At 45.4% G+C, this 57,671-nt stretch carries 25 protein-coding genes (2 of these 25 only partly in view); 24 read left to right on the plus strand and 1 reads right to left on the minus strand.

The window, feature by feature from the left end:
* The 24 genes from ACDJ59_RS02925 to ACDJ59_RS03040 all read left to right on the plus strand — a co-directional run.
* Positions 1–211, plus strand: the final stretch of a protein-coding gene (locus ACDJ59_RS02925) for an ABC transporter substrate-binding protein (RefSeq protein ID WP_413409703.1). It extends 1,334 nt beyond the left edge of the window; 211 of the gene's 1,545 nt are visible here — the last part of the coding sequence; its start codon lies beyond the left edge, outside the window; the stop codon is at positions 209–211.
* Positions 212–236: 25 nt separating this feature from the next.
* Positions 237–1,709 carry a glycoside hydrolase family 32 protein gene (locus ACDJ59_RS02930; protein WP_413407574.1) on the plus strand — a complete coding sequence of 491 codons (1,473 nt, stop codon included), beginning with the start codon at positions 237–239 and terminating at the stop codon, positions 1,707–1,709.
* Positions 1,710–1,737: 28 nt separating this feature from the next.
* On the plus strand, positions 1,738–2,625 hold the full coding sequence (locus ACDJ59_RS02935; protein WP_413407575.1) for an ROK family protein: 888 nt from the start codon (positions 1,738–1,740) through the stop codon (positions 2,623–2,625).
* Between the two features lie 269 nt (positions 2,626–2,894).
* The gene (locus tag ACDJ59_RS02940) at positions 2,895–3,317 is read left to right on the plus strand and encodes a GNAT family N-acetyltransferase (RefSeq protein ID WP_413407576.1); all 423 of its coding nucleotides are present in this window, start codon (positions 2,895–2,897) and stop codon (positions 3,315–3,317) included.
* A gap of 275 nt (positions 3,318–3,592) precedes the next feature.
* A complete protein-coding gene (locus tag ACDJ59_RS02945; RefSeq protein ID WP_413407577.1) occupies positions 3,593–3,874 on the plus strand; it encodes an acyl carrier protein in 282 nt (93 codons plus the stop codon).
* Between the two features lie 92 nt (positions 3,875–3,966).
* On the plus strand, positions 3,967–5,163 hold the full coding sequence (locus ACDJ59_RS02950; RefSeq protein WP_047843977.1) for an acyl-CoA dehydrogenase family protein: 1,197 nt from the start codon (positions 3,967–3,969) through the stop codon (positions 5,161–5,163).
* A 143-nt stretch (positions 5,164–5,306) separates the two neighbouring features.
* Complete coding sequence (locus ACDJ59_RS02955) at positions 5,307–6,113, plus strand: phosphotransferase family protein (protein ID WP_413407578.1); 807 nt, start codon at positions 5,307–5,309, stop codon at positions 6,111–6,113.
* A 74-nt stretch (positions 6,114–6,187) separates the two neighbouring features.
* Complete coding sequence (locus ACDJ59_RS02960; RefSeq protein WP_413407579.1) at positions 6,188–6,994, plus strand: helix-turn-helix domain-containing protein; 807 nt, start codon at positions 6,188–6,190, stop codon at positions 6,992–6,994.
* A gap of 88 nt (positions 6,995–7,082) precedes the next feature.
* Complete coding sequence (locus ACDJ59_RS02965) at positions 7,083–7,790, plus strand: thioesterase II family protein (RefSeq protein WP_307416475.1); 708 nt, start codon at positions 7,083–7,085, stop codon at positions 7,788–7,790.
* Between the two features lie 23 nt (positions 7,791–7,813).
* Positions 7,814–10,378: a non-ribosomal peptide synthetase gene (locus ACDJ59_RS02970; RefSeq protein WP_413407580.1), complete on the plus strand. Its 2,565-nt coding sequence runs from the start codon at positions 7,814–7,816 to the stop codon at positions 10,376–10,378.
* A 20-nt stretch (positions 10,379–10,398) separates the two neighbouring features.
* Complete coding sequence (locus tag ACDJ59_RS02975; protein WP_413407581.1) at positions 10,399–14,250, plus strand: SDR family NAD(P)-dependent oxidoreductase; 3,852 nt, start codon at positions 10,399–10,401, stop codon at positions 14,248–14,250.
* A 13-nt stretch (positions 14,251–14,263) separates the two neighbouring features.
* Positions 14,264–26,206 (plus strand): amino acid adenylation domain-containing protein, encoded by an 11,943-nt coding sequence (locus ACDJ59_RS02980; RefSeq protein ID WP_413407582.1) that lies wholly within the window; start codon positions 14,264–14,266, stop codon positions 26,204–26,206.
* Between the two features lie 28 nt (positions 26,207–26,234).
* Complete coding sequence (locus tag ACDJ59_RS02985) at positions 26,235–33,980, plus strand: SDR family NAD(P)-dependent oxidoreductase (protein WP_413407583.1); 7,746 nt, start codon at positions 26,235–26,237, stop codon at positions 33,978–33,980.
* Complete coding sequence (locus ACDJ59_RS02990) at positions 33,958–42,951, plus strand: SDR family NAD(P)-dependent oxidoreductase (protein ID WP_413407584.1); 8,994 nt, start codon at positions 33,958–33,960, stop codon at positions 42,949–42,951. Before ACDJ59_RS02985 ends, ACDJ59_RS02990 begins: the two co-directional genes overlap by 23 nt.
* Before the next feature lie 27 nt (positions 42,952–42,978).
* Entirely contained in the window at positions 42,979–43,830 is an 852-nt protein-coding gene (locus ACDJ59_RS02995; RefSeq protein WP_047843972.1) for a 3-hydroxyacyl-CoA dehydrogenase family protein, read from the plus strand.
* A 35-nt stretch (positions 43,831–43,865) separates the two neighbouring features.
* Positions 43,866–44,099 carry an acyl carrier protein gene (locus tag ACDJ59_RS03000; protein ID WP_017686948.1) on the plus strand — a complete coding sequence of 78 codons (234 nt, stop codon included), beginning with the start codon at positions 43,866–43,868 and terminating at the stop codon, positions 44,097–44,099.
* Between the two features lie 58 nt (positions 44,100–44,157).
* A complete protein-coding gene (locus ACDJ59_RS03005) occupies positions 44,158–45,228 on the plus strand; it encodes an HAD-IIIC family phosphatase (RefSeq protein WP_413407585.1) in 1,071 nt (356 codons plus the stop codon).
* Between the two features lie 30 nt (positions 45,229–45,258).
* The gene (gene fabD / locus ACDJ59_RS03010; protein ID WP_047843970.1) at positions 45,259–46,533 is read left to right on the plus strand and encodes an ACP S-malonyltransferase; all 1,275 of its coding nucleotides are present in this window, start codon (positions 45,259–45,261) and stop codon (positions 46,531–46,533) included.
* Positions 46,534–46,620: 87 nt separating this feature from the next.
* Positions 46,621–47,601 (plus strand): ABC transporter ATP-binding protein, encoded by a 981-nt coding sequence (locus tag ACDJ59_RS03015; RefSeq protein ID WP_017686951.1) that lies wholly within the window; start codon positions 46,621–46,623, stop codon positions 47,599–47,601.
* Positions 47,598–48,470, plus strand: coding sequence for an ABC transporter permease (locus ACDJ59_RS03020; protein ID WP_211082611.1), 873 nt, complete (start codon positions 47,598–47,600; stop codon positions 48,468–48,470). The genes ACDJ59_RS03015 and ACDJ59_RS03020 overlap by 4 nt, the downstream gene beginning before the upstream one ends.
* A gap of 37 nt (positions 48,471–48,507) precedes the next feature.
* Positions 48,508–52,194, plus strand: a complete 3,687-nt coding sequence (locus ACDJ59_RS03025; RefSeq protein WP_413407586.1) for an amino acid adenylation domain-containing protein — start codon at positions 48,508–48,510, stop codon at positions 52,192–52,194.
* The gene (locus ACDJ59_RS03030) at positions 52,187–53,212 is read left to right on the plus strand and encodes a hypothetical protein (protein ID WP_413407587.1); all 1,026 of its coding nucleotides are present in this window, start codon (positions 52,187–52,189) and stop codon (positions 53,210–53,212) included. The genes ACDJ59_RS03025 and ACDJ59_RS03030 overlap by 8 nt, the downstream gene beginning before the upstream one ends.
* A 154-nt stretch (positions 53,213–53,366) precedes the next feature.
* Complete coding sequence (locus ACDJ59_RS03035) at positions 53,367–54,596, plus strand: MFS transporter (RefSeq protein WP_413407588.1); 1,230 nt, start codon at positions 53,367–53,369, stop codon at positions 54,594–54,596.
* A gap of 30 nt (positions 54,597–54,626) precedes the next feature.
* Complete coding sequence (locus tag ACDJ59_RS03040; protein ID WP_413407589.1) at positions 54,627–55,949, plus strand: LLM class flavin-dependent oxidoreductase; 1,323 nt, start codon at positions 54,627–54,629, stop codon at positions 55,947–55,949.
* A gap of 163 nt (positions 55,950–56,112) precedes the next feature.
* Here ACDJ59_RS03040 and ACDJ59_RS03045 read toward each other — a convergent pair whose 3' ends face one another.
* Positions 56,113–57,671: the end of an alpha-mannosidase gene (locus tag ACDJ59_RS03045; protein ID WP_413407590.1), read on the minus strand. The gene runs 1,591 nt beyond the window's last position; 1,559 of the gene's 3,150 nt are visible here — the last part of the coding sequence; its start codon lies beyond the right edge, outside the window; the stop codon is at positions 56,113–56,115.

Here is a 57,671-nt window from a genome sequence, read left to right on the forward strand (position 1 = left end):
TCCAAGTGTGTTCTTCTCCATTGATGAACTGGATCGATTGTCCACGATTGAGACCGATCTCTTCGCCTACGTGTTACGTCTGCGTACAGAATGGTATCAGAACGGGAAAATAGATCAGGAATGGGATGCTTACTTGAAAGAGCTGGATCGCCTTGGATTGCAAGAATGGCTACAGATTAAACAAGCAGGATATGACCGTAATAACAAATAAAGAAAAGTACGGAGGAGAAACCATAATGTCGACAATTCTTAAACAAGATTACAGAAATGAATACCATTTTTCACCGAAAGAGAAGTGGATGAACGACCCGAACGGCATGGTGTTTTTCAATGGGGAGTATCACTTGTTCTATCAGTATCATCCGTTTGGTACTACATGGGGGCCGATGCATTGGGGGCACGCGGTAACCCGAGATCTTGTCACTTGGGAGGAACTTCCTGTAGCTCTGGCACCGGATGAACATGGCATGATCTTCTCCGGCAGTGCGGTGGTGGACTGGAACAATACTTCCGGATTTTTTGAAGATGAGCCGGGGTTGGTAGCCATTTTTACACATCATCTGGAAGTACCAAATGAGCATCCTATTCAGCGTCAGAGTCTGGCGTATAGCAAAGACAACGGCAGAACCTGGACCAAATATGAGGGGAATCCGGTATTAACGCATGAGTCCTTTGTCGATTTCCGTGATCCCAAAGTGTTCTGGCATGAGCAGACCAAAGAATGGATTATGATTATCGCTTGTGGTCAAACGGTATGTCTGTATCGTTCTCCCAATTTGAAGGATTGGACGCTAGGAAGTGAATTTGGCGAAGGGATCGGTTCACACGATGGCGTGTGGGAATGCCCGGACTTGTTCCCGCTTGCAGTGGATGGAGATTCAGGGCAGGTGAAATGGGTGATGCTCGTTAGCATCGGTGCAGATCCTGCTTTTAAAGAAGGATCCAGAACACAATATTTTACCGGAGATTTTGATGGAAGTACATTTGTCCCAGATGAGGCATCCCATACGATTCGCTGGATTGATCATGGTCGGGATAACTACGCGGGAGTTAGTTGGTCTGACATTCCCGCTGAAGACGGCAGACGCCTGTTTATGGGGTGGATGAGCAACTGGATGTATGCCAATCAGACGCCAACCAATGATTATCGTGGAGCAATGACCATTGCACGGGAGCTGTCACTGGAGACAAGATCCGGAGAAGTAATACTGATTCAACGTCCTGCACGTGAACTTGAGCAAGCCCGTACGCCAGTATTGTCCCTACAGGATGCTTCGATTCAGCAAGTGAGTGAGCAGTTGAACGCTTTGCAACTAGTGAACTATGAGATCCATGCAGAGTGGACTCCAAATCAGTCGTTCCATTTTGCCTTAAGAAGCGGAGCTGACAACGAAACGCTGGTTGGCGTAGATGCCAACCGAGGGGAAGTGTATATCGATCGTAGTGGATCGGGTATCGGCGATTTTCATGAACATTTCCTGAGCCGCCATGCAGCTGAGTTAAAAGATGTAAATGCGAATCAAAGTTTGCGTATCTTTGTAGATCAATCATCTGTGGAGGTATTTGCAAATGATGGTCAAGCGGTTATTACGGATCTGATCTATCCGGATGTGGATTCCAAGGGCATCTCTGCTCATTCCGAAAATACTGATCTGGTCTTCTCTTCACTTCATATCTATGAGATATCACCAACCAAGGCTAAAGGTTAATTGTAATGAAGGAAAGGAGCCCAAAACGATGCGTATTGGAGCGATAGAAGCGGGCGGAACGAAGTTTGTATGTGGTGTAGGTAATGAGCATGGACAGATTGAAGATCAGATCAGCTTTCCAACAGAACATCCGGAGACCACTCTTGCCAAGGTGATCGAGTATTTCAGGGATAAAGATGTGGAAGCCTTGGGGATCGGCTCCTTTGGTCCGATTGATCTGCAACCGGATAGTCCCACCTATGGTTATATTACGACCACACCTAAGCCTGGGTGGGAAAACTGTAACGTGGTTGGAACCTTGAAGCATGAATTTCCAGTTCCTTTTGGATGGGATACGGATGTGAATGCTGCCGCGCTCGGTGAAGTGACGTGGGGAGCAGCGCAAGGGCTGGACAACTGTGTATATTACACGATTGGCACAGGTGTTGGTGTTGGACTTGTGGCAGGGGGCCAGCGAGTCCATGGATTGTTACATCCCGAGGGTGGACATATTCGCACAAGACGCCATCCAGACGATCACTTTGCTGGATTATGCCCGTATCATGGCGATTGCCTGGAGGGGATGGCTGCAGGACCAGCCATTGAAGCTCGCTGGCAGATCCCTGGCAGTGAACTGCCGGCAGATCATCCGGCGTGGGAGATCGAATCCTTTTACATTGCGGAGTCGATTACTACGGCCATCTTGCTTCATTCGCCGCAGAAGATCATCTTGGGCGGTGGAGTGATGCAGCAAGATCATCTGTTTCCTATGATCCGGGAGCAGGTAGTGCGGAATCTCAATGGTTATGTAAATGCTGCCCCAATCACGCAACATATCGACCAATATATTGTGCAGCCCGGATTGGGCCAGCATGCAGGCCTGTGTGGTGCGCTAGCATTGGGTCTGGAAGCATTACAACATGCAGCACAAGCGTAACTTGCTTTGTAGTTTTCTTAAATAATCTACATCCCAGAAGGGACGGTTGCGGTTCGCTTATTTGTATAAGCAAGACTGCACCGTCCTTTTTGGGCTTTTTTATTTTTTGAGGAGTTTAATATGTTTGAAAAAAATAGTACATTCTAAAATCCGATGTTGCTCAAGTGCGCTGCCAAAGGTATGATTTTTAGTGTTCTATAGTGCGATAAGACATTCAAAAATTAACGTGTCTCCACTGGAAAGGAATTCAACAAATGAACCCAATAACAATGCGTCAAGCTGTACAGGCAGACCAAGAGCAACTCGCTGATTTGCGAGCCTTGGTATTATACGATGATCTAACCAGACTGGGAAGGTACGATGATGTGAAGGTGCGTGAACGTTTTCGGAATACATTCAATCCTGCCCAGACACAGATTATTGAAGTGGAGGGTTCAATGGTAGGTTGTGTAGCGTTGAAGCCCAAGTCTGAGGCATATCTATTGGAACATTTCTATATACATCCCGATTATCAAGGCCAGAGAATAGGAACTCAGGTACTGAACATGCTGCTGGAACAGGATGAAGTTCAGGGGAAACGGATTATTTTAAATGTTTTGCAGGGAAGCCCTGCTCGGCGATTGTATGAACGATTTGGATTTATATTGGACAGTGAAGATGAGGTCGATGTATTTATGTCAAAGCACCTTTGAGAGAATGAATCCTTGTCGCAAGATAGGGATATCATCTCGAAGGTGGAAACCTATTAAATATTTGTGAATACATGGCAATAGTGATTGCTTGACTCAGGAAGATTATGATAGTATCGAAGTCAGAGAATATATGGAATATTTACAAAATGTAGGACTTTTCTTGCTCCGATTCCTATACTCTTAGGCAAACGTTCGAACAGATTCTGATCACAGAAATGGTGTCACAAAAATGGATTTTCAAAGATTACATGTCTCACATGGAGGAGGAATCTTTTTTGCAAGAATATCCTGTGGCTTATGATCAGTTTGATGTTCACTTCTATCAGGTCGTGGAAATGTTTTCTGAACAAAAGCTGGATGTAAGTGCGTTAGATGAGGATTTAAGAGTTCTTGGATTAAACTCCATTTCATTTATCAAACTGATCATTGCCTTGGAGAACGAATTCAATATTGAGATGGACGATGAGTATCTTGAATTGGAGAACTTCACAACATTGCAACATCTGAAAGACAGTTTGCGTAAGTGCATCAATTATGAGATTCCCAATGAGTCATAAAGGGAAAATGACGACACAAGCTCATATCAGACAATCACAGCATCGAGTTCCGTTTATTGGACTTATAACCTCAAAATCAGGAGTGATATGTGATGAAAGTTGAACTGAATGCGGAGCAATTGATGTGGCAGGAACAATTCAAGGATTTTGTAGACAGCGAGATTATTCCATATGCTAGTTTAAATGACAGCGAAGAACGAATTCACCCGGAACTCCTTGCGAAAATAACAGAGGCTGGTTATCTGGGCTCCATGTTGCCAAAAGAATATGGCGGGATGGAACTGGACAATATCACTATCGGGATTCTTAACGAAGAGGTTGGACGTGGGTGCTCCTCTGTCAGAAGTTTGTTAACCGTTCAGGGGATGGTGGGTTTAGCGATCTTGCGTTGGGGAACGGAGCAACAAAGACAGTACTGGTTGCCTGCATTAGCTACGGGAACAACTTTGGGTTCATTCGGATTGACAGAACCGAGTGTTGGAAGCGATGCCAAAAGCATTGAAACAACGGCCGTGTTAGACGGAGACGAATACATACTTAACGGTCATAAAAAATGGATTACCATGGGGCAGCTTGCAGACGTATTTTTGATTCTTGCCCAATGTGAGAACAAGCCGACAGCGTTTATCGTGGAGAGAGATTCCATTGGGTTCAGCGTTGAACCTATGAGCGGGTTGCTTGGAGCGAGAGCATCGATGATTGCTGAACTGAAAATGGATTCTTGTCGTATTCCGAAGGAAAACCTCCTGGGTCAAGTTGGTACAGGGTTATCACATGTTGCTTTACCTTGTCTGGATTATGGAAGATACACGATCGCTTGTGGCTGTGTAGGTTTAGCCAAGGCATGTCTGGATGCATCGGTACATTATGCCAATTCCAGAATCCAATTCGGAAGAGCTATACGCGAGAATCAAATGATACAAAAAATGATCACTGAAATGTCAGTGAATATGAAAGCGGCACGGATGCTGTGTTACAGAGCAGGATATTTAAGAGATGTGGGTGATCCAGAGAGCATTATGGAAACTTGGACTGCCAAATATTTTGCTTCAACCATGGTTAATAAAGTTGCCAGTGATGCGGTGCAGATTCATGGTGCCAATGGTTGCCATCGAGACTATCCCGTAGAGAGATATTATCGGGATGCCCGAATCAATGAGATTATCGAAGGCACGACTCAAATGCATGAGATTTTAATCGCAACACAGGAGGTTGTAACACACCGCCGTGAAATGAGACGTTCAAATAAAGCAGAAAAAGTTAAGGATAGCGCGAATCGAAACGTTTAGATTTTGCATTGCAGGACCTAAGGAAGAGCCCTTTTTTTGCATTAGGCAGGATCATTCATTATGCTATGAAAAAAGGGCTTGATCATTAGGTTCTTTGATGTTTTACCATAATTGATTTAGGAAAGATACGGAGTTGATTAGGATTGAAACGGATTGGGCAGGGACAGACAGCGGAAATATTCAGACATGGTGAAACTTCAATTTTGAAACTTTTCAGAGAAGATTTCTCTGCGGAAGCGATTCAGCATGAGTTTGATAATACTCGAATCGTTTTGGAACTTGGAGTTAAATGCCCACAAACAATTGATATGGTGACGATCAATAATCGTAAAGGTATCATATTTGAGTTGGCCAGTGGAAGGACACTTTTGGAAGAGATGATTATTAAACCATGGTCCATTGAGCGCAGAGCAAGGCAGATGGCAGCACTTCATCATCAAATACACCAGCAATCGGGTGAACGGATTCAACAAAAGCATAAGACTGTATTAGAGAAGAATATATCAAACGCAAGCGATCTATCGGACATGGAGAAGCAACAGATTATGGACTATGTACATAGTTTGCCGGAAGGCGGATCTCTATGTCATGGGGATTTCCATCCCAATAATGTGATTACAGGCAAAGAATCCTGGATCATAGACTGGATGACAGGCGCATCGGGCTGTCCAGCAGCAGATGTGGCAAGGACGCTAGTGTTATTAAAATACGGAAATTTGCCAAAAGGCGCTCCATTGATGATGAAAGTTCTGCTGAAGATAATCAAAAGCAGGATGAGTAAAGCGTATATCGAGTATTACTTGTCTCTCTCGGGCATGGACATTCGCGAGATACATCGATGGGTTCTTCCCATTGCTGCAGCCAGACTAACGGAGTGGATACCACCTGAGGAAAAAAAAGATTTATTGGATTACATTCGTAATCAGCTTAAAAAATTCAACACAACTTAGATCAAGATTAGGAATGAATGTATAGCACCTTACTTGTCAAAACCGTCCGAAAAACAATCAGGAGGTTAACGATAATGGATTTCCAACTACGTTCTGTTGTTTCTTATGATATGGTCGTCCGTGAAAAAAAACATCTATTTGACTTGTCTCTCAGAAGACAGATTGCCATATTTGAGGTTATGGATGCATTGGAAATCAGTGTGTTTAGCAAAACGGTGCAGGTTAAGGCAGGGGCTGTGCTGCTGGCAAATAAAATAAGACTGCAAAACTACGATAAACCTGTTCTGAAAATGAGAGGTATTATTTTTGGATCGGATCTGCTTGAACGACTGCCAAGCTGTCACATATTAAGTGAGAATGGTAGTAAACACTATGATCTTGCTGTAAGTCTGTTGAACCGAACGGTAGAGAGTAGAGAGGACATCGAAATAGCTGAAAGAGATTTTCTTGAAGTATACTCCAGTTACTATCAAACGAATCTGACTAATTTGATGCGACCGGAAACGGATCGGGAGGACTCGGTCAAACGGAACTTGGTCATGATATGCAAGTATATCCAAAACAATTATGAGAAGCCAATTACTCTGCAATTTCTGGCGGATATGGTTGGTTATAATCCAGTGTATCTGTGTAATCTGTTTTCTAAGGTTTTCAATGTTTCGCCACTGAAGTACCTACAGCAGATTCGGGTGGATAAGGCACAGGAGTACGTAACCAAGACGGATCTTCCAATCTCTGAAATTACGACGAAGTTAGGGTACAGTTCTAGTACACAATTTAGTGCAATGTACAAGAAAAAAGTAGGCAAAAGTCCGACCGAACATCGCAATCAATTCAGAAGCAACAAGGGAGATTTGCCCCTATCTATTCAATCTACATAATGTATTCAATAACACAGAAAATATTGTATTTTTTTACGTAAAATGATAAATTACGATAAAAATAAGAATACGAGGAATGATAGGGCTAATGAAGAAAATTCAACTTTTTTGTTTGCCTCATGCAGGTGGATCAGCCATGATTTTTCATCGCTGGAAATCATCTTTAAGCCCTTTTATTGACGTAATACCGATCGAATTAAAAGGAAGAGGCGCTCGGGTGGGGGAACCATTCTATGAAAGCTTTGAAGAAGCGATTGAAGATATCTATCCCACGGTTTCCTCACTAATTCATGGGCCTTATGCTATTTTCGGACATAGCATGGGAAGCTGGATGGCGCTCGAACTATATTACCGACTTGCACAGTCAACGAAACAATTGCCTGAACATATGATGCTTTCAGGCAATCGTGCACCACATATTTTCAAGGATGAGAATATTCACGCATTACCAGACGAAGAGTTCAGAGAGACGATTCAGAACATGGGTGGAACGTCGGATGAGGTCTTTACCAATAAAGAGCTCTTTTCGTTATTTGCACCTGTACTTAGAGCCGATTTCAGGATTGTCGAACTCTATCGTTTTCAGCCTAAACCTTTCAAGGTTCAGAGTGATATTACCGTGTTAACTGGCAGAAGCGATACCCGAGTGAAGTCTAGCGATCTGATCGGTTGGAAAAAGTACGCTGGTTCACAATGTGACATTGTCAAATTGGATGGAGGACACTTCTATATCCAGGAAAATATTCAGGAAACAACGAGAATTATAAATGAAAAGCTGCAACCTTACGTAATCTAGTTTACAAGGAGTGTGTTCCAGTTATGAGCATGGATAACTTGGCTCAATTATTTAACTCCCTTGGTTCAGTCACAGACAGAGGTATTACTTTTCTGAATGGCAGCAAAGAAGAAAAGGTTGTATCGTACCAATCCCTTCTGCAATCAGCCAAAATCCGATTAGGAGAACTTCAAGCATTCGGGATGCAGCCGGGTAATGAATTGATCTTCCAACTGAACTCTGAAGAAGAGTTTATTGTCACCTTTTGGGCATGCACGCTTGGAAAAATCATACCGGTTCCGATAACCGTAGGCGGAAATCAGGAGCAAAGAATGAAGCTTTACAATGTGTGGAGAACGTTGAACCATCCGTTTATTGCTGCTGATCAGGATCTCACGGAAAGCTTGGACAAGTTTGCCCGGAAGAATGGACTGGAAGAGGTTGTCCAAGAAATGCATGCCCGAATCTTTATAGTAAAGGACATCTCGAACTTGCGAGAGGAACCTATTGTTGAGGGAATTGAAGCTAGCATCCAGTCGGATGACATAGCCTTTATCCAATTTTCTTCAGGGTCTACAGGACAAACCAAGGGTGTAGTAATTACACACCGCAATGTCATGATAAATATACAAGCTATGAATATAGCAACCCAAATCTCCTCTAATGACCGTTCTTTGAGTTGGTTACCCCTGACCCATGATATGGGTCTGATTGCGTTTCATCTTACAAGTACCTTCCAAGGTCTGCAACAGTTTATTATGCCGACTTCCTTATTCATCCGTCACCCTACATTATGGTTAACCAAAACTTCTGAACACCGTGTCACCCAACTATATGCTCCGAATTTTGCTTATAAATATTTTCTGGATTCATATAATCCACTAACCTTTTCATCAACCGATTTGTCCACGGTACGTTTTATTATGAACGGTGCTGAGCCGATATCTCCGGCACTTTGTTTCAAATTTTTGGAGGCGATGAGTCCGTATGGACTGGCTTCCAATACAATGCTGACGGCGTACGGCTTGGCCGAAGCAACCGTTGGTGTTTCCTTTGGTAACGTCGGTGATTTGACTTGTTATGTACTGGACAGAAGATATTTGGAGACCGGGAAACCATTCATAGAAGTTGAACCGGGCTCAGAACATGCTGTTTCTTTTGTGGAAGTAGGCAAACCGGTTCAATACTGTGATGTACGAATATGTGATGATTATGATAAGCCGGTCGAGGAATTGGTGCTGGGCAGTATTCAAATTAAAGGATTGAGTGTTACGAGCGGTTATTACAACAATGCAGCAGCTACGGAAAAAGCAAGTACAGTCGATGGATGGATTCGTACTGGAGATATTGGATTTATGAATGATGGCGCAATAGTCATTACGGGCAGAACCAAGGACATTATCTTCATCAATGGTCAAAACGTGTATCCGCATGATATTGAACGTGTAACGGAGGAACTGGAGCAATTTGATCTGGGGAAAGTCGCTGTATGTGGTGTCTCCAATCCACTTACAGGATCGGAAAGCGTTGTAATGTTTGTACTGTATAAAAAGGACTTGCCATCTTTTATTCCAAGAGTTGGAGAAGCCAAAGCACATATTCAGCAGCGGATGGGGATTGAACTCAAGTCTGTGCTACCCATTAAGCAAATTCCTAAAACGACGAGTGGAAAATTTCAACGTTACAGGCTTCAGGAGCGGTACGAATCAGGAGAATTTAGTGAAATGGAACAATCCATTCAGAGCATGTTAAGCCATATGCAGGAGATCAAAGAAGTACAACCAGCTCGTGATCATATCGAACAAAAGCTGATTGAGATTGTTGAGTCCGTAGCGGGACTTAGGAATGTCGGAGTAACGGACAACCTGGCTGAAGCTGGATTCGATTCGCTAAAAGTAACGCAGATTCATCAGGCAATCGATGATGCATTTCCAGCCAAAATGGCAATTTCCAGCTTGTATTCACATACCTCTATTGTCTCATGGGCGAATCTGATCAGACAAGACAGAGTGGAACTGGAGCCTGTACGGATGGATCGGAGCTTTTTCCATACGGATCGAGGTTACGAAGCTTTGTCGTATCAATTCACTCTCCCAGCTTCATTGGTACAGGATATGCGACTGATTGCACAATCTGAAGCGATCAGTATTCATGTATTGGCATCAGCTATGTATGCTTACTTGTTACACACGTTGTCAGAACAACCCTTTATTGATATGCACGTATACTATGGTACAGCAAGAATGATCACACCTGTACGATTGAATTTCGATCAATACAAGACAATGAATGAGCTCTTTCAAAATGTTCATCAACAGATCATAACCATGCCTTCGGATCGAGCGTTTCCCGTCGAGCAGATGAGCCAGATCAGAATAAGCAGCACGGAGTGGGCAATTAATCCTTTATATGGTGAACAGCATCTGTTCAAGGCATCGGACGATATACTGAACTATTACGATCTGATTATCCTAGTGTCTGACGAAGGTGATATTCTGCAGTGCAATTGTCGTTTTAATGGACGTAAATTAAAACAGAGCCGTGTGAAACGTCTTATTGCCAATTATGTGAGAGGACTTCAACTATTGGTACAACCGGAATTGAAATGAGATTTCATAGGGGGACGGCCATGCTTGATCAGTTGTTCGACAGAGAGCAATGGGAAGAAGAAGATGACCAGGATACCACTAATGAACTGGATATAACAACGGATAATAGACATGATATAGCTGTTATAGGTATCGGTGCAAAGTTGCCGACCGGAGAGTCGCTGGATGAATTTTGGAAGATGCTTGATTATGGAATTGATTGCATACGTGAATTGCCCAATCGCCGAAAGGGCCAGTTGGATCAATACTTGCTTCACAAGCAAGGTTCATTGGAGCATGTACGTTATTTGAACGGAGCTTATCTGGACGAAATCGATGAATTTGATTATTCCTTCTTCCGTATGAGTGCACAGGAAGCCAAGCTGATGAGTCCGGTCCAACGATTGTTTTTGCAAACGGTATGGCGTGCGGTTGAGGATGCAGGTTATGGTGGTGACCGTTTGGCCGGAAGTTCAACAGGGGTATACGTGGGTGTAATCGGAGATCAAGAAGGTTACAAGTACAAACAGATGGTCGAGGAATTAAGTCCGGACATGTTACCAATCGCCACCGTGGGCAACCTTTCGTCCATCATTCCTGCAAGAATTGCGTATCTACTTAATCTGACGGGGCCGGCTATGGTTGTAGACACAGCATGTTCTTCTTCGCTGGTTGCTCTGGATATGGCAGTACGCGCCTTACGTGAAGGAAGCTGTGATATGGCTATCGCTGGAGGGATCAGGCTGAATATGATTCCACTGGATAAAGAGTATTACAAAATCGGTATTGAATCCAGTGATGGAACAACAAGAACCTTTGATGAAGATGCGGATGGGTCAGGAATGGGTGAGGGTGTAGTAAGTGTTGTACTTAAACCTGTGGAACAGGCATTGCGGGATCATGATCATGTGTATGCAGTCATAAAAGGCACAGCTGTGAATCAGAATGGGTATTCGGCAGGGATCACGACTCCCAATGCGGTAGCTCATGAAAAAGTATTGACTCATGCTTGGCGTGATGCTGGAATTCATCCAGAGAGTCTTTCCTATCTGGAAGCACATGGAACAGGTACGCTCATTGGGGACCCGATTGAACTGGAAGGAATTCAATCGGCTTTTCGCAGATTTACGGACAAAAAACAATTCTGTGCGATAGGATCGGTTAAGTCCAATGTGGGCCATTTGTACGACAGTGCAGGGTTAGCGGGTCTGCTGAAGGCGATTATGGCACTCAGATCCAAACGTATTCCCTCTACACTTCATTTTAATAAGCCAAACCCCAAATTTGAATTTGATAAATCACCAGTCTATGTCAATGTCATTTCAAGAGAGTGGGAAGCGGCCACTCCTCGAAGATGTGGAGTCAGTTCATTTGGGTTAAGCGGCACCAATTGTCATGTCGTACTGGAAGAAGCTCCGAACATATCAGTGGAATTGGGGCGCGATGACCATTATCCCTTTTTGATCTCCAGCGTATCATCCGGAAATCTCTCCCGTCAGGTGCAATCATATGTGAAATGGATCAATGAGAACCCGAAGGCCGATGTGAGGGATGTATGCTGCACAGCAGCTACTGGAAGACAGCATCATGCACACCGAGCGGTGTGGGTGGTCAGTTCGTTGGATCAATTGCGGCAGCATTTAAACGACTTTCTTGCAGAACCCAAGACCGGTAAATATGAACAAGATACATTTAGGAAAAGTAATCAGATATTCACTACGGAAGAACTTATCTCGAAATGGCATATCGAAGGATGCGATAGAGCACCCGTGCTAGAGCAGTTGTGCACACATTACCAAGGCGGGGCTCAGATTAATTGGACAAGAATCTATCCAGATGTGACCTATAACAAGTTGAGCTTGCCCACATATTCATTTGAGGAGAGTAAGTGCTGGATTGATACTAACCCCGATAATTCGGTACAGTCTGAGGAAGAAGCGATGTATTATTCATTGTCATGGAAGCCTTGGAGCGAGATCGGCAAGACTAACTCATCCATCATCCATAATGTTGAACGTGTTTTATTAATACGAAATGATACACAGCTACATGCAACCCAGTTGGTGAACCAAATTCGTGAAGCTGGAGTAGCAGTTATCGAAGTGATATTGGGAACATCTTACCTTCAACAGGATGCACAGACATATGTAATTCGAAATAACGAGAGTGATTATATCAAACTTTTGCAGGAAGTGTCCTTTGGAGGTCCCTATCGGATCGTGCATATAGCATCACTTGACCATTTAGAAAATAAGGAAAACAGGCTGGACAAAGGTCTTATGTCTGTATGGAGACTTACCAAGGCATGCTCACACGTCATTGCAGAGCCGGTTGAGATGATTTTGGTGACAAGCTTTGCTAATGATGTGACGGGTGACGAGAAAGTTCTGTATCCGGAGAATTCGGCGATGCTGGCTTTCGGAAATACGGTACAGCGTGAGATTCAGAATCTCGAATGCTTCTGTATAGATGTTGACCAAGATTGGGATACCTCTCAGTATTTGCGTTACATTTTGGGGCCATTGGAGAAGAAGTCTTTGGCGATTAGAAATGGACAAGCATATCAAGCTGAATTCGCCCCTGCTGATGTGGGCTCCATGCCTGATGCTGAGATGAACTGGAAAGAAGACGGCGTATACATTATTACAGGTGGACTTGGTGGTCTGGGGATGGAGATTGCTGAACGCTTGTTATCATTTGGACGTATGAATCTGGCTTTGATTGCAAGAACGCCACTGCCCAAACGTCACAATTGGGACATCATTCTAAATGCGAAAAACACTTCACCAGATCTAAAAAGTAAGCTTCTTCGGTTGCTTGATATGGAGAAACGGGCCGGACAGATGATGTATCTTGGAGCTGATGTTGCTGATGCAGATCAGTTAAGTCAAGCCATTGAACAATTAAGAATTCGTTTTGGATGTATACGTGGCATCATCCATGCAGCAGGCGTTGGGAGTACACAACAAGCTGACCAGATGACCGAGGAAGAGTTTACAGCAATGCTGGCTCCGAAAGTAAAAGGGACTCCTCTGCTGGATCAGTTAACAGCCGATGATCAGCCAGATTTTCTAGTCATGTTCTCGTCCGTCGCTACGTTATTTGGTTCTACTGGACAGGCTGCTTATGCCGCCGCGAATGCATATCAGGATGCCTATGCCCCAATGCGGAACCGCAAAGGGATGCGTACGATAACGCTGAATTGGACTACCTGGAAAGAGGTAGGCATGGCTTCCAGAGCCGGGTTTGATTTTGACACCTTATTCAAAGCGATGCCCAAAGAGTGGGCATTGGATCGACTGTTCGAAATAATGGGAAAACAGACCGACCGTCTGCTGGTGGGGGAAATGAACTGGAATTCACCTTATTTAAACATTTTGAATAACTACCACTTTCATCTTGATGCCAACATCGGACAAAGGTTACAAAAATTGATGAGAATGCCGGAAAGAGCAAAGCAAATATCAATGAAGAAGGAATCCGCTTCTACTGTTCAGATCCCAACGGAAGAGTATGAACTTGAATTGGAATCTTCCGTGGAGATGGACCGGACTATTGCGAATATAGTTGGACAATATTTAGGCATTAAAGAGATGAGTGTACATGACAGCTTTTTCGAACTCGGTGCAGACTCTATTATGATTAAGCAGATTTTCTTGAAATTGGACAAAACTTACCCTGGAAAACTCATACTGACCGATCTGTTTGAATATCCAAGTATCTCCAGACTAACTACTTATATGAGCACCACAGAAAAGCAGAAGCCTCACCAGTCTCCTCAAAAGGAAACTTTCGAAGAGGAACGGGATACAGATCTTGAGAATCTGTTCGATGAGATCGAACGTGGAGCAATGGATTTGGATGAAGCAATCATCAACCTTCAAAAGATGTAGGGGGACGTGAAGCGTGGAGAAAATTCTGAAGCTCCTGGTAGAGAGTGTCAAGGACCAGAAGATGAACAAAACAACGGCGGCTCAGATCGTGAAAATGCTAAAAGAAGGGGAAAAGAAACCCGTCAAGGATATCGCCATCATCGGTATTTCAGCCAAGTTGCCCAATATGGAAACACTGGATGACTACTGGGATAATATCCAGAGTGGTGTAGATTGCATACGTCCCATTCCCAAGACACGAAAATCGGATATGGACGCTATTCTCTCTTATATGGATATACCTGAGGGAGATATTCAATATTACGAAGCGGCGTACCTGGACAATATTGACCAATTCGACCATGAATTCTTTCGTTTGCCTCCCAAAGAAGCCAGTTTAACGGATGTTAATCAGCGTTTGTTTATGGAGACGGCATGGGATGCCATGGAGGATGCAGGATACGGTAACGATAAATTATCGGGCACCAATACAGGTGTCTATGTAGGCTTTTCCAACAATATCAAAGATATGTATATGCGATATATTACCGAAACGATGCAGACAAGTGCACTGTCCATCGTTGGAAATTTGGCTTCCATATTATCCAATCGAATCTCGTATCTTCTGAATCTGAAGGGGCCCAGTATTGTTGTTGATACAGCGTGTTCCTCTTCACTCGTAGCTGTCGCCATGGCATGTCAGGCCATCCGGAACAAGGAATGTGATATGGCAATTGCGGGCGGTGTGAAACTTCATCTTATGACACGCGAGAATCAGAATGAGAAAATCGGGATGGAATCTCCAGACTACCGGACCAAAACATTTGATGATTCTGCAAATGGGGCGGGAATGGGCGAAGGAGTCACTGCTTTATTGCTGAAACCACTAGACGCCGCAATGCGTGATGGTGATCAGATCTATGCGGTAATTAAAGGTTTGGCCGTCAATCAGGATGGAAGTTCTGGCGGATTGACTGTACCAAACCCGTCCACTCAGGCTGAGTTGATTGTAAAAGCGTGGGAGGACGGTAACATCGATCCCGAAACGATCTCGTACTTCGAACCGCATGGTACGGGGACAGAATTGGGAGATCCCATTGAGATTAAGGGAATCCAGAATGCGTTTAAGAAATATACTTCCAAGAAACAATTTTGTGCGATCGGTTCGGTTAAAACCAATATCGGTCATCTGTACGAAGCAGCTGGAACCGCTGGCTTAATTAAAGCAATTCTGGCGCTGAAAAATAAAAAACTCCCTCCAACTTTGAATTTTGAAAAGCCAAACAGAGCCATTGACTTCAGTGGATCACCCGTTTACGTGAATACTACACTGCGAGAGTGGACCACGGATGGAACAACTCCAAGACGTTGTGGTATCAGCTCTTTTGGCATTGGGGGAACCAACTGTCATCTCGTGCTTGAGGAAGCTCCTGATCGGGCAACTGCCGAGCATAAAGCGAACACTTCTGTAACAGGTCCATCCATTCTGACGTTGTCCGCCAAGTCTGAGGAATCGCTACGTCAGATGATCAGTAAGTATATCTATTTTCTTGAAAAAAATGAACTGCCAACACTACAAGATATATGTTATACCGCCAACACGGGAAGAGGGAAGTTTCCATATCGGGTAGCAATCATAATGAACAGCAACATCGATTTGCATCAGAAACTTACTCAGTTGGAGCGCTCAAAACAGCTATTTGGTACTTCACATGGTTTGCACATCTATACCGGTTTTCACAAGCTGGTTCAAGATGAGGAGGCAGCGGATCAGGAATTCAGAATGTCGCTCTCATCCAGGCATGAGCTGAGCGTATCGCTGGGACAAGCTCTTGGAGAATTCATGAACAGTGGGCAGCAAGACATCAATGCGTTACATCAGGCTGCTTCATTCTATGTCTCTGGGGGCGATGCTGACTGGGAAGCGCTTTATGCGAATCAGAATGTACTCAAGGTCAGTTTGCCATCTTACGCATTCCAGACGCACAGATGTTGGATCGACATTCCAAAAAGGAACAGAAGATCGGAAAAGGTACAGGCAGAGGGCATGTTTTATCAAGCTATATGGCAACGATACACGCCCGTATCTCGAGATTCTGTCGACTCAAAAATGAAAGGCACCGTACTTCTCTTCCGCGGAAACGATCAAGTCAGTGTTGCCTTGACGGTCCAATTGGAGCGTGAGCCCGAAGCACGAGTCATTCAGGTATCGTGGGGGGATCGTTACGAGAAGTATGATGATTCGCACTATGTGATTCGTGGTGATGAAAGTGATTACATTCAGTTATTGAATGATATGAAGGATCAGGGGCTAACCCGTATTATTCACGGGTTTACTCTGGCAGAGAATGATTCAGATGATTATTTACAAAGCGAGGAACAATTAAAGTTAAGCCAGGACCGTGGAATTCAGAGTGCATTCTACTTGACCCGTGCGATTCTACATCATCATATGACAGAGGGACTTCAGCTTCAATTCATATCCTCTCTAGCGAATGCAGTTACGGGTTATGAAAGTCAGGTACGACCGGAAAATGCAACGCTTAACGGATTCGCAAAAGTCATTGAACAGGAGTATCCGGAAATATCCTGCCGATTCATTGATGTGGATTCAGATACCGATGCGGATACGATCTATGCAGAATTGAATAGCTCCTATGACCGTTTCCAAGTGGCGTATCGCCATAATCAGTCATACGTTGAAGAATTGGATATTGCCAACATTCTGGAAGCCAGTCATGAGGAAGTGACTATTCGTGAGAACGGTTTATATCTTATTGCTGGTGGAACAGGCGGAATTGGCTTGCAATTCGCGAAGCATCTGGCTGATGAACGCTGCATTCGTCTGGCACTAATCAGTCGTACGGCGATGCCTGATCGCACTGTGTGGGACAAGCTTATTCAAGAAGAAGATCCAAAGATAATATCCATGGAAATGATTGAACGAATGAAAACCATTATGGAGCTTGAAGCCGGAGGATCAAGTGTTGAATTAATCAGTGCAGACATCTCCGATCTGGAGCAGATGACTCAGGTTGTGCAGAGGTTGAGAACAAAATATGGGCAAATCTATGGGGTAATTAATAGCGCTGGTGTTGCCAATGATGGCTTGATTATCCGTAAGGAAGAGACTGCATTCCAAGAGGTTCTGAGACCGAAGGTTCAGGGAACCTGGGTTCTGAATCAAGTAACAGCGCAGGAACCACTCGATTTCTTCGTTATGTTTTCTTCTGGCATATCCATGTTAGGAGAACCGGGGCAGAGCGATTATGTTGCTGCAAACTGTTTTCTGGATAGCTTTGCGTCTTACCGTGCAAAAGGGTCGGGCCGAACGCTAACCATTAACTGGCCTGCCTGGAAGGAAACCGGGATGGCTGCCAGATTTGGTTTGAATGTGGATACAGCATTCAAGACGTTAGCAACTCATCAAGCGATCAGTGCTTTTGACATGGTATTGAGCCGTCGTATACGCCGAGTGTTGATCGGTGAGCCCAATTATGCGAGTGAACTCCTACCATTGTTAGAGTCGTCAAGTGTTATCCAATTTTCGGAAGCCATGACAGCTCGAATTCAACAGGAACGTAATCATTTGAATTATCATAACAACCATCTGACGAGAATTGAATATGAGCAGAAGGTTGAACTGCACGGACGAGATAACGGTATATATACAACTACGGAGAAGGAGCTTGCCCAACTGGTGGGACATGTTCTCGGGTTTACCGGGTTAGATGTATACGACAACTTGTTTGAACTCGGCGTTGATTCAATATCAATGATGCGCATTATTACTGAAATACGGGTACGCTACCATGTTCACCTAAACTACCACACGTTCTTTGAAGGTATGAATCTGGCGAAGCTTGCAATTCATCTGATTGGTGCACTCAAGGAAACTGGAGCGATATCCGAGTATCCCCAGCAAGAGCCGGAACCGGCGACCCTGTATGAGGACTTCCCTTTGACAGAAGTACAGATGGCTTATCTGTTAGGTCGAGACGAGCGGTTTGAGATGGGGGGAACATCCACTCACTATTATCTGGAATTGGAAACCAAATTGAACATGGCGCATTTCCAGACTGCATTGCAAAAAGTGATTCAGCGCCATCCAATGCTGCGAGCGGTCATATTGCCGGAGGGCATACAACGAATATTGCCACAGGTACCAGAATATCAACTGGAAATCGTTGATGTGTGCCATCTGAATGAGCAGGAAAAGTGGAAACACATTGAGGTGGAACGGGATCGGATGTCCCATCATGTGTTTGAGCCGAGCCAATGGCCGCTGTTTGAATTCAAAGCTTTTAAAATAGATGATACACGGCATTACCTGTTATTCGGTTATGATCTGCTGATCTGTGATAGTGCGAGTATCCAGATCCTTGGAGAGGACCTGGTGCATTATTGCCGTGAGCCGGAAAAGGAACTTCCTGCACTCAAGTTTTCGTTCAAGGATTATATGATGGCATACGGAGAACTGAAAAAGGGTGAGATGTACGCACGTGACAAGAAGTACTGGATGGATCAGTTGGACACATTCCCTTCCGCTCCAGCACTTCCGCTGAAGCAGGAGCCCAGACATATCAAGAAACCGCAATTTTCACGGCTAAGCTGGATATTGGAACAAGATCCGTGGGAGCAATTAAAGCATAAGGCGCAGCAAAAAAATGTAACACCTTCCGCGCTTCTATGTACTGCCTTTGCTCGAGTTTTGGCCCGTTGGAGCAATCAGGATCGACTTGCCATCAATCTGGCGGCGTTCAACCGCTTTCCATTTCATGAAGAAACCAATCAAATTATCGGTGATTTTACATCCATCATGTTGCTCGAAATTAACGAACAAAAAAACAAGCCTTTTTGGGAACAAGCAAGAGACGTGCAGAGTGGCATGCTCAATATGTTGGAACATCGACATTATGACGGCGTGGAGTTCATTCGAGAACTGGCCCGTCATCGAGAAGCGGGTACTTCCGCCATTATGCCGATTGTATATACCAGCACATTATTTGTGGATGCCATCGGAAGCTGGCAGCATATCGGAGATCTGAAAATGGGTATCAGTCAGACCTCCCAAGTCTACCTTGATAATCAGGTAATGGAGACTGACGGGAGACTGACCATTAACTGGGACTATATTCAGGATCTTTTTCATTACGATACACTTTCCGCCATGTTCGATGATTATACAGCGATGATTACTCATCTGTGTGAGCAAGAGAATATCGAGTTTTTACCAGGTTTGCCTGAACAGGATAATGCCATCTGGAATGCATTTAATGCAACAGCACAATCATTTCCTATATCTACACTGCATGGGTCTTTTATGGAGCAGGCGACCAAGACTCCTTATCAGACAGCATTGATTTACGGTAATCAGCAATTGACTTATCAACAGCTGGATGAACGTTCCAATCAGCTCGCTCATTACTTGACGCAACAAGGAATAACACGGGGAGACCGGGTGGGTTTGCTAGCCAAACGTGGTATGGAGACAATTGTGAATACCATCGGTATTCTCAAAGCAGGAGCGGTATACGTGCCTGTTGATCCCGATTATCCTGAAGATCGTCAGCAATACATTTTACAAAATAGTAACTGCAAAATGCTGTTATTACCCGAACTTTATACGTTTGAGGGACTGGCTGAATTGCCGGTGGAGCCACTGGAAAATAACGCAGCACCTGACGATCTTGCCTACATTATTTATACGTCTGGCAGCACGGGAACTCCAAAAGGGGTAGCTACTGCCCATGGCCCGGCAATGAATACCATTCGGGATATCAATATGAAGTTTGAAGTGACGGATCAAGATCGGATGCTTGGTATCTCTTCAATGTGCTTTGATCTGTCAGTCTATGATATTTTCGGTGCACTTGCGACGGGTGCAGCACTTGTGATCATTGCTGATCAGCGTGATATTCATGACATGTACGACGCGATAAAACAGCATAAAGTAACCATCTGGAATTCAGTTCCAGCCATTATGCAACTGATGGCAGATTACGTAACCGATCAAACCAATGAACAATTAAGGCTCATCCTGCTCAGTGGGGACTGGATACCAAAGAAATTGCCAGAGCAAGTACATGGGCGTTTTCCTTCGGCACAGGTTATCAGCTTGGGAGGTGCGACAGAGGCATCCATTTGGTCTATCTATTATCCCATTGATACTGTCAAGTCTGATTGGAAGAGCATCCCGTATGGAAGACCACTTGCGAATCAGACATTCTATACGCTTGACTACACGGGTTGCCTGAGTCCAGTCGATGTCATTGGTGAGCTCTGTATCGGTGGAGCAGGATTGGCTCAAGGATACTTTAATGATCCGGTGAGGACCGACAATGCATTTTTTAATCATCCGGAATTGGGACGTTTATACCGTACAGGTGATTTTGGAGTCTTGCGAAGAGAAGGGTACATTGAATTCCTTGGCAGACGGGATTCCCAAGTGAAAATCAGGGGGTATCGGGTTGAACTTGGAGAAATTGAAAGCCGATTATCTACAGTTCCTAGCGTGAAGCAGGCTGTCGTTATAGATAAAGTGGACATGCAAGGAACAAAGGTACTGGTAGCCTATTACTCAGCGGAGCGCAGCTATGACGAATTGGAGATGAAGCGTCTTTTGGCAAAAGCACTTCCGGATTACATGGTTCCTCAGCATTTAATCCAGTTGCCTGAATTTCCACTTACACCCAATGGAAAGATTGATCGGAAAGCGTTACCGGAACCAACCTTTGGACAACAGTCCAGTGCACTTGCAGGAACAGAGAGCCCAACGGAGCAAAAGCTGATTGAACTCTGTGAATCGGTATTCGGTATGAATGGAATAGGAACTCACGACAGCTTTTTCCAGATGGGGATCAATTCAATTCTAATGGTGCAGCTGGTGAATCGGATTGGGCAGGAATTCAATCAACGTCTCAGCTTCAAGGAATTTATGGCCCTGAGAGATATTTATGAACTGGCGGCTTTGCTTGAGAGCTCTGTGGAAAATGAAGAGTCAGTGGGAACAATTCATTATCCGCAGCATGATCCATGTCCTGATCCTGAAGGCCGACCATTCCCGCTGACCGAGGTACAGATGGCTTATGTCGCAGGAAGAAGTCAGGCTTTTGAAATGGGGGGCACTTCGACACACGGGTACCTTGAATTCGAGACTCAACTGGAGATGACGCGCTTTAATGAAGCACTAATTAAGTTGATTGAACATCATCCTATGCTGCGGGCAATTATCCTGCCTACCGGAGAGCAACGAATCCTGCCACATGTACCGGTATACCGGATGGATATTGAAGATATCAGTGGTTTGAGTCCTGACGAGATGGAACGGGTGATCATAGCCGAAAGAGAACGTATGTCTCATCATATTTTTGAATTGGAGCAATGGCCATTATTTGAAATACGTGCGAAAAAAATATCTAAGGATACACATTTGCTATTGTTTGGATATGATCTCCTCATTGCTGATGGGGCAAGCATACAGATCTTCAATAATGATCTACTGAAATTCTATCATCATCCCGAGATTAATCCGGAGCCTAATCCATTTACATTCCGCGATTATATTCTTGCTTACAATGAATTCCGTAAATCGAATACGTACCTGGCTGACAAACAATACTGGCTTGCCCGAGTAGAGGAGTTCCCAGCAGCACCTGCACTCCCATTGAAAACAGATCCTGCACAGATCAGCGAACCAAAATTCAAGCGACTTAATGAAGTGTTTGAACCACAGCGTTGGGAGATATTGAAAAAGGTTGCTAATGGACACGGGCTAACACCTTCAGCGCTTCTCTGTGCAGCCTATGCCCAGATCTTATCGTACTGGAGCAATCAACAGAAGATTGCACTGAACCTGACAGTCTTCAATCGTTATCCATTCCACCCAAGCATACAGGATATCATTGGGGACTTTACTTCCATGATTTTAATTGATGTGGATATGGCTTCGGGGAATGATTTTATGGGTCATGTGCGTCATGTTCAGGACAGTATACTGGAGGCGCTGGAGCACAGGCATTATGAAGGCATCGAATTCATACGTGATCTCTCCAAGCATCATCAAATGGGGAACAAGACCGTAATGCCAATTGTCTTCACAAGTATGATCTTTAATGAACGTGAGACATCTGAAGCAACTCAGGGACTGATTGGAAAGGTTCGAACTGGGGTCAGCCAAACATCGCAGGTATATCTGGATCATCAGGCTTCGGATGCGGGAGGGCAGCTAACGCTAACCTGGGATTACGTGGATGACTTGTTTGACCAACAGGTGGTCGAAACGATGTTTGCGCAATATATTGCACTGCTGGATGGCCTAATTGTAGGAGAAACGATTACGGGGCCTGACATTCCTTCAGTCGATCGCAGCATTTTGGAAAGGTATAACCAATCAGAAGAAAATATCATGCCAACAACATTGCAACATTTGTTTGACCGCATGGCTAAACATTATCCAGATCAGGACGCATTGTTGTTTGAGGATGAGCGGATGACGTATTCGGAGCTGGACCGAAGATCTGGTCAACTGGCAGGATATTTATTTGAACAGGAGATTGGGCGAGGGGATCGAGTTGGCGTTGTAGCAAGGCGCCGTATGGAGACCATTGTAAATGTAATGGCTATACTTCGCACTGGTGCGGCATATGTACCACTTGATCCGGATTATCCTGAAGATCGGCAAGCTTACATGCTTAAGAATAGTGATTGTCAAATTGTATTGGACGTGGATGCCTATGATCAGGTCTCGGCTTCAGGTTATCCTCTACTCGAAGGTGAGCTATCTGGAACACCTGATGATATTGCATATGTAATCTATACCTCGGGAAGTACGGGTAGACCGAAGGGTGTTGCCATTACTCATGGGGCTGTAACGAATACAATTCTGGATATGAACAGAAAGTTCGGTGTTCATGAGAAGGATCGCATGCTTGGCGTATCTTCCATGTGTTTCGATTTATCCGTATATGACGTGTTCGGTGCACTTTCCTCGGGTGCAGCTCTCGTAATTGTATCCGACCAAAGAGATATCCGAATGATGAAAGAGGCCGTTGATCGCCATCAGGTTACAATCTGGAATTCGGTTCCAGCGATTATGGATATGTTCATGGATCGACTGGAATCCGATGCTGGACGAAGCTACCGTTGGGCAAGTGATGAAGAGATTCAGGCGTCAACCCAACTGGCTGTGGAGAAAGAGTCAGTAGAATCGGTGTACCATTGGTCATTCTCCACGCTGTGGCGAATGGATGGAAAGCATATCTACGTGGATGAGTTCAAATGCCCTGCATATGCAACAGGTATGTTCCCTGAACTGTATTTCCTGGCACAAAAGGGGATCCGGCAATCCGAGATTGCTTCTTTCTTCCCGAATGTACCTGTTAGTGAAGTGAATTCGCTCATGGAACTGCTCATTCGCAAACGTGCTTTGGTCAGCGGACTTATGGAGCCAGCGGAAATTTTCAAGAAGCAGACGCAGTTATTCCGCAATCCGTATGATGAAAAGGTGGCATACGATGCACAGGCATACGAGGCATTCAAAAAAATACAGTTGCATCGTAATTTCGGTGAGAACACCACACTTGAGGTCTCACTGGAGCGTGGTGTTGAATATCCTGATTTCATCTCCAAGCGACGTTCTCATCGTTCCTTTAAGGAGGATCAGCCTGTCACCATGAAACAGTTCTCCGATCTGATGGGAGTACTGGGTCAATATGATCAAGGACAGGAAATTCGTTATTACTATCCTTCTGCGGGAGGACTATACCCGATAGATGTGTTTGTGTATGTGAAGGAAGGAAGAGTTGCGGGAATGGAGGCGGGCCTGTACTACTTTAGTCCAGTGGATTACACGGTACGCCTTGTTCATGGGAATCAGTCATTCACTGATGAAATGCACTATTACACAAACAGGTCCATTTATCAGTCTTCAGCGTTTACTGTTTTCTTCATTTACAACGCGGAAGCAACCATGCCGAAATATGGCGCGCAAGGTTATTTATACTCCCTTATTGATACCGGAATTATGGTATCCACACTAAACAGTGTTGGAGAGATGTTGGGCATTGGAATGTGTTCCATCGGAGATATGCCTTTTGAGAAAGTGAAACCGTTATTCAATTTAAATGAAAATCAGATCTGGCTTCACACGGTGGAAGCAGGATTGAAGCCAGACGATGAAATGGCTTCTCCAGAAGAATGGAGCAGCAGAAATTATATCAGACAAAGTCCAAGCGTATCGGTATCCTATGGCGAAAACCCAATGGCTGCTGACCCATCCCTATTATCGGAACGTTCCGTAGCAGTCCTGGGTGCACAGACCGCTCCGCTGGCTAATTTAAATATCCAAAGTTCTGATATAGAAAGAGCAGTAAACATCACCAACGAGGGTAACCATCAAAGCAGTCTTCGTCTTATACTGCTCAGCGGTGACTGGATACCTCTATCGTTACCGGGCAAAGTCAGAAATCTGTGTCCTGATGCAAGCATTGTGAGTCTCGGTGGTGCAACAGAGGCTAGTATTTGGTCCATTTATTACCCTATTAATTCAATATCTGATGCGTGGAACAGTATCCCTTACGGGTATCCGTTGGCGAATCAAACATTCCATGTGCTCGATTATAAACTGCGTCCATGTCCGGTTGATGTTCCAGGTGAGATGTTTATCGGCGGAGTAGGTCTTGCAAATCAATATGTGAATGACTTGGATAAAACGGAGAAAGCATTCATTCAGCATCCGCTCCTTGGTCGATTGTATAGAACGGGAGACCATGGCGTCATGCGTAAAGAGGGATACATTGAATTTTTGGGCAGAAAGGACAACCAGATCAAAATCAGGGGGCATCGCGTGGAACTTGGTGAAATTGAAGCCATATTCATTCAGCACCACGCCTTGAAGCGTGTGTATGTAATGGACAGGCAGAACGAGCAAAAGAAAAAATATCTGTGTGCCTATTATGTCTCTGATCAAGAAGTTTCCATTGCTGAATTGCGAGAGTTTCTGATATCCAGATTGCCGGAGTACATGGTGCCTTCATTCTTTATCCGGTTGGAAGCCATCCCTCTAACAGCAAATGGAAAAATCAATCGTAATGCATTACCTGAACCAACAGCTCTACACACAGCTCAGGTTCAATACAAGGCTCCCGCCAATGATATTGAGAAACTATTGGTACAGATATGGAGCGAAGTACTTGGCAATGCTCACATTGGTGTGAATCAGCATTTCTTTGAGATCGGCGGCGATTCTGTTCTGATGATCAAAGCACATGCCAGACTTGATGACCAATATCCGGGAATTGTGAAAATAACCGACATGTTTAATTTGCCAACTATTTCGGATATTACCGCATTTATCGAGAATCAGTTGGACGAGATGGATGTAATCCATGTATCACGCTCCCGCATTCCCTTGTCCATGGATTATTTCGTGGAAGGAGATTCAACATCAAACGAAACAGAAGAGTTGCAGTTTGCCTTATCAGCAGAACTCTATGATCGTGTGGTGAATGCTACCAGCAGGTGGGACGTAGAGGTGGATGATATTTTATTTGCCGGCTTTGCGTACCTTCTCGCACAGACATCCAACAGTGATCGGATAAGTATACATGCAGCTATTGGGCAGTCCGACTATATTCAAGTATTTGATCTGGACTTCGGCTCGTTGGAACAATTTAATGAATTATTCCAGCTTATCCATCAATCCAAGGGTCAAGATGGCAGAGAGAACTTCCACACCAAGTATGTTAGTACCCTCTTGCAGGAGCCCGGTACAGGAACATTACCTTTGTTCTATAACGCTGGTGCAGTTGCTTCGGGAGTACCGATGTCTGAACTGTACGACTTAACGTTACAAGTGGTTCATCAGGAGGACAGCCTGCACTTTGTATGTGGATTCCGTTCAATGAAATGGCGGAAGAGCAAGGTCGAGTCACTCTTGCAACTCTACTTTAAACTACTGAACCTGATACTCGAATGATCTCAAGCCGACTGTAAAGGAGAGCAAAATGAGAAAAGGATTAATGGGAAGTATTAAACTGGATGATCTCCTGGAATCCGGGGCAGAATCGGTCGATATCGAAAGTGTTTCGACTAAGGACATTGCCATTATTGGAATGTCCGGCAGATTCCCGGGTGCAGAGGAACTCGAGGCATATTGGAGCAATCTGGTTAACGGTGTGGACAGTATCAGCGATTTTCCCGCAGAACGACAATCTTTCACAGATTATTATATGAAGACACGGGGAGAGTCGGTCGCGTATACCAAAGCAGGGTTCTTGAATCATATTGACCGATTCGATTATCGTTTCTTCAACCTGTCTCCCCGTGAAGCTTCTCTCATGGACCCCAATCAGCGGTTGTTTCTTGAAACGGCTTGGCACGCCATTGAGAATTCGGGATATGGAGGCGGGAAACTTAAAGGAAGCAACACAGGTGTGTACGTTGGGTTTCGAAACGATGAAGTATATGACTACAAAAGATTAATCACTGACTTGGAACCTCAGGCAGATCCCAGTGCAGTTCCAGGTAATCTGGCCTCCATTCTGGCTAGCCGGATTTCTTACTTGCTGGATCTGAAGGGGCCGAGCCTTTGTCTTGATACAGCATGTTCATCTTCTCTCGTAGCCATCCATCTCGCGTCCCAGGCCATTCGAAACGGGGATTGTGACCTGGCTGTCGCTGGTGGCGTCAAGATACGTTTGTTTCCCCTGGATGAAGGGAACAAGCTTGGTGTGGAAGCGCCAGATGGCAAAGTGAAGGCGTTTGATGCAGATTCGGATGGGACGGTGTGGGGTGAAGGTGCTGCCGCTATTATCCTCAAACCTTTGAACAAAGCACTCAGGGATCGAGACCATATTTACGCAGTCATCAAAGGAAGTGCTGTGAATCAAGATGGAACTTCCGTAGGCATCACAGCGCCGAATACTGCTTCACAGGCAGATTTGCTGGTGAAAGCATGGAAAAATGCGGGGATTAACCCGGAGACGCTAAATTATATTGAAACACATGGTACAGGAACAGATATGGGAGATCCCATTGAGTTTGAGGCCATTCGCAGAGCGTTCCAAAAGTTTACAAACAAGAAACAATTCTGTGCTATTGGTTCAGTGAAGACAAATGTGGGCCATTTGGATTGTGTAGCTGGCATGGCTTCGCTTTTCAAGGTCATTATGGGAATGCGTGAAGGCATGATGCCACCCACACTTCATTTTCAGCGTCAAAACTCAAAAATCAACTTTGAAGATTCTCCAGTCTATCTCAACACTCGCCCTAGAATATGGCATGCCGAAGGAGCTCCACGCAGATGTGGTGTCAGCGCGTTTGGTCTAAGTGGAACCAATAGTCACATTGTAGTTGAAGAGCCGCCACGTTATCACAGGGCAGTTACCGCAGTGACCCCGGGTATGCAAATTTTAACGATCTCTGCCAAAAGTGCTGCCAGCTTAACAAAGCTGGTGCAAGCGTATCAGGCCTTGCTCGTTTCAGATCCTGAACTTTCGCTGGCAAATCTATCATTTTCGGCTAATACCGGAAGAGGGCACTACACTCAAAGGCTTGCGATCACTTACAGTGATCGCAAGGATTTGGAAAGAAAATTGAAGCTTGTATCAGACGCAAATGGTGCTCTTGATCTCGAGATAAACGGAGTACACACAGGCATACATCGGATAATAACAGCCGGTGCAGGGGAGTCCACGCGAAGTACAGGGGAAATCACGGAGCAGGAGGTCAGACTACTTGGACAGAAGGCCCAAGCATGGCTTTCTGAACCTCATCTTCATCCGAGGGAAGTGCTGTTGGAGGCCATTTGTGATTTGTATGTTCAGGGAGCCGATGTGAGTTGGGAAGATCTGTACAGAGAAAAGTCTGTGCGCAGGATTCCACTTCCGTCATACCAGTTTGAACCGAACATATGCTGGCTGGACTGGAAATCGGACATGGATCAACGCCAGACAGATGACATGTATCGGAGCTTGTATAGAACACGCTGGATCGCGGATTTATTGGAACCATCCATACCCGATGAGGAGCAGCAGCCAATTGATGATGGGATAACCTTGATATTGCGAAAAGATAAAGACCTTGAAGGCGAAAGGCTTGAAACCACCTTGCGTAATCTGGGACGAAAGCTGGTATCCGTGACATTTGACGGAGATGTTGCCGTTATGGAAGGACTCTCAGGTCTAGTTCAACTTTCTTCAGAAGATGTTTATGATCACCTGCTTGGTGCACTGCCTTTCAATGATATAACCCGTGTTATTCATCTACTGAGTTCAACGCCCAGAATGCAGGTGCATAATCTGGCGGATCTTTCTCAGGCGGAAATAGAGGGTCCTCTGAGTCTGTTCAGACTGGTCAAATCTCTGGTGCAGAGAGCGGTGTCTGGCCCTGTAGACATATCAATTGCTACGACAACTGCTTATCAAGTGACGGGGGACGAAGTGGAACTGTATCCTGAGCACGCTGCCTTGATCGGCTGGGCTAAGGTTATAGGAAAGGAATATCCGCATATCCGGTGTCAGTGCATTGACAGAGATGAACATAGTTCACTTGAATCTATTCCGGAGTTGGTTAGTGGCGCAGGCATCTCCAACGAGAATTTTGCCTATCGGAATGGGATTCGTTATGTTGAACAGCTGGATGAATGGAACACAGAGACTCAGGAAAATAGGGACTGGCAACTGGTTGAAGATGGAGTATACATCATAACGGGTGGAGCAGGGGGGATAGGTTCAGAGATTGGGAGATGGATGGCTGGTCAGGCAAAGGTACGAATTGTCCTACTGGGACGGACTGAATTACCCAACAGAGAGCAATGGCCGCTGCTTCGTAAGAAGGGGAAAGATCAAACGGCTGTTCAGCAGATTATTCGTGAAATAGATGCCATGGAAAGTCTCGGAGCAATGGTAACTTATTTTAGCGTAGATGTATCCGATGAAATGCGTCTTACCCATACGTTGGATGTTATCAGAAAAACGTTTGGTTCTATACATGGAATTGTGCATTGTGCAGGAACGGGAAGTGATCTGTCTACCGATCAGAAGAGTGAAGATGACGTCAAGCGCACGTTGGCTCCCAAGATCAGGGGGACATGGTTGCTTGATCAACTTACCCGACAAGATCAGCCTGATTTTATGCTGTTATGTTCTTCTATCGCTACAACATTTAGCACGTTGACTATGGGAGATTATGTTGCAGCCAATGCCTACCTGGATACGTTCGCTGCACAACGAACCAAGCAGGGACTTCACACACTCGCGATTAACTGGGTGACCTGGAGGGAGCGGGGAATGGCAGCACGTTCGGGTTTTACGGCGGATACTATATTTAAGGCCATTTTACCTGAACAGGCGATCCATACTCTCGCAGACGTTGTTACTCAAAAAGTAGACCGCGTTATTATCGGGGAATTAAACATAGATGGTGGGGGCATTCGTTTACTCGAACGTTCAGGGATTCGGGTTGCTCCACATTTGCTCGAACGATTGAAGAGAATGAAGTCTACGACCGGGTCTATAGCAGAAATGGCTTCTACCCGATCACTTTCACAACATGGCACGGGTCAGGTGATCCTAATGGGAAAAGAAAAAGAGGATTACACCGAAGCAGAACGACGTGTCGCTGATGTTTGCAGACAGGTATTGGGTTTCGAGGAAATTAACATCCATGAAAATTTCTTTGAACTGGGAGCCGATTCCCTCTTGTTAAAAACGATGCATGCCAGATTGGAACTGCTTGATCCAGGTTCACTTATGATTACGGACTTGTTTGAGCACGCAACAGTTTATAAACTGGCCCGTTTTCTGGTAGATAAACGCCAGGGAAGCAACAACATGACACATCATACACCGATGAAAGGAACGGAACAGGACATAGCCATTATTGGTATTTCCGTCAAACTGCCTAACGCCAACAATACTGATGAATTCTGGGACAATATTCGTAACGGGTTGGATTGCAGGACCGCATTGTCTGCAGAACGAAAGGATGCCATTGATCGCTATATTCGATATAAACAGTTTCCTGAGGGCAGCGTTGCTCTTGTGGAAGGGTCCTATATTGATGAGATTGATAAGTTCGATAGTACCTTTTTCCGTTTGTCTCCCAAGGAAGCAAGCCTGATGGACCCACATCAGCGTCTTTTCCTGCAGGCATGCTGGGAAGCAGTTGAAGATGCCGGTTGTGTAGAAAACATTAGTGGAAGTTATACCGGGGTGTTTGTTGGATACTCGCCGAATATTCGCGATATGTATTCACGACTCATTTATGAAACCAATCCGACTCTGCTATCCAGCGCTATGGTGGGCAACACAGCAGCAGTTACCTCTGGAAGAGTATCTTATATGCTGGACTTGAAGGGGCCATCGATGGTCGTAGATACAGCCTGTTCATCATCCCTCGTTGCTGTAGATGCTGCATGTCAATCGATTCGTAGCGGCAAATGTGAAATGGCCATAGCTGGTGGGATTAAAATCCATACCATGCCAATTCATCACACGAATACACGCATGGGAATAGGCATGGAATCCATGGATGGAATCACGCGTGCATTTGATGAGGAATCCGAAGGAACGGGATTTGGCGAGGGCATTGGTGTAATCATGCTCAAACCACTCGAAAAAGCTAAACAGGATGGCGACCAAATCTATGCGGTCATTAAGGGATCAGCATCCAATCAGGATGGTAGTTCTGCCGGGATGACAGCACCAAATCCGGCAGCTCAGGAAGACGTGATTCGCAAGGCATGGGATGATGCTGGCATTGATCCTGCGACCATTGGTTATGTGGAAGCCCACGGGACGGGTACACCTTTAGGGGATCCGATTGAAGTAAACAGTTTGACGAATGCATTCCGTATGTTCACCGACAAACGAAATTTCTGTGCGATTGGATCTGTCAAAGCCAATATGGGTCATCTGCTTGAGGCAGCGGGAATCGTCGGGTTGATCAAAGCAGCGTTGGCACTGAAAAACAAGGAATTGCCTGCAACGATTCACTTTAATCGACCCAATGAAAATATCCCGTTTTACGATTCTGCCATATACGTCAACACCGTTACTCGTAAGTGGGAGGTTGAAGGCCATCCGCGGCGAGCTGGCGTCAGTGCGTTTGGCATGAGCGGAACCAATGCCCATATAGTGCTGGAAGAACCACCGGCAGACTATACCCATAAAGAACTGCCTGACCACGTTCCTCACGGCGGGCCACAGTTGTTCATGCTTTCGGCCAAATCACGTGAGAGCTTGCAGCAACTTGTTACGAGATACGTTGGATATGGTCCGCAATTATTACAAATGAATTTGCAGGATATTTGTTACACGGTCCAGGCTGGGCGCAGTCATTATCCGCATCGATTAATTTTTGCAGTGAATACGACAATGGAGCTTGTTTCCCGTTTGAATGAATTGAACCGGCTCTACTTTTGGGAGTCTGAACTGGGCGACACCGGCAAGGTTTTCTATCGTTATGCAGAACACCGATTGGTATCAGGTACGGATGGGATTAGACGTCCGGATGATCTAACTCTGGTTCAGAAGGAAAGTTTGAACGCCGAAATTCAAGAAGTGGCATTAGCGTGGAGGAACGGCCTGTACAGGGACGAATCCATGCAGATCAAAATTAGTGAGTTGTATTCGGCGGGCGCAGATTTGCCACCATTATTATGGAATGACGGACAGGCACCTCGTAAAGTGCGGCTCCCGGTGTATGCTTTCGAGCGTAAGACACACTGGCTGGACATACCCGACGTTGCCCCGGTAAAAGTGGAACGTATGGAACAACCATTTCATGTTATTCGTTGGGTTAACACGCCATCCAACGATGGGACATCATGGATGTCCTCCGAATCTGGAGATGTGTTATTGTTCACAGGAAAAACCGCTCTTTCGGCATCGATCTATGAGAGATTACAAGCTGCGGGTCGGAAGGTTGTAAGAGTAGAGATTGGACTTCAAAAGGATTCTACTCCAGGCGATGGATGGTATGGCGTTGATTCAAATAAACAGGCGTATGAGGACTTGTTAACAGATCTTCAATCTGAGTATCAATTCACACATATTATCCATATGTCAACGACTGAGCAAGCAGTATTTCCTGAGAGTATCGAACAATTAGAGGTGACCCAGCAACGTGGGGCTCGCAGCCTGATGTATCTTACACAGGCGCTGGCACATGTGGGTTATGAACGCGGGCTGAGCCTTACGCTGGTATCTGATTATGTTAACGAAGTGACAGGTAATGAACGTGTCCTTCAGCCACAACAAGCTCCTTTTATGGGAATGGGACGAGTTGTAGGTCAGGAATTGATGGGCATATCCTGCAAGTTCCTGGACGTTGATGATGTTGTCTCTGCTGAAGATGTGTTACAAGAGATCGGCCGAAAGTCTGATTTGTATCTTGTTGCTTACCGGGAAGGTACCCGTTATGAGGAGCAGTTCGAGACTTTGAACGATACGACGGTGATCGGCCATTCGCCAGCAATGCAAAATGACGGTGTATACGTGATTACTGGCGGCACGAAAGGCATTGGACTGGAAGTTGCCCAGTACTTGGCTGACAAGGGAGCAGGACATGTTGCTTTGCTTGCCCGTTCACCTTTTCCGCCGCGTGACCAGTGGACTGAATGGCTTGATCAGAACAGAGACAGGGAAGTGTGCGAGACTATAAACCGGGTGATGGATCTGGAGAAGAAGGGAACGTCATGTTCATTTTATCAAGTGGATATCGGGCATCTGGATAGGCTACGTGAGGTATTTGATGAACTTCGACAAAACTACGGTCCCATTCGTGGCGTAGTCCACAGTGCCGGTGTACCTGGTGAAGGCATGCTGATGCGCAAGACGGAGGAACAGTTCTCAGCGGTGATAGGTCCCAAAGTCCATGGAACATGGGCGCTTGATCAGGTCACGCTTGAGGATAATCTTGACTTCTTCCTGCTCTTCTCCACGATCTCTTCGGTGTTTGCTGCTCCGGGCCAGGGGGACTATGCTGCTGCCAATGCATACCTGGATGCGTTTGCTGCATATCGAAGCAAGCTCGGGAAACGAACACTAACTATTAACTGGAACACATGGCGAGATACGGGGATGGGCGTTCGTTACGGCATCAATGTGGATGGCGTATTCTCTGCCATTCCTACGGAGCAGGGCATTGCATGGCTGGATCGTGCGATGGGAATGACCTTGAATCGGGTAATCGTCGGCGAGATCAATCGTGAAAGTAAATTGCTTGGCATGATGTCAAGTGTTGCTGTGAGACTATCTGATGACCTGAGATCTCTGGCTACTAATGAGAAAACTGTGTTTCCTGAAACTCAGAATCAGACCGGTTATGCAGAAGTTACTCTGGATGGCAGGACAGGAGAAGGAGCATATAGCGATGCTGAGGATCTGATTGCCAAAATCTTCGGTTCGGTACTAGGGTTCAGTGAAATCAATATTTATGACAGTTTCTTCGAATTAGGGGGAGATTCAATCATGTTGGGCCAGATGCATGAGTTATTGGATCGGCATTTCCCCAATAAAATCAAACTGGTAGATCTGTTCGAATATACAACTGTAGACAAACTCAGCAATTACATTGCAGGCAATGAGCAACATACCCTGCAAGCTGCACCGATAACATCCGCATCAGAAGAGCAGGACGGAGATTGGAATGACTCATTAAGCCATATGCTGGACAAGTTGCAGGACGGGGAAGTATCTGTCGAAGACATTCTTCATCGTTTGGATGAAATACGGCCAGGGGAGTGAGCTTGTGGAGAAAGTCTACAAACATGTTGTTGAAAACATAGCCTCCGGCAAAATTGACAAAGTGACGGGGATTCAGGTCATCAATCTGCTGAAGCAGGAAGAAGCAAATCATCAAGAGGATATAGCAGTCATAGGCATGAGCCTTAAATTTCCCCATGCGAATCGTCCGGAGGAATACTGGCACATTGTTGAGCAGGGGATTGATTGCATAGGTGATTATCCATCTGATCGAAAATCTGTAACGGATGAGTACCTCAGACTAAGCGGATATTCAGACGAATTCCTTCAATATCTGGATGGAGCTTTTCTGGATGAAGTGGATCAATTCGATTATAAGTTCTTCCGTCTCTCGCCAAAAGAGGCCAGTCTGATGGACCCTTGTCATCGTTTATTTTTGCAAACAGCATGGCATGCCATCGAAGATGCCGGTTACGGCGGGCAAAGGCTTGCAGGAAGTAATACCGGCGTCTTTACCGGATTTGCCAATAGCAACAACTATAAGGAAATGATCAAGGATACCAATCCGGAAGAGTTGTCTATTGCGATGACTGGAAATATCGCGTCAATGCTTCCAACCCGCATCTCGTATCTGCTTAATCTAAAAGGACCGACCATGGTAGTGGATACGGCTTGTTCGTCCTCGTTGGTATCCGTTTATCTGGCTTGTAAATCGCTGATGAACGGGGATTGCAACATGGCGATTGCCGGAGGAGTTAAGCTGGACATTCTGCCAGTGGATAATGACTTTCTGAAGATTGGGATTGAATCCACCGACTACCGGACAAGAGCTTTTGATAAAGAAGCAGATGGCTCCGGTATGGGTGAAGGTGTGGCTGCAGTAATTTTGAAGCCGCTTCGTCAGGCTCAGAAGGATGGAGACCACATCTATGGTGTAATCAAAGGCATCGCCTTGAATCAGGATGGAACGTCCATGGGCATCACGGCCCCCAATCCGGTTGCTCAATCCGAAGTAATCGAGGAGGCGTGGAAGCGAGCAGGCATCCACCCGGAATCCTTGGCCTATATTGAAACTCATGGAACAGGAACCAATCTGGGTGACCCTATCGAGATTCAGGGGCTGGAACGTGCTTTTCGAAAATATACGAATAAAAAGCAATTTTGTGCAATTGGTTCGGTCAAAACCAATGTCGGTCATCTGTATGAAACAGCAGGTATGGCCAGTCTAATTAAAGGGCTTTTATCGTTGTATCATCGGAAACTCCCGCCTTCCCTTCATTTTAATTATCCAAACCTGAATATTGATTTCGGGAATTCACCCGTCTATGTCAATACAAGGTTAAGAGAGTGGGAGCGAGGTGCTGATCCGCGTAGATGCGGGATAAGTACATTTGGTTTGAGCGGAACAAATTGTCATATGGTGCTGGAAGAAGCTCCTGTACAGGCCACTTTGACCGTTACGCATGATGGGCATACGGGTGTTCATCCATTCACGTTGTCTGCGGGATCAGATCATGGAATTCAAGTTCTCATGAAACAGTATCTGGACGGAGTATCTACCTTCCCCGACAGGTATTCATTACTGGATGTGTGTCGAACAGCCAATGCATGTCGTGGACATTATGCTCACCGAGTGATCATTTTGGCTGAACATTTGGAGGATTTGCGCATTAAGCTGACCCAGGTTATATCTGGAGACATTCATACGTTCACAGCACCTTGGTTTCATTATGGGGAACACCGACTGATCAGCGACAATCGGGAAGTTGCAGGGGTACTTGATATTACCCAGAAAAACGTTCGTGCGTTAAGTGAAGAGGTCAGACAAGAATTGAACCAGGTGAATGAGGCTACATTCGACTGGGGGCGCCTGTGTACTCTTTACGTGCAAGGGGCATCCGTGGACTGGTGGCGTCTGTATGAGGGTAAGTCTACGAAGACCGTACCTCTGGCGGGTTATCCCTTTGATTCGCAGAAGTGCTGGATTGACATGGGAAGCAGACCAGCAGAAGAGAGTGTCCACCATGACAACGGATTGTTTTCTCTCACGTGGCATGAGCTTGAGGGAGATTACGAGGATAACGAAGTTCATTCAAGCGAGAGAGTTGTACTCTTTACAGCTGATGACAAAGGTGGGGCTGACCTTGCATTGTTTTTGCAACAATCGGGTAAGGACGTCATTAAAGTTTGCCCGGGAGATTACTATGAACAGAGGAACGATACTGATTTTCGAATTGGTTCCAAAGAGGGCGATTTTGATTCTTTAGTCAATGCTTTGGATTCAAAATCATGGTCACAGGTCATCTACGCACCTACCTTTGCTTCGGACACTTCTGTTCAGAATCTGGTGGAGTTGAATGAATCACAGGAACGCGGTGTTTACAGCCTGCTGTATCTGGTTCGTTCTTTGACCAGACATGGTATTGATTATGATATGGATATGGTGATTTTGACCCAATGTGTCCATCATGTCACAGGCAAAGAACAGGTTCTTAGACCCGAGCTCGCACCGCTAGAAGGTCTTGCCAAGGTCATACGCAAGGAGCATCTGAACATACAATGTCGAGTTATCGACCTGGAAGATATGCTATGGAACAAGGGGAGTGCAGAGTCTGTTCTCAGAAAAACAGATCACTTCCTTACCGCCATTCGAGACGGAAAACGGTATATTCAGTCATTCGGTACACTCCAGCCTGTTGCAGAGTCGGACAGTAACAATGGACAATTTCCGGCTCTTCATTCAGAAGGGATATATCTTGTGTCTGGTGGAGCCGGAGGTATCGGGATTGAAGTATCCAAATATTTGGCTGGCAGGGACAAGGTACATCTGGCCTGGATTAATCGTACTGCCTTTCCACCCCGGAGAACATGGGAGGCGATTTTGGAAGCACAGCAGGATCAGTCGTTATGCCGAAAGATTCAGGGAGTTCTCGATATTGAAAATATGGGAGCTACCGTTGAAATATACAGCGCTGACATTTCCAAAAAAGAAGAGGTAGTTCCAATTGTAGAAGAGCTGCGTCAACGTCATGGGAAGATCCGGGGGGTTATCCATGGTGCGGGAATCGGAAGATCCGACTTATTGATGAATCGTACGGATGACCAGTTTAAAAGCATTTTCAATCCGAAAGTGATGGGTACACGTATTTTGGATGAAGTTACCCATTCGGATGATCTGGATTTCTTTCTTCTGTTTTCTTCAGTAGCAACGATGTTTAGCGGAGCCGTTCAAGGAGATTATACCGCAGCCAATGCTTATCTGGATGCCTACGGGGAATATCGGAACAAGCTCGGAAGAAGGACACATGTGGTGAACTGGACGACCTGGAAAGAGACTGGTATGGCCCTTGAAGGTGGTTTCACAATCGACACCATTTTTAAAACGTTGCCAACCGGTAAGGCTCTTGAAGGGTTCGAGCAGGTGTTATCCCATAATGTACCGAGAGCACTTGTAGGTTATCTCAATTATGAGAACGGTGGAGTCTTCCTACTCGAAAAATCAGGGGTAATGCTCTCTCCTGTGCTGACTGCGCAAATTGAACTATTTAAGGAAAAAAAGAAGCAGGAAAAAGCGAACAAAGCAAAGAGTGTAACAACAAATCCAGCAGGAGAAGTAAGTCTGACAGGAAGTCTCAACGAAGAGTTTAGTGATACGGAAAAACGTGTGGCCGAATGTTGCAGAAAAATATTAGGTTTTGATCAAATTGATATTCACGACAACTTCTTTGAACTAGGTGCGGACTCTATTCTGCTAATGAAAATTCAGAGTGAAATTGAGCGGATTTTTCCAGGAGCCATTAATGTTACGGACCTGTTCGAATACTCGAATGTACATCATCTCGCAAAATTTATCGGTGGAAAAAACAAGAAGGAGGAACAGCGTCCTTCTCCAGCGATGCATCTCAAGAAGCGTACTGCGGCGGAACGAGATGGAGATATTGCGATTATCGGCATGGCTGTGAATGTGCCGCTTGCTTCCACACCTGAGGAGCTGTGGGCGCATCTCGTCAACGGCACGGATCTGGTTCGGTCGTTTCCCGAATCGAGAAAGGTGGATATTGACAAGCATTTTGCGTTCACAGGTCATGACCAGACACAGATGAAATACAATGAGAACGCGTATCTGGAAGACATAGACAAGTTTGATGCAGGTTTCTTTCGGTTATCGCCCAAGGAAGCAAGTCTAATGGATCCCAATCAGCGATTATTTCTTGAAGCTGCTTGGACTGCAATTGAGGATGCAGGGTATGGCGGCACCAGATTGAGTGGTAGTAAAACAGGCGTATATCTGGGATATGCGGCAACCTTGCGAGATCTGTATGCACGTCTCTTATATGAAGTTGATCCTGGGAGCGGATCAAGCTCCATGGTGGGTAATCTGACAGCAATGATGTCTGCCCGGATCTCATATTTATTGGATCTAAAGGGTCCAAGCATGGTTATTGATACGGCCTGTTCATCTTCATTGGTGTCTGTAGACATGGCTTGCAAAGCTATTCGTAGCGGACAATGTGATTATGCACTGGCTGGCGGAATCAAGATTAATCTGTGTCCGGTGGATGATGAAAATATGAAACTTGGCATTGAGTCTACAGATCATCGCTCCAAAGCTTTTGATGATGAAGCAGATGGAGCAGGTATTGGAGAAGGGGTTGCAGTGGTACTGCTGAAATCACTTCAGCAGGCATTGGATGACCATGATTCCATTTATGCTGTAATTAAAGGCGGGGCTGTGAATCAGGATGGCAGTTCAATAGGCATCACGGCACCTAATCCGGCATCTCAAACAGAGGTTATTATATCTGCTTTGGAGGATGCAGGAGTTGAACCGGAGACAATCACCTACATTGAAACACATGGCACGGGCACGACATTGGGAGATCCGATTGAAATTAAGGGCATATCCGATGCACTGTCGAGCTACACAGATCGCAAGCAATTCTGTGCGGTGAGTTCCATCAAGACCAACTTGGGGCATTCTTCGGAGGCTGCTGGAGTGATTAGTTTGGTGAAGGCGGTCATGGCGCTGCGTGAGAAAAAGCTTCCTCCGACACTGTACTTTAATCGACCTAATCGAATGATTGAATTTTCCAATTCACCGGTCTTCGTGAATACCCGTCTTCGTACGTGGCATTCCGAGGAAGGACCGCGACGTTGTGGGATTAGCGCCTTCGGGATTAGTGGAACCAATTGTCACGTTATCCTGGAAGAGGCCCCAGTGCAGACATTTGTCCAAGCAGAGGAACGCAGACCTTATATTTTGCCTCTTTCCGCCAAAAGTAAAGACTCTCTATCCAGATTGATCGCAACTTATCATGATTATCTCGATAGTTACGATGAACTGGATTTGTTAAGCCTGTGCGGAACAGCTGCTCAGGGAAGAGGACACTACAAGTTGCGTATCGCCATTCCTTTTAAAGACAAAGAAGAGCTGGTATCCCGATTGGACAAGCTGCATGGGTGCCCGTTTAGCGAGATTAAACCGCCCGTTGCTTATGCATCTGAACATCGAATGGTTCCTGAGACGAAGGAGCCGGGTGTTGGCGAATTGACGGAACAAAAACTTCGTGAATTAAACGAGCAAGCAGACAGGGTACTGAAGCTCATTAACGAGCACGGATGGGAAGATCAGCACTTGGAGGAAATATCGATTCTTTATACACAGGGGGCCGATATTGACTGGTCCAGATTGTACGCAGAAGAGGAAACCTTCCGGCTCCATCTTCCAACGTATCCTTATGAGCGCAATCGTTGCTGGATTGATATTCCCGAGCGAGTTGCGGTTCAACCATCCGTTGTGCAGAAGGAAGAACCAACGATGCATTACACCATTGGCTGGGTGGAAGCGACTAATCCTGAGCGGCTCATTCCGAATCCGCAAACCGTCTTGCTTTTGAAGGGGACAATTCCATTATGTGACAGTCTCTCCCGGGAACTTACTGAACGTGGAGCACATGTAATTGAAGTTACGCTTGGTGCAACATATGCGAAGATCTCTCCGGTTCATTATCAGATTGATGGTTCGGAGGATCAGTATCTGCAATTATTGAAAGCTACGAAGAACCACAGAATAGATCAGATTATTCACACCTTTACCATAAATGGTCATACAGCACCCGAGAGTCCTAAGGAACTGGAGGATGCCTTATGCCGAGGTGTGCATAGCTTGTTTTACCTTACAAAAGCCATTGTGGGTGCAGGATTGCGAAATCGAATGCGCATTGTGCTGTTATCCCAGTACGTTCATGAAGTTAGCGGCCACGAATCACATCTTGCTCCTGAACATGCAACGATGTTTGGCTTGGGCAAAGCGATTGGACAAGAGCATCCTCAGCTGGAATGCAAAGTCATGGATATAGATGATGACACCGCTATTCCTATTTTGCTCAATGCAATGAATGCAGATGATGTTTTCTACTCCACTGCTTATCGGAAGGGTCAACGATATGTGGAAGAGTTCAGGAAGACAGATCTGTTGGGAGCTGAGCTCTCTGATGTAACCATTAAGGAGCAAGGGGTCTATCTCATCACCGGTGGAATGGGCGGCATTGGCCGAGCATTCGCAGAACATTTTGCCAACAGACACAACGTTACCTTGATTCTTGCAGGCAGATCGGATTTCCCTGATCGGGAAACATGGCCAGCCATTTTGGAGGATAACAAGGATCTGGAGCAATGCAACAAAATTAAATGGATACATTCGATTGAGAACAGAGGTTCCACAGTAGGTCTCTACAGCGTGGATACAGGTGATCTTCAACAAGTATCAAGACTCATGGAGAACATCAGAGAGCAGCACGGCAAAGTGGATGGCATTGTTCATGGAGCAGGGGTAGCCGGTGAAGGATTCCTTGCATCCAAGGATGCGGAGACCTTTAACCGTGTGTTGCTTCCGAAAGTCCAGGGAACCTGGAATATGGATCAGGCAACAGCCCACGACTCTCTGGATTTTCTTGTTTTGTTCTCAACCACTTCAACATTATTCAGCTCTCCGGGTCAAGGAGATTATTCAGCAGCGAATAGTTATCTGGATGCTTATGCAGCGTATCGCAATCGCAGGGGTGGACGAACGTTAACGATCAATTGGGTGGCCTGGAAAGAGACCGGGATGGCCAAAGATTTTGGCGTAAATGATGACATGGTGTTCAAGTCTGTTTTAACAAAGTCTGCATTAAAGGCCTTTGACCAGGCTTTTCAGCGTAAAGTGCATCGATCTATCATCGGCGAATTGAATTATGACTCGGAATATATGGCCTACGTAGGTGATATGCCAATGATGATGTCGGAGGATGTATACAACACGATTCAGGATCAAAGTGCCAGCGTGATTGCTGAAGTGGAGATGAGAAAGGCAACGCTGAACAAAGAAGTCTCATTACACGGCCGCAATGATGGTCAATATACAGCCATGGAACAGATGTTATCCCGGATTTGGTCACTTCATTTGGGACTGACAGAAATGGATCTGTATGATGATTTTTATGAATATGGTGGAGATTCCATTATTGGTCTCAAGATGGCATCGGATATATACAGGGAAACGGGGATACAGATTAATCCTTCGGATGTGCTGCAATATCCGACGATCTGGGGACTGGGAGTTCACCTGCAATCTCTGGTCGATGTTGAGAATGCAACAGTCGGAAAACAGTCTATCCCTCATGCAGAAGTCAAAGAAGAATATCCACTTTCATCAGCTCAAAAAAGGATATTCTACCTTTGCACTCAGGACCCGGACAACATCAGCTATAACCTGAACAAAGCGTTGATTATGGAGGGGAATTTTGACCCATTCACGTTGAACGGTTATATGAACACTCTGATTCAGCGTCATGAATCGTTCCGTACATCATTTCACTGGGAACAAGGAGAGCCGATTCAGAGAATTCACGAGAACGTGGATTTTTCAATCGAAACGTTGCCAGATGTCATTCGTGGAACGGAAGCAGTGGAAGATGTAGTGAAGCAGTTTGTCCGACCGTTTGATCTAGAAGCGGCACCGTTGATCCGCATGATTGTTGGTTCGTTGGATGACGGTCGCCATCTGTTGATGTTCGATGTGCATCACTTGGTTACAGATGGAATGTCGATGGACAATATGATGCACGAAATCACGTCAATGTACAGTGGTTCACCTCTACCGAATATTCCTTATCAGTATAGAGATTACTCGGAGTGGAGCAACCAGTATCAGCAATCGGATTCAATTAAATCACAGGAAGCCTTCTGGCTGGAAACGCTGAAAGGGCCATTGCCCACACTTCAACTTCCAACAGACTTTTCACGGCCTGATCGAAAAACCTATGATGGAGCTAAAATGACTTTTTATGCCGACGAAGCACTCACTGCTCGTATAGGCAAGCTCGGAGCACGTACAGGAACCACGCTATACATGTTGCTCTTATCCGCCTTAAATGTCCTGTTGCATAAATATACGAACCAGAGTGATATACTCATCGGTTCACCTGTAACGGGTCGCCAACAGGGTAACTTTGATGCCACCATTGGCATGTTTGTGAATACAATTGTCCTGAGAAACGAACCTGTGCCTGATGACTCATTCAGGGAGTTACTTCTGGACGTGAAGCAGCGTACGTTATCGGCTTTTGCACATCAGGACTGTCAATTCGACCGAATTGTACAGCTTGTGAATAGTACACGTGATCCGAGCAGAAATCCGCTGTTTGATGTGTATTTTGCACTGCAAAATGTAGGGATGTACACCGGAGAGATTGAGGCTTTCAAAGGCACATTAATCGATTATGACAGTGGAGTTTCAAGGTTTGATCTGGCACTGGATGCGATTGAGCGTGATGGTACGATCGAGTTTATTCTGGAATATAATACAAGCTTGTTCTTGCCTGACACAGCTGAATATATCGCCAAAGATTTTGTGAAAATTCTTGAGATAATTTCAGAGCAGCCGGATACATTGATCTATGATATTGAAGTGGATCGTGTCACGGAGATCACGGATGAAGCTGTGGATGAAGAAGTGAATTTCAATTTCTAGCCAGATCACAGAGGGGCGTTGATAGGAATGAAGGTTGGTGTAATCGGAGCAGGCGTCATGGGAAAAGGGGTTGCGCAGAGCCTTGCCCAGTCCCGGCACAACGTGGTTTTAATCGATGTGAGTGATGAAGTTTTGGATCAGGCGAGAACAGCCTTGTTTACCAATATCCGATTTTCGGGATTCTACAACAAGGATACCGAGGCCGAAGACCCGGAAACGGTGCTCTCACGTGTGGAGTTTACGACACATTATGACTCGCTCAGCGATGCTGATTTTATTATTGAGAACGTGCCTGAACAATGGGATGTGAAAAAAGAGGTCTATGCACAGCTTGAAAACTATTGCCCCGATTCTTGTATTTATTTGGTCAATACATCATGCATTTCGATTACAAAAGTTGGTTCCATCACCAAACGGCCTGACAAGGTCATCGGTGTACATTTTATGAATCCGGTCCCGTTAAAGCCCGTAGTCGAAGCTATTCAGGGTTATCACACTTCGGATACAACGATTGAAGCGACCAGATCCCTGCTCCATACCATGGGCAAAGAAGCCATACTGGTACAAGATCTTCCCGGTTTTGTATCTAACCGAATATCCCATCTTCTCATGAATGAAGCTGCCTTTGTCGTTCAGGATCAGGTAGCTTCACCGGAAGAGGTGGATGACATATTCGTCAAATGTTTCGGACATAAGATGGGCCCACTTCATACAGCGGATTTGATTGGTTTGGATACTGTGGTTCATTCATTGGATGTACTCTATGAGAGTTATCAGGACCCGAAATACAGAGTATGTCCCTTGCTTCGCAAGATGGTGGATGCCGGATTGTTAGGCGCAAAAAGCGGTCAAGGCTTCTTTGAGCACGTGATTCTGTAAGTGTATCGACTATAAATTATACGAGGTGACTGTGCATGGAGTCCAAGGTCAAAGTAAAAACATTTCTGAGTCGTTTCTATCGCAAACGCGAAATTCAGGATGATGAGGATATTTTTGAATTGGGTTTTGCCAATTCTCTATTTGCGATGCAGATGGTGATGTTTCTGGAGAAAGAATTCAACATTCGGATTGAGACCCAGGATATGGATCTGAGCAACTTCCGTACGTTGAACAAGATTAATGAACTGATTGAACGAAAGACAGCATAGACTGCCTGACGGGCTTGAAGCAATAGTTTGGAACAATATGCCAAGGAGGGGTTCAGGTATGGGTGAGCCATCGGTAAGTTCGGTAATGGACAAACAAAAGCAAGAGAAGGTGAAGCTGGTCGTCTGGGATCTGGATAATACAATCTGGGAAGGTGTCCTTCTGGAAGATGAGAATGTTGTCTTGAGAGAGGGAATTATTGATGTGATTCGGACACTGGACGAGCGTGGGGTTCTGCAATCCATCGCCAGTAAAAATGACCATCAGACAGCCATGGAGAAGCTTGAGGAATTCGGAATTCATGAATACTTCCTATATCCCCAGATTCACTGGAATTCCAAGTCGAGCTCGATTCAATCCATCATAACTTCCATTAATATCGGAGCGAATACGGTTGCTTTTGTGGATGATCAGATGTTTGAGCTGGAAGAGGTACAGTTTGAGCATGCTGAAGTTCGATGCATAGATGCTGCCCAGTACCTGGACATTCCCGACATGGAGATGATGAATCCCCGCTTTATTACGGAGGACTCCAAACTTCGCCGTTTAATGTACAAAAGCGATGAGATCCGTAATAAGGCGGAAGATGAATTCACAGGTCCCAAAGATGACTTTCTGGCTTCACTTGGCATGACATTTACGATTTCACCCCTCAAGGGAGATGATCTGCAGCGTGCAGAAGAGTTGACGGTGCGGACTCATCAGCTGAACACCACAGGGTATACCTATTCCTATGAAGATCTGGAACAACTCAGTCAATCTCCTAATCACAAACTTCTCATTACAGGACTGGAAGACAAGTATGGAGCATATGGAAAAATTGGACTCGCTTTGCTTGAGATGGAAGAGGAGTACTGGACCGTGAAGCTGCTGCTGATGTCTTGCCGTGTAATGTCACGAGGTGTAGGCACGATTCTCATGAATTATATCCTGGAACAGGCGAAAGAAGCCGGGGTCAAGATACGGGCTGAATTCAAAATGACCGATCGTAATCGGATGATGTATCTGACCTATAAATTTGGCGGATTCAAAGAAATCCATCAGGAAGAGGACCTTGTCATTTTTGAACACGACATGAGCTATATTCAGAAAATTCCTTCATATGTGGAACTGAACATTATTAATAATTAATACACCAACCCTATTAATGGAGGTTACGACATGGAAAAAATAGCACTGCTGTTTCCGGGACAAGGTTCTCAGTATGTAGGTATGGGAAAGAGTTTCTATGATCAATATAGCATTGCCAAGCAAACGTACGAGGAAGCGAGTGACGTTGCAGGTGTGGATCTGGCAAAACTATGTTTTGAAGGAAGTCTATCTGAACTGAATCAGAATGAGAACATGCAACCTGCTCTACTGGCAACGAATGTAGCGGCTTTCAGAGTGTATATGGAAGAAGTGGGGATTCGACCACAATTCTGTGCAGGTCACAGTATGGGTGAATATTCGGCGTTGGTATGTTCAGGCGCCATGACATTTTCCGATGCTGTTCGAATCACCAAATTGCGTGGTGCGATGATGCAGATTCATATTGATCGGGGCACAGGATCAATGACCATTATGGACGGTATTGACGCATCCATCGTGGAGCAACTCTGTGAACAATACAGCGGCGAGCAGGGTGTAGCTGTAGTCTCCTGTTATAATTCGCCAACACAAGCTGCCGTATCCGGTCATCAATACGTACTGGAGGAGATCGAAGCAGCCGTATTGGATGCCGATGGTCAGGTTACTCCCCTAATGTCCAGTGCACCCATTCATAGTTCGCTGATGGCGGAAGATGCAGAGCGGCTCGGCCAAGAACTGGCAAAGTATTCGTACAATATGTTCAAATGGCCGGTACTATCCAATGTTACAGGTCAACCTTATGGTGATGTGGAGCGAATTCCGGGATTGCTGACAGATCAGATGGTCAAACCTGTGCAATGGACACGGATTCTTCAATACCTTGAGCGTTTTGGTGTCACACTTGCCATCGAAATGGGACCCAAAAATGTACTGAACAAATTGACCAAAACGAACTGTCCTGATATCAATTCGCTCTGCTTTGGCGAAAAAGCGGAACGTCAAAAATTGATCAGCATGTTTCAATCGGATGGCAAGAAGAAAAAAGGAGTACCCACAGTCATAACTAAATGTCTAGCAATTGCAGTGGCAACGCCAAACCAGAATTGGGATGAAGCAGAGTATCAACAAGGTGTTGTTCAGCGTTACAAACGAATCCAGGCAATTCAGGAGCAGGTTGAAAATGCAGGGGACAAACCCTCAAAAGAGCAAATGATAGAAGCGTTGGAACTGCTCAAGGGCATCTTTGAAACCAAAAAGTTACCTGTTAAAGAAAGAAATCAGTGGATGAATCATATCATTGATGATACTGGACATCACTACGAACTGGCGGAGTATCTGGTACACGAAGCTGTCGGCGTAAAGTGATTACATTAGGGGCGAAATACGCTGCAATAGCGTACTCGCCCTCCCATGAATTCAGCAATACAGGCAATACATAAAGGGGGAGAACAAGTGAGAGTGCTATCCGCTGAGAACGTCACGAAGTCCTATGGTAAACACCTAGCGTTAGATAACATGTCCTTTGAGCTTCGCAAGGGTGAGATCCACACAATTCTGGGGACCAACGGTTCAGGTAAAACAACTTTTATTAAAGTCTTGGCGACTCTGTTGACCAAGGATTCCGGAATTGTCAATATCGGCGGCTACGATTTGGATACCGATGCGAACATCATCAGGAGATTAATCGGATACGTGGGTCAAGATACTGAACGCTCTGCTTATGCGAGATTAACTGTTCGAGAGAACTTGATATTCTTTGGGAGACTTACCGGACTTAGCAAACAAGAGATTTCAAACCAGATTGACAAATTAAGTACGTATCTGGATTTCTCGGAACATCTGAACAAGCAATTTATGCAATTATCGGGAGGCCAAAAGCAAACCGTTGTCATTATGCGAGCCCTGCTGCATGATCCCGAAGTGATATATCTGGATGAACCGACCAAGGGCCTGGACCCGGTGATCTCCAGACGTGTACGTGAGTTCATTAAAAGTTATGTGCGAGATGAGGGGAAATCCATTATTCTGACCTCTCACATTCTGACTGAGGTAGAGGACATGACGGACCGGGTGTCCCTGATGCGCAAAGGAACGCTCCTTAAAACAGGTACAATTGCCGAACTAAAATCCAATCTGGGCGCAGTCGAATTCATCGACATTCCCAGAGCAGACTTGCCCCCTTCCATTCAGGAGCGAATCACTGCTCTGCCGGAGGTAACTTCCACTATTATTCGTGAGGAGGAAGACACGGTTTCCTTCGGAATCACGAACCTGTACGACGGGATGGGCGCGGTTATTAGTGAATTAAAAGAAGGCAATATCCATACGACCATTCAGCATAGACAACTAACACTTGAAGATTTGTTTGTTCAGCTCTATGTGAAGTCTGATGAAAATTTAGAGTACACATTGGCAGGAGGCAGAGAACAGTGAGTATCGAATATGCTAAAACCGGGACAGGTCAGGAAACGCTAAAGCTGCAAGCGATAGGTAAACCTACCGGATTTTTCGCCGTCGTGTGGGCAACAACCGTGAAGGAATTGCAGATTGCTGTAAGGTATCTGCCCAACTTCTTCGGTAACTTCCTACAGTTGGGTCTACGAGTACTCTTTTTCCTGCTGATGTCCACGTTTGTTGTATACGAGGGAGAGAATGTACTTCAAGGAGATAACCTGTTTATCTTTTATCTGGGTGCAATACTTGTATGGCTGTTCTACGGAGTAGCGTTAAACGCTCCGCTCGGCGCCGTGACGAATGATCTCCATAACGGCACATTGGAGTATCTGTACTGCAATCCAATCTCTCGTTATGCGTATTATGTAGGGACGGTTGTAGCCAGTGCATTAATGAATGTCATTGTGTTCATACCGATGTATATCCTGCTTGTTCTGTATGCAGGTCTCAACTTTGCTGAATCCATGATGATTCTAGTCACCTGTCTTGTGGTCATCGTTGCATTAATGGCGCTTGGCGTCATGATTGCACTACTGGGGATTTTGTACCGCCAGGTCTCATCCATTGTGGGTATTTTGTTTATCATGTTTGAATTTGTAGCAGGTGCTTATTTCCCAGTGGACCAGTTTCCGGCAGTCGTTCGTTGGATCGCATATCTCCTGCCTTATACCTGGGGGTATGATATGGTGCGTTATTACAGTTTCAAAACAGATTGGGTGCCCCTTGCACCGATCTGGATGGAATGGTGCATCCTCATCTTTTTTGCCATTTCGTATACAATCATCTCAATCGTTATGCTGCGCAAGGTAGAAAAGATGGCAAAGAAAAAAGGTCTTAACCTGATCTGATTATTCTTGATCCCAAAGAGAATGGGAGGCGTGCTAATTGTCAGCAGAGCCAAGTGCATTCATGCAAAATTTACTATTATCGAGCCGAAAGTTCGAAGAGGAGAAGCAATATTGGCTAAACCATCTCTCGGGGGACCTTCAATTCAGCATGTTCCCTAGTGAAAAAACGAGGGGAACATGGGGTGAGCAAGTGTTTGAGGAGATGCAAATTGCATTTCCTCAACCTGTTTCAGAACAAATCTTTCGCATTTCCGGGAACACCGAAGCTGGGGCATTTATTCTTCTACTGGCAGGTGTCACATATGTGTTACACCGTTATCTGGACAATGACGATATAACAGTAGGTATTCCCGCTTCGTCTGGTGCAGCAAATTCAAGTCAACTACGTGCTATTCGCATCAATTTTGGTGAAGAGTGTTCTTTTAAGGAGCTTGTTCTTCAGCTCAGGACCCTTGTGGGTGCAGCCAAAAAGTTTAACCATCTTTCGCTGGAGAAAATTCTTGAATTGCTTGGTCATGAGGGGACAGACTTGCCAAGGGTGGCCACTGTGGTTCGTATGGACAATATGCAGGAGAATCTACAGGAAACAGGACCCTTGGCCGATATGGTGTTTTCACTTCAAATGTCCAAAATGGGGCTGGCGTTACGCATGAATTACAATGCCGCATTATATTCTCGAGAAACCATTGAACAGATTGTAGACCATGTGATGCATGTGCTCTCGATGTGTACAGCCCATCCAGATGAGGGATTACATCATATAAAGATGCTCTCGTGCAAGGAAGACCAGGTTATTCAACATCTGAATGATACGGAGATACGTTTTCCTGAAGCTCGTTCAATCATCCAGATGACTCAGTCTTGGTCTGCGCAACAGCCGGATATTCCCGCAGTGATCTGCGGAGATCATATTCTTACCTATCGAAGCTTGGATTGCAAATCAGATCAACTTGCGAAATACCTGTTAGCTCAGGGAGTAAGATCAGGTGCCATTGTAGGAATTCTGTTAACGCGATCGGAAGACATGCTCTTGGCTATGCTGGGTGTACTTAAGGCGGGGGCTGCTTACATGCCGATGGACCCCGCTTATGCAAATAATCGTTTGCAGTTCATGCTGGAGGATAGCCAGGCTGCGATTTTGCTAACGAAGCCCGATCTGATCGGCTCACTCATATACACAGGCCAAATAATCGATATTTCTCGCATGGAAGAATGGGAAGACCAACATATCTCACTGCCAGTTGTTTCGTCGGAGCAGTTGGCTTATTTGATATATACTTCCGGATCTACAGGCAGGCCGAAAGGGGTCATGATTGAACATCGGGCACTAAGAAACTTTGTGGAAGGTGTATCCCGCAGCATTCCTTTTGAAGCTGGCAAACGAATTCTCGCCCTCACAACATTCTCCTTTGATATCTTTGTACTGGAAACGCTTGGGGCACTCGCTAACGGGTTAACACTGATAATGGCAGTAGAGGAGGATCAGTTAAGTCCAAGCCGTATTGCGCATCTAATTGTTACTCATAACATTGAATTAATACAAATAACTCCTTCTCGACTGCGGATGCTTCAGATTGGGCTTACAGTCGATTCACCGGTATGGAGCGTAATTCAAACATTGATGATCGGAGGGGAAGCTCTACCGTATGCCTTGTATGAGGAGATCGCGGGGATGACCTCTGCCCGCATCTACAATATGTATGGTCCCACAGAAACAACAATATGGTCGAGCATTAAGGAACTTTCGCCTACCACGACAATTTCGATTGGTCATCCGATTGCCAATACCCGTATTTATATTCTGGATAAGCGGTATCGGCATATGCCAATCGGAGCAACGGGAGAGTTATGCATCGCAGGAGATGGAGTAGCCAGAGGTTATTGGAACAGATCTGAGCTTACGGCCGAGAGGTTTGTAAAGGATCCTTTTCATGAAGGCGCTTATATGTATAAAACGGGAGATCTCGCACGACTCAATGCAAATGGAGATCTGGAGTATCTGGGTCGGACCGATTTTCAAGTGAAAATACGTGGTTATCGGATCGAACTCGGGGAGATCGAGAACAGGTTGCTCCAGTACCCGGCTATCTCGGCTGCTGCGGTCACAGTTCGGTCAGATCAGGATGGGCAGTCCCTGTTATGTGCCTATTACACAGTAACGGAGAGCCAAAGTCTCAATCAGGAGCAATTGCGATCTTTTTTGCTGACAGAGTTGCCTGAATATATGCTGCCCTCCAGATACACCATGTTGGATCATATGCCATATACGGCCAATGGGAAGTTGGACCGAAAAGCTCTTCCAGATCCCTTGCTCTTACAGGGAGAAGGGACGGATATTACACTTCCACGCAATGCATTTGAGCAGGTGCTCGCCGAATTGTGGTCGGATCTGTTGCAATTGAAAGAGATTGACGTTCATTCCCGCTTCTTCGAAATTGGAGGGCATTCGCTGAATGTCATCAAACTTGAGGCGAATATGGAGAGGCAGAGTATTCCGCTTACTGCTGATGAAGTGATGCGGCATGAGACTATTGCATCCCTGGCTGAAGTGCTTCGAAACAAGGGGTATGAAGCGGATGAGCATAATTCTGAAAAAGAGATATTTCTTGAAGAGCAGGATAAGCCAGAGACAGATGGTGCAATGGAGCAATTTACCGAAGAAGTCGGGGCAACAGCGGAAGCGGATCATCTTATCTTACATCATTCCCATAGGCCAATAGTTATCATCGCAGGAATAGAGCCGTTTAATGATGTTTTCTACAAAAACTGTTTCTATAATTCACTTTTTCCTGTATTGAACTTCTATTCTATTGGTGTACTGCCTGTGATGATCAACGACCGAATGCACTATAGATTCGATGAACATCAGGGCATACTCCGATTAGAGTATCAAGCTGTATTATCAGATGACCAGCTAATTGAGCGTATGGGGCTAACTTATGAAACGAAGACCTACAGCGAGGATGTTCGAAAAGAGATTATGGAGGCGGTTAATTTGAACCGCCCAGTAATTATCCGAGTGGACTGTTATTACGAGTCCTTGCGCAAAGATATGTATTTACGTACCCACTGGCCTCATTCCTTATTAATCTATGGGTATGATCTCCAGCGGCAAGTGTTCCATGTAATAGAACATGATCACCGGGACAATCTCACGTATCAACCGATGGAGATGCCTATGAATGATATTGTACAAGCTTATGAAGGATTCGTACGGCTTTTCATGGAGGAAGAAGAAGTACCCACGTTCTATGCATTTTCAGCTTGTGAAACGGTCTCACACAAAAGAAACAACATCATGCTGGGAGAACTGCGTGACATGTTTATTGATCATGTACGCGTTACACCAGGGGAGATTAATCAGGAACTGAGTCATCTTCTGTCCTTCATACAGAAGACGTATCAGTTCAATGAAGAAGAAGATTCACCTGATACGGCCTATGCTGAACTTGTTCTACAATCCATTGTAGACATTGTGAATGCCAAAAAGGTCGAAACCTATCGTATGCAACGGTTATATGAACATCATACCGATCTTGTTTCTGCTGCTCAGGCAATACAGGATCATTGGAGTGAGTTACGTAATGTGCTGGCGAAGGCGGTATATCGGGAGAATATGACACATAATCAGTGGAGAAAATTCACAAGCAAGCTGGAAGCCATTCATGAACTGGAGAAGCATAACTTAATAAATTGCTCAGGATTGGAGATCAGTCATGATTAAAAAATTGCAAATGAACGAGCCTTTAATGACTACCTACCCACATCATGCGAGTCTCTTTTCAATGCTGGATTTGGACAAGCGTTCACGTAGCTGGATTTATCATAATTTTCTATTGGTCATCCTGAGTCACAATGATGAAGGGGGCTATGGATTGGACGTCTGTTCACAATATTATCCTTGGCACAAATTCAAAATGTCGACATGCCCTATGTTCATTACAAGGGTGTACGATAGAGATATGATTTTAAAACAGTGGGAACTGCAAGATTTTATAGTGGAACTAATTCAAAAGAATAATTATATTTATTTCCTGAGAAATATTCCCGGTGGTGGTAAACATGAGGTATTCATCTCTGGATTTGATTCGGATCGTAAAGAGTTTTTGTGCCATGATTTTTGGGATGGATTCTACGGTGAGAAATGGCTTCCCTATGATGAGATCACTGTTATTCAAGATTCGAATTTCGATGCTGAATGGTCTACGGATTACCTGAACGGAATATGGGCCATTGAAAAGACAGATGAGTATAAGGAACCAAGTGAATATTATTATGAAACGGTTCTCCAGTTTTCCAAAGAGAATCTAATGAATATTTTGAAAGAATACGTAGGAGAGACTAATCAAGTTCGCAGTATTCTGAGAAAGGATCACCGTTATCTTGGAAGTGAAATATACGATAAGATGATTGATATGCTGGGGATGCAGAAGGAAGGGATGCAAAATCAGCCGTTTGCTATACATCCTTTTCACCTGCTTTACGAACATAAACAACTGCTTGCACAAGCCATACTTGACTTTCTCCCCGATCCTTCGTTAAAAATCCGATTGGAAGAACTGGTAAGCGAAGCTTTGAAGCTCCGTAATCTGGTCATGTATATGAATGAATTTATCATGGAGCAGGGTGTATACAAAAAGTATGATGTCATGCTTGATAAAATCATTGAATTGAAAAATATGGAATTGGCTATTATGAAACATGTATTCGAATACGAGTATCAATCACAGTTAGGACAATAATTAAATACGATGTATCGCCGATAAGATAGACCCATTCATTTAATTCTTGAATGGGTCTATTGAACTTTTCTATTATACTTTCCGATGACGTTACCCTAATATGGATAATAACCTACTTTTTATATAGGAATTATATAGTATGGAGAATGCCAAGATGCCACAATGGAAGCGAAATCTGTATATTCTGTGGTTCGGCTTGTTTTTCAATCATATGGCGTACTCGCTGTCCGTTCCGTTCTTTCCTATATTCCTGCAAAATGATCTTGGTATCCAGAGCGGTCTGGAAGCTTGGTCCGGTATTTCGATCTCCATCAGCTTTCTGATCAGTGGATTATGCGCACCCTTCTGGGGATCACTGGCTGATAAATATGGCAGCAAACTGATGCTCGTCCGTTCCGGAGTGGGGCTAGGCATTGCACATCTGGCTAACTTCTTTGTTTACGATCCGTATACGTTTATCGCGGTGAGGGTCTTTCAGGGACTCATGGCTGGTTTTCATCCCGCCTCGATTACACTGATCGGTACCAATACTCCGGAGAAACATGTGGGTTATGCACTTGGCGTAATCTCCACAGCCAGCGCTGCGGGCGGGATTCTCGGTCCTCTGGCCGGTGGTGTGTTGAGTCACTGGATTGGACTGCGGGGATGTTTCACTGCATCCGCTGTTATTACATTACTCGCGGCACTGATGGTCCTGGGTGTTAAGGAGTCACGACAAGCTCGTACGATATTTCCAACAAGGATCATAGGGGATTTGAAAAGAGCGGCTTCCACGCCGGGGTTGATGCGAATCTACGGTTTGATTCTCTTAGTCTCGACCTCTGTGCTCATCATCGAACCGGTGCTGACGCTCTATGTGGTCCAGATTGGCGGAGATGTTGGCAGTGCAACACTCAGTGCAGGGATTGTCTTCTCGGCAATTGGTGTTGCAACCGTCATTATGGGGCCGCGCTGGGGCAAGATTGGTGGAAGGATCGGGTACGAGAAAACACTGTTTATCGGTCTGATTGGCGGGGGAATTGGCAGTCTGCTGCAGATGACAGCAACGAATCTGATTTATTTTGGTAGCCTGCGATTTGTTTATGGTTTGTTCTTTGCCGCGGTCTATCCGGCGCTTAATGCGCTGATCATCAAGTATGCTGATCACGATTTTCGTGGGAGGGCTGTCAGTCTGAGTCAGACGGCGAGTCAGTTCGGTATCGTGCTTGGGCCGTTAATCGGTGGTTTGCTCGGTGGATGGATCGGCATTCCGTTTATTTTTCTATTCACAGGCATTGTATTGCTTGGAGCGGCATGGGCAGTCAGAGTTAGTGATGTGAAGAAGGCGGATAAAACCGAATTGCGGATGGCAGTAGACTCAGGTAGTACGAATATGAAGAAGTGAACACTCAAAATGAAATGGGGAGTAATATATATGTCACAACGACAATTGAAGTTGGGAGCTAATCTGAACGGAGTGGGTAACAGCATTTCCTTTTGGCGTCACACGGATATTCCCATTAACGCGAGCGTTAGTCTGGAGTTCTACAAGAAGCAGGTGCGTATCGCGGAAAAAGGGAAGTTTGATCTGCTCTTTATTGCAGATGGCCTCTTCATCAACGAGAAGTCCAATCCTCATTTTCTTAATCGATTCGAACCTCTGACGCTTCTGTCCGCACTCGCCGGGGCAACTTCCCACATCGGTCTTGTTGCTACATTATCTACTTCCTATAGTGAACCCTTCACGGTTGCGAGGCAATTCGCCTCGTTGGATCAATTAAGCGGTGGGAGAGCCGGATGGAATGTGGTTACTTCACCTCTGGAAGGATCGGCTCTTAATTTTGGCAAAGGCGAACATCCGAACCATGCGCTACGCTACGAAATTGCGGAAGAACATCTGAATGTGGTCAAAGGCCTTTGGGATTCCTGGGAGGACGATGCCTTTGTCGGAGACAAAGAGCAGGGCGTATTTTTCGATCCTGCCAAGCTACATACGCTGAATCACAAAGGAACGCACTTCTCGGTACAGGGTCCGCTTAATGTAGGGCGTTCGAAGCAGGGTTATCCGGTGATTTTCCAGGCGGGCTCATCCGAATCTGGTAAAGATCTGGCCGCCCGATCGGCGGATGCCGTGTACACAGGACATGAGACGCTGAAGGAAGCAAGGGAGTTCTACCGGGATGTGAAAGCAAGAGCGGTGGCTTATGGACGCAAGGCAGAGGATATCCTGATCTTCCCGGGCATCGGCCCGATTGTGGGTAGAACAGCGGAAGAGGCGGAGCAGAAATATCAGGAAATTGCCGAACTGGTGAATATTGATCAGGCCCTGAATTATCTGGGACGTTACTTCGATCATTATGACTTCTCCCAATTCCCGCTGGACGAACCTTTTCCCGAGATTGGGGAGATTGGCAGCAACAGCTTCCGCAGTACAACAGATAAGATCAAACAGCAGGCACGAGAACAGGGATTGACCCTCCGCCAAGTGGCATTGCTTGCATCAACGCCTCGTACATCGTTCATTGGTACACCGGATCAGATCGCAGATCAGATTCAGGAATGGTTTGAAGGCGAAGCGGCAGACGGATTCAATGTTCGTACCGTGGTGCCCAATGGCTTGGAAGATTTCGTGGAGCTAGTTGTCCCGGTTCTGCAAGAACGAGGGCTGTTCCGTGCGGATTATGAACATGAGACGCTTCGGGAGAATCTGGGTCTTGAGATTCCACGTAACCGGTATACATTGGAGACAGTAAAATAAATAAAATCACAATGATGTTATATGAGGACTTGCTTCCAGTTCAGAATTCTTTAAAAGCGATTCAGAAATCCCCTATCCTAACGATCGACACGAAGAAACCAGCAAGTCGCCCATTATCTGGGGACTTGCTGGTTTCTTCGGTTGAGCTGCTGCAGTTATCGGATTATACTCTCAGATCAATCTCAAACGTTTTGATTTCATAAGGTTCAAGAGCAAAAGTTATCGGTGTATCATACAGGAGTTCGCCCTCCGGTAGTTCCATAAGATTGCATTCTCTCCATGCGTGAATCCGTAGATCGCTTGTCAGTTCAAGCGTATTCATGCTGCCGGAATAATCATGAATGCGTACGATGACACGCTTGGAATCCTCCGCCTTCTTAACTGCCGAGATCATGGCTGTGCTGCCGGACAAGCTGAACATGGAGCAACTTGGCTGCTCTGATACGCCCTGTGTATATCGAGCTGGAGCATTCAGAAGCCAGGCCTGCTGCACGGTTCCGCCAACGAGCCAATCTCCCTGATGTGGAAGAAGAGCATAGGTGAAGCTGTGCAGTCCCTGATCGGCATGTGGATCAGGGTGCGTAGCGCTCTTGATCAGGGTCAGACGCATGACGTTATCTTTAATGTCATAACCGTATTTGGAATCATTCAGCAAACTGACGCCATAACCTCTGTCGGACAGATCAGCCCATTGATGGCCAACGGATTCGAAACGCGCCCAGTCCCAACTTGTGTTCCAGTGCGTCGGCCGTTTAACGTTACCGAACTGAATATCATAGGTGGCTTCCGTAGAGCGGATGCCGACAGGAAAGGCAACTTTCAGCAGTTGCTGCTGTTCATGCCAATCCACCTCAGTGGCGTAATCGATTCGTCGATGCCCGGTATATACAGTCATGTTCTGCGTAATGGTGGAGCCAAGGTATTCCCAAGCGAAGCGAATCACCGCCTGAAGTGGTCCAGTCTCTACGACTTCAATGCTGGTGCATTTCGTGATTTCTCGCATATCCTCCTGATAGAATATATCAATATCCCATGCCTCGTGGGCAAGCGGTTTGTCCTCGAACACCTGAAGCACATTGCCTCTAGCGCCTTTGGCAAGCACCTCGCGGTGTAACTCTATATCGTAAAGGCGATTCAACTGCCCACTCTCATTCCACTCGAGCAGATAGTACGGCGTCTCGATCCCATTGGCTGTGTGGATGAATGGCGATTGCTCAGAAATAGCGTTTACCGTACTGCTCTGGAAGTGAATTGTGGTATACCCCAGCGAAGGAATATCCTTTACCTCGACGGCCCAACGTGCATCCTGGTATTGAGCGTTCAGGATCTCACCAGAATCGCTCAGCCAAGTTCCCGTTTCCAATTCGTCTGAAGCCACAGAAATGCTCACGATTTCTGTAACGACCCATGGGGAGGAGTTCCAAATGGTGTACGTATACGGAGATTCTCCGCTGCCAGCGATAGCCAACCGAGCTTGCGTGTCTACGTGACTGCCAATCTGCTCAGCTTCTGCATATTCAATTCTGCTATCCTCATACACCTCTGTGATGGAGGAACCGGGAATAATGTCATGGAACTGGTTGCGCAAAATGATTTTCCAACCCGCAGTAAGGGACTTCGCTTGATACAAATTCCAGTCATTATGCACAATACTTTGCAATGCATTCAGCCACTCCGCTTCGCGGTAAGCCAACTCAAGCTTGCGGTTCATCCGTTTGTTGT

This window comes from Paenibacillus amylolyticus, assembly GCF_047302515.1.
GTDB classification, from domain to species: domain Bacteria; phylum Bacillota; class Bacilli; order Paenibacillales; family Paenibacillaceae; genus Paenibacillus; species Paenibacillus amylolyticus_G.

Excerpts from the sequence above, each read along its gene's own strand:
- ACDJ59_RS02960 (WP_413407579.1), top strand. The coding sequence starts at position 6,188 with ATGGATTTCCAACTACGTTCTGTTGTTTCTTATGATATGGTCGTCCGT.
- ACDJ59_RS02995 (WP_047843972.1), top strand. The coding sequence starts at position 42,979 with ATGAAGGTTGGTGTAATCGGAGCAGGCGTCATGGGAAAAGGGGTTGCG.
- fabD (WP_047843970.1), top strand. The coding sequence starts at position 45,259 with ATGGAAAAAATAGCACTGCTGTTTCCGGGACAAGGTTCTCAGTATGTA.
- ACDJ59_RS02975 (WP_413407581.1), top strand. The coding sequence starts at position 10,399 with ATGCTTGATCAGTTGTTCGACAGAGAGCAATGGGAAGAAGAAGATGAC.
- ACDJ59_RS03030 (WP_413407587.1), top strand. The coding sequence starts at position 52,187 with ATGATTAAAAAATTGCAAATGAACGAGCCTTTAATGACTACCTACCCA.
- ACDJ59_RS02970 (WP_413407580.1), top strand. The coding sequence starts at position 7,814 with ATGAGCATGGATAACTTGGCTCAATTATTTAACTCCCTTGGTTCAGTC.
- ACDJ59_RS03035 (WP_413407588.1), top strand. The coding sequence starts at position 53,367 with ATGCCACAATGGAAGCGAAATCTGTATATTCTGTGGTTCGGCTTGTTT.
- ACDJ59_RS02990 (WP_413407584.1), top strand. The coding sequence starts at position 33,958 with ATGAAATACGGCCAGGGGAGTGAGCTTGTGGAGAAAGTCTACAAACAT.
- ACDJ59_RS02940 (WP_413407576.1), top strand. The coding sequence starts at position 2,895 with ATGCGTCAAGCTGTACAGGCAGACCAAGAGCAACTCGCTGATTTGCGA.
- ACDJ59_RS03005 (WP_413407585.1), top strand. The coding sequence starts at position 44,158 with ATGGGTGAGCCATCGGTAAGTTCGGTAATGGACAAACAAAAGCAAGAG.
- ACDJ59_RS02930 (WP_413407574.1), top strand. The coding sequence starts at position 237 with ATGTCGACAATTCTTAAACAAGATTACAGAAATGAATACCATTTTTCA.
- ACDJ59_RS02965 (WP_307416475.1), top strand. The coding sequence starts at position 7,083 with ATGAAGAAAATTCAACTTTTTTGTTTGCCTCATGCAGGTGGATCAGCC.
- ACDJ59_RS02985 (WP_413407583.1), top strand. The coding sequence starts at position 26,235 with ATGAGAAAAGGATTAATGGGAAGTATTAAACTGGATGATCTCCTGGAA.
- ACDJ59_RS02935 (WP_413407575.1), top strand. The coding sequence starts at position 1,738 with ATGCGTATTGGAGCGATAGAAGCGGGCGGAACGAAGTTTGTATGTGGT.
- ACDJ59_RS03000 (WP_017686948.1), top strand. The coding sequence starts at position 43,866 with ATGGAGTCCAAGGTCAAAGTAAAAACATTTCTGAGTCGTTTCTATCGC.
- ACDJ59_RS02950 (WP_047843977.1), top strand. The coding sequence starts at position 3,967 with ATGAAAGTTGAACTGAATGCGGAGCAATTGATGTGGCAGGAACAATTC.
- ACDJ59_RS03040 (WP_413407589.1), top strand. The coding sequence starts at position 54,627 with ATGTCACAACGACAATTGAAGTTGGGAGCTAATCTGAACGGAGTGGGT.